This is a genomic window from Pseudomonas sp. ICMP 3272, from assembly GCF_001466905.1.
Lineage (GTDB): Bacteria > Pseudomonadota > Gammaproteobacteria > Pseudomonadales > Pseudomonadaceae > Aquipseudomonas > Aquipseudomonas amygdali.
The window spans coordinates 1-57,671 of the sequence record NZ_LKEK01000108.1 but is presented as its reverse complement, the minus strand read 5'-3'; the positions used below and the strand labels follow the sequence as shown (position 1 = coordinate 57,671).

Sequence of the window (57,671 nt, the reverse complement as noted above, 5' to 3'; positions counted from 1 at the left end):
CCGTAGACAAACGAAAGCGAGAGCATGCCCGCCAGTGGCAGGACGATAAACAGTCTGGGTAACAGCGTTTCCGGCGGGCAGGAACGTTCGTAAAGATAGAGCGCTGCGACAATCAGTATCGAAAAACCGGTCAGGGTTCGGGCCTCCGGGATGAAGTCTTTGAGCATCAGGGTTGTACCCGATACAAGAAATATCAGCAGTGGGGCGGTGACCAGAAATATGAAAAACACGCCCACTCTGCGCCAGAGGGGCTCGGCATATTGCAGCAGGGCTGTCGCGATGGAAATGAGTTTCACAGTGGCAACAAGGGTGATAATCGTGGCGGTCATTTCAAGTAACTCACCGTGCACGAGCAGTGCTATTTGCTGAGCCAGAAACTGTATACGGTCATCTAGCTCCTGTAACGCGCCCTGATTTATATTCAGCAGATGCGTGCGGCTGCCTTTGATGAACGGTATCGCCAGGCACGCATAAATCAGAAGCCCCATTGCCAGGATGATCAGTTGGCTCAGTAGTGAAGAGAACAAGGCGTTGAACGTCTTTCTCGCCTCGACGCTGCGAATAAACTCAATACAGTACAGGCCCACTAAAATATTGAGTGCCGGCTGATAGAGTGCAAGCGCTGCAGCCATCCATAAGGCCGCTTTCCAGCTGCTTTTCAACGGCTTGTAGGTCGAATGCAGCAGTGCCTCCACCGCCAGGCACAGGCTCAGTACCATCCCTGGACCGTCGTATTGGTAAGACAGGTTCTGCAGGAAGAAGGGGTTGTACAGAACAGGCAACACAATCAGGCAGTTCAGCGCGGTAGGGCGGCTAAAGTAATGATGCGCCAAGCGGGTCAGGGATACCGCCAGCAGGCCAGTGGTCAGCAATAACGGCAGCGGGAACAGATTGATCGCGCCTGACGAAAAACCGAGCACCATATAAAGCAGGTCTACGCCGGGGCGGCCTTGTTCTGTCCAGCGACCCTGTGCAAGTTGCGACCTCCAGTAGTCATCGGCGTAAGTCTGGTCGGCCATGAGAAACGGAACTATGTACAGCAGGCTTGCCCCGAGCAGTAGCCAATATGAGTGTTGCCAGGAAAGTGCTTGACTCAGCCATCTGATAGGGGGCATGGGAAGTGTCGCTGCGGAAAGTGGGTTACGGTTCCCAGATATAAGTATCGGGGGTTGTAATTTTTTTCATGACGATGCAGCCGGTCTGCTGATGAACCTTAATGCTGTAGAACGTGCGATCAACTATCGGTGCACTGGACGTCAGGTCCTGCGCGGTGCATGGCGATGTCAGCCATTCACCGCGAGTGATACCAACGCGTTGCAGTCTTGCAGGTGTCGCGCGCTCGTCGACATTCATGATGTACTTGATCGCAGGAAGTTTTTCGAAGGTTCCGCTGGCCGCTGGCAGCCAGTTTTGAAGTGGCTGACTGTCGAAGTGAAAAGTGTCTATATTTTGCAGATCAGGCAGGGTGTCGATGTCGTAGGCAAGGCTGAAAAGTACATAAGTGCCGAGCTCTTTCTGCAGGATCAGCACTCTGGCGTAGGCATAGGAAAAGGACAGCATGCAAACGACCGGCAGGATCAGCACCAGACGCACTGCATCATGCTGTTTCCAGGCATGCGTGTTGATCAGGAAAAAAAGCGCGATCAGCAGTGTAGAGAATCCCGTCAATGTTCCGGCCCGGCCGGCGAAATCATTCGCTAACAAGGCTGTTCCGGGAATCAGCAGCAAGAGTGCAACAGGCAGGCTCAGGTAAAAGAGGACAGCGACTGCCTTGCGGGCAACGCCGTTCGGTCGCCTGAATGCGCTGAGTACTTGGCTGACGTAACCAGGTAGCGCAACCAGTAAAAGCGCGATAGCCAGCCAGGTGGTGCCTGTGTTGAACAAAAATCCCACGTTCTGGTGGAGCAGGGCCAGCCGCCTGATTATTTCCGCAAGCCAGTGACTGTCCATTGTCAGCAAGTCGTATGCGCCGACCGTCACGTAAAGGCACAATCCGCACAACAACTGCGTCAGCCTGATCATCAGCAGCCTGCCAATGAAACCCGGAATGCGCTGCTGTATCAGCGCTCTCATGCATTCAACGCAACAGAGGCCGAGGAAAACATTGAGGCTTGTTGTACTGGACGCCAGTGCGCAGGCGATCATCAGGCCTGGAATGGCCAGTTTTCTGATCATTGCGGGGGAGTCATAAACAATTGCGAAAACGATCAAAGCGATGCCCAGCGCAATGATCGGGCCATCGTAGTGGCTAGAAAGGCTCTGCAGGAGGAACGGGTTGTACCAAAGCGGCAGTACCACCAGACAGTCAATCACTGTGGGCGTCGCAAAGCAGTCACGCACCCACTTGAACATGGCCCACGAAATCAGCGCTGTAGCGATTAACAGTGGCAGTGGGAAGAGTTCGGGTGCGCCGGTTGTAAAGGTCAGCGCGCGATAGGCGAGGGTGGCAAGTGGATATCCTTGCTCTGCCCATTGCCCCTGAGCATTGCTTGAGATCCGGTCATCTTCGGCAGAGGGCGCATTGGCGAGCAGTAACGGCAGAATATAGAAAACGTTGGCAGCCAGGATGAATAGCAGCGTGGCCTGTTTCGAGAGGCGTTTGTTCCAATGGGCAGTCATTGACTGATCGTTCCATGAGACCGATACCGCCACTGCCGGTCGTTGCTGGCACTACTGCACTCACTCTAGAAGAATAAATGCCTTCGTCAAATCAAATCATCTTCCAGCCCATCGTGTGTTGCGGTCGCAGAGGTGTAGGCCAGCACACATTGCCCTGAATCAACAAGCTGCCGTTCAGCAGTGGTTGCCCACCAGCCAACGGATTATATTGATCGCATACCCCCTCAAGGAAAGCGCACATGCACAAAGTTTTGGTTCCCTTCGACGGCTCCGAGCACGCCATGCGTGCCTTGGGCTATGTCATCGAATTGTCTGGCGACCTCACCAAATCGCTTGAGGTGCATATCCTCAATGTGCAGGCCAGCCCCATTGATTACAGCCTTTATCTGGCCCCCGACATGATTGAGGGCGTAAAGGCCGGGCTGACCAATGAAGGCAAGCGCGTGCTTGATGACGCGATTGCACTGCTGACCGCCGCGGGCGTGCCGTTCCAGGCCCATGTCGAGCTGGGCAACGTCGCCGAACAGGTAGAAGCCGAGGTTCAGCGATTGGGTTGTGATGCTGTGGTCATGGGCACCCGCGGGCTTGGCAACTTTGGCGGCCTGCTGCTGGGCTCGGTAGCCACGCGGGTGATCCATGAAGTGTCGGTGCCGGTGACGCTCATCAAATAAAGACGCCTCACTGCTGCGCCAGTGTCCGTGGCTGGCGCAACAGCTCGATGTTTTCCGGCGGCACCAGCTTGCGCAGCGATTTATACAGGGCGCGAGTTTCCAGCAGGTTCCAGATACGCAGCATGGTCTCCAGCGCATCCAGCGGTTTGCTGATGAAATCCCGTGCGCCCAGCGCCAGGGCGCGTAGGCGGGTATCGCGTGTCGCGTCGGCGGTCAGGACCATGATTGGTAGATAGTCATTGGCCGGGATGCGCCGGTTGAGCTGTTCCAGAACCGCAAAACCATCGAATTCGGGCATGTGCAGATCAAGCACCACCAGGTCCGGCTCAAAGCTGTTGAACAGGTCCAGCGTGCGCAGCGGCTCAGTGCTGCTCAGCACATTGGTCAGGCCCTCGCGGGCAAGCAGTTGCTCCATCAGATCAAGGTTGGGCCGCTGGTCGTCAATGATCAGAATGCGGAAATCTCCGGTCATGTTGGCTCCGGTAAATACTGGTCCAGGAGGGCGAGAAACACCGGCACCTGAATAGGTTTGGTCAGAATGGCCGTTGCACCGGCCTGTTTCAGTTCGCAACTGGCTTTATCACTGGTGTCGGCTGTAATCATCAGGACGGGGGTATTGGCCGTAGCCGGCATGCGCCGCAGGCGTTGCAGCACCTCAAGGCCTTTGATGTCCGGCAGGTTCAGGTCCAGCAGAATCAGTTGCGGCGCATGCTGGCGGGCCAGATCCAGCCCCAGCTGACCCTGCATGCTCGACAGCAACTGGATACCGGGCCTGCGCTGCATCAGTGTCTCGATCAAGGCCATGCTCGACAGGTTGTCTTCGATGCACAGCAGCTTGCCATGATAAGCCGGGCGAGCAGGCAGGCGGGCAGCAAGGGCGGCGTCAGCGGGCATGCCAGTCTGTGGCTGCGGAGCCGTGGGGGCGTGCACCAGAACAAGCGGCAGCTCCAGTATGAAGCGGCAGCCTTCAGCCGGTGTGTTCTGCACTGACAGGGTGCCGTGCATCATTTCCAGCATGCTTTTGCTCAGCGCCAGCCCCAGCCCGGTGCCCTCGACGCTCGGGTTGGCATCCAGTCGTTCGAACGGTTTGAACAACTGCCCGATACGCTCTGGCGCAATTCCGTAGCCGGTATCGATTACGCTCACGGTAACTCGCTCGTCTGACTGCTCGACTTCAATCCGCACCTGACCCTCGGGACGGTTGTATTTGATGGCGTTGGACAGCAGGTTGAGCAACACCTGAATCAAGCGCTGGCGATCCGCGACCACGCCAAGCTTGTCAGACAATTGCGGCAACGCCTTCAATTCGATGTTGGCGTCAGCCGCCATCGGCGAGACCAGCACCAGCGCTTCTTCAAGCACGCTCGACAGTGATACCGGTTCCAGGCTCAGGGACACATGCCCGGCTTCGATTCTGGCGATGTCGAGCACTTCATTGATCAGTTTCAGCAGGTGCTGACCGGCTCGCAGAATATGGCCGATTTGCGGTCGCTGGCTTGCAGGCGAGTCCATGTCCAGCAACTGGGCAAAGCCCAGAATCGAGTTCAGGGGCGTGCGCAACTCGTGGCTCATGCGTGAGAGAAACTCACTTTTCGCCCGGCTGGCCCGCTCGGCTTCCTCGCGGGCAGTGCCCAAGGCAATTTCGGCGACACGACGATCACTGATGTCACGGGTGATCTTGGAAAAGCCACGCAGTTCGTCATTGCCATCGTATTGGGCGGTAATCACCACGCTGGCCCAGAAACGGCTGCCGTCCTTGCGTCTGCGCCAGCTTTCTTCGGTATAGCGGCCGTTGACCGTGGCTTCACGCAGGGCCATATCAGGGTGTTGCGGACACTCCTCCGGCAGGTAAAAAACAGAGAAGTGCTTACCGATGATCTCTTGTTCTGTGTAGCCCTTGATGCGCTCGGCACCTGCGTTCCAGGTGGTGACATAGCCGTTGCGGTCCAGCGCAAAGATGCCGTAGTCCTTCACGCCTTCGATGATCAGCCGCAAACGTTCTTCATTGTCGCGCAGCGCGCGTTCGCGTTCAGCCAGCAATTGACCGGCTTCGACCAGTCGGGTGCCGAGCTGGCCGATTTCGTCCTTTTCCGGGGGTTGGGGCAGCAACGGGTGCCCGAGCGCCAGCCGCTGAGCATTGCGTTGCACCTGATGCACCCTGGCCACGATGCCTTTGGACAGCATCAGCACGGCAAGAATGGCTCCGAATATTCCGCAGGCGGCTGCCAGCAGGGTCGAGAGCAGCAGGCGTTCGCGGGTAGCGGCCGCCGCTTCGGTCCGTTCGGCGAGCAAGGCGTCTTCGCGCTCGCGCATGATGCCGATCCGTTCGCGCAACTGGTCGAGCACGTATTTGTTTTCGACCAGAATGCGGGCAACGGTTTGTTGATCTTCCATGCTCATCGAGCGCAGCTTTTCCAGGCCGTCGACCTTGGTGTTGATCAGCGGCTCAATGGCTTTGAGGTGTTCGCGCATCTGCCCATCGCGCACATTGTCGTTGAGTCGCGCCAATGCCGCCCCGATCAGCGGCTGTGCACTGATGTAGCCGGGCAGGAAGTCTTCCTGATGAGTCAGCAGGTAGCCACGCACACTGGCCGCACCTTCTGCGATCTGGGTATGCAGTGTCTGGATGTCGCCTTGCACCAGCAGCACCCGACGTACATCTTCCTCTGCCTGTGCGGTCTGGCGTTCAGCGATATAGATGAGCACCAGCGAGAACATGAGAATCGCCAGCGGCAAAGAAATGGCCACCAGCGCCTTGCCGCGTAACGGAAGGTCTTCCCAGCGACTGCTTCCGGGTGTCGTCATCGCCACTCGCTCGTCGACTGGCTCACCAGGCCCAGCGCCACGCCACGCACGGCGGCCTGAGTACGGTCCGAGGCACCCAGTTTGCCGATGACCTTTTCCACGTGTGCCTTGGCGGTGCCGGTAGTAATGCCGAGTTTTTCGCCGATTTCACGATTGCTGAAGCCGCCCGCCACCAGTCCCAGTACCTGACGTTCGCGAGGTGTGAGGGATTCCGGCAGGGCTGCGCCACTGGTGTTGCGCTCGGTCATGCGCCGTAGCAGGCGCGCACTGACGGTGCTGTTCAAGGCTTCTTCGCCACGCGCCACACGTTGCAAGCCGGCTATTACTTCGTCGCGGCTGGCGTCCTTGAGCAGATAGCCCACCGCCCCCGCGCTGATCGCGGCTTCCAGATGATCAGTGCTGTCGTCCATGGTGAAAATCACCACTTTAAGGTCCGGCATGCGCTGCTGGAGAATTCGCGCAGCGCCCAGCCCATTGAGCACTGGCATGCGAATGTCGAGAATCGCGATGTCTGGCTGCAGTTCCTGGCACAGGTCGATGGCTTGCTGGCCGTCTGCGGCCTGGCCTACCACTTCGAATTCCGGATGTCCCGCCAGCAGCGAGACGAACCCGGTGCGGGTCACTTCATGATCGTCCGCCAAAACCAGTCGCACAGTGTCAGTCATGTTATTGCCTTGTCTGCGGTAAAAGGGACGATGGCGCGCAGCCGGGTGCCGCGCTCAAGGCGGCTGACGCAGGTCAGGCGGCCGCCCAGAAGGCTGGCGCGTTCCTGCATGGCCACCAGGCCCAGCTTCTGAACGCTACTGCCGTTACGCGGCCTTTCGGTGATGAAACCGCGGCCGTTGTCTTCCAGGCTTAGTGAAACATTGTCGTTACTCAGTTCCAGCGCCAATTCTACGCGGCTGGCACCGGCGTGTTTGAAGACATTGTTGATGCCTTCCTGAGCGATGCGGAATAACGCAATTTCCAGGTGGCTGGGCAAGCGTGCCTGGGAACGCGACGTCCACTGCACGGCGATGCCCGCTTCACGCAGGCGGTCGGCTTCCTTGTCGACTGCCTGCAACAGCCCGAAATCATCCAGCACGCTGGGTCGCAGACCGCTGATCAACTGTCGTCCTTCACCGACGCAGTGCTGCGCCAGCTTGAGAATGGCTTGCAGGTCGGCGTCCAGCGGTTCAGGCAGTTGCGGACAGCGACCGGCAAAACCCTGCAGCCGCTGGTGCAGACCGGCGAGTGTCTGGGCCAGCCCGTCGTGCAGGTCGTAGGCCATGCGTTTGCGTTCGTCTTCCTGAGCGGTGAACAGCTGGCGGACCAGTTCGGACATGGTGCGTTCTCTGACGACCAGTGCTTCAAGCAGCCGATTGTTTTCCAGATGTGCGGCCAGCAACGTTGCCAGCAGTTGCAGGGACTCGATGTCCTCATTGTCCGGTGCATTGATGCCCACGCTGTTGGCCAGCAGCAAGGTACCGAAACAGCCTTCGTCGGCACCACGCAACGGCAATAACAGCACACAAGGCAAGTCGGGACCGCTGCGCTCCAGCCATTGCGGGCCGATGGCCAGCGGGTCGGCGACTGTTTCAAGGGTACTCAGGCGGTCCGCATTGCCATGACTGGCGGTGGTGTGCACGTTGTTGTCGGTGCCCCATTCCAGCAGCAGGCCATGGTCCATGGCGACGAATGCGCAGGCGCGCTGCAGCACTCGCTGGCGCATGGCCTCGGGAGGTAATTGGGTCAGCTCCTGACCGGTATCCACTAACAGGCGCAGGCGAGCTGCGCGGCTTTGCGACTGGCGATACTGGTTGCGGATGGCCAGCGCGCTTGCCGGGTCATGGGGGGGGCTTTGCATGGGGAGCTCCAGCGAGGGTGGATGCCCGCGCGGGCATAACGAAAGTGACGCTATTAGAACTTTATCAGGAGGTAAAGCCTATCTGCCGATTGGCATACACAGTTAACCCCGGTTGGCCGATGGCGCGCGGTGGCGGGGAGGGCAAAGTGGCACTCACTGAATCCCTGAACAGATCCCCCGTAGGAGAGTAGCGATGAAAACTAAATTGACCGCCCTGGCCCTGTTGCTGGCTGTGAGTGCACCGATGGTTCAGGCTGCTGCCGAGCCGTCCGGCTACACTTACCGCATGGTGGCCGAGACGCCAAGCAATGTGAATGACAAGGAAATCGCCGGTCTGTTTGACCGCTGGAACAAGGCCCTGCAGACCGGTAATTCGAAGACAGTCGCCTCGTTGTATGCGCCGGACGCAGTCTTGCAGCCTACGGTCTCCAACAAGGTACGTGCTACTCCGGCAGAGATCACAGACTACTTCGATCACTTCCTGGCGCTTAAGCCGGTTGGCGAGATCAACTACCGTGAGATTCGTCGTCTGGGGCCTGATGCCGCCGCGGACAACGGTGTCTACACTTTCACTCTGACGGCTGCAGACGGCAAGAAAACCAAGGTACAGGCGCGTTATTCGTTCCTTTACCACCGCATCGGCAACGAGTGGAAGATTCTCAACCACCACTCTTCGGCCATGCCGGAAGTACAGCCTGAGTACCAGGTCAGCCGCTGATCGACCGTCTACTCAAGGCTGAAACAAAAAATCCGGAGCCAGTGCTCCGGATTTTTTTGTCTTTCTGAATTGTCACGCTTCAGCGTTGGCACCGTTGACCTTGCGGCAATGAACAAGCGCATCGCGGATCATGAAGTTGACCAGCGTCGGCGACACGCCCAGTTCTTTGGCGATGTCCTTTTGTGGCACGCCGTGCAGACGGTACATCTCGAACGCGTAGCGGGTGCGGGGTGGCAGCTCGGTCAGGGCGTCGGCAATTTTCTCCAGGCTGGAGAAGTTGATGTGCGAGGTTTCCGGCGATGCCCCCTGAATGACCACATTCAGACCCTCGGCCTCGGGGCCGGTGTATTTCTGTTCCAGCGCCTGTTTGCGGTAATGATCGATGGCCAGATTGCGCACGATCTGAAACAGGTAACTGAGCTGGGCCTTGAAAGTCAGCGTGGCTTGAGGTGCCGAGCGCAGTCTGAAGAAGGCGTCCTGCACTACGTCCTCGGCCCGGGACCGGCAACCCACGATGCGCGCCGCGATTTTGACCAGCAGCAAGTAGTTGTCGACGAATGCCTGGAGTAATGGTGAGTCGCACTTACTTGTGATTACGTGTTCCGTCATGGAATTCACCTTGCTGCCTGAACAATGGAGGGGGAGGGCCACAGGAGGAGCGGCGCCGTCACATGGGGCGATAAATTAGCCTTAATGATAATTATTGTCAAATGCGAAAGCCAATCAGCGCACTTTAAAAGTGCGGCCTTGTGAGGCGCGCTCTCGCGACGCGCATCTCCACTAATTATTTGCAGACGCCATCCGTTCTCATTGGTGACAGGCCCGACCACGGTTGCGGCCAGGGAATACCTCAGGAGAACCCCATGCGCTTCGATCACGCGCAACGCCGCTTTTACATCCGCGCCAACAGACGGACGGTTCAGATATGAGCACGCCCGTGAGCCTGACGCTGTTCTGCCTGCCTTTTTCCGGTGCCAGCGCGATGTTCTACAGCCCCTGGCGGCGCAAATTGCCGGAGTGGCTGAACGTACGGCCTTTGGAGCTTCCCGGTCGCGGCATGCGCATGGATGAGGCGTTGCAGACCGATATCGTGCAGTTGGCCAACCGTCTGGCCGACGAAATCAGTGCTGACCTGAATACGCCCTATGCGCTGTTCGGCCACAGCCTTGGTGGTCTGCTGGCCTTCGAACTGGCGCATGCGTTGCGTGAACGGGGTCTGCCTGAGCCGCTGGCGCTTTTTGCATCGGCTACCGCCGGTCCGGTGCGTCGCGATGTCAGCGAATACGCTCTGGCCAAGACCGATGAGCAACTGATCGACCGACTGCGCACGCTCAAGGGCACCAGCGAAAACGTCATCGCCAATGACGAGCTGATGCAATTGATGCTGCCGATCCTGCGCGCCGATTTCCTGCTCTGCGGCAGTTTCGTGTATGGCAAGCGCGAGCCGCTGAACCTGCCGATCCATGTTTTTGGCGGCAAGCAGGACAGTGTCAGCGTCGAGCAGCTGCTCGACTGGCAGGAGGAGACCTGTACCGGTTTCTCGCTGGACATGTTCGAGGGGCATCACTTCTATCTGGTCGATGAGCAAGTGCAACTGCTCCGGCACCTGCGGCGCTATTGCGAACTGCATCTGGCGCGTTGGCGCAACAGTGCGTCACGGCAATTGAACCGGGCAGCCGGCTGACCGCTTTTGCCTCTTTTGGCTTTTTTGTCTCACGCGCGGCCCACCTCAGGGCGCGCGCCTTTTTGAAATTCAGATCTTATCTGGCACGCCGAATCTAGCAGGAACTCCATCATGGATGCGTTTGAACTCCCCGACACTCTGGCCCAGGCTCTTCAGCGTCGCGCCTTGCACACGCCGGATCGGCTGGCGCTGCGGTTCCTCACCGACGAGAAAGACCAGGGACTGGTGTTGACCTACCGTGACCTGGACCTGCGCGCGCGGACCATCGCCGCTGCGCTGCAACGTCAGGCCGTGCCGGGGGATCGGGCGATTCTGCTGTTTCACAGTGGGCCAGACTATGTCGCTGCGTTTTTCGGCTGCCTGTACGCCGGGGTCATTGCGGTGCCGGCTTACCCGCCGGAATCCAACCGTCGTCATCATCAGGAGCGGCTGCTGTCGATCATCGCCGATGCCGAGCCACGGCTGGTACTGACCGGTTCCGACCTGCAGCCCGCCTTGCTGCAGATGGATGAGCTGGCTGCTGCCGATGCCCCACAACTGCTCTGCGTCGATACGCTGGACAGTGCGTCTGCCGACAATTGGCAGGGGCCACAATTGCAGACCGACGACATCGCGTTCCTGCAATACACCTCGGGCTCGACCGCCTTGCCCAAGGGCGTGCAGGTCAGCCATGGCAACCTGGTTGCCAACGAACTGTTGATTCGTCATGGTTTTGGCATCGACGTCAATCCGGACGACGTGATCGTCAGCTGGCTGCCGCTGTATCACGACATGGGCCTGATCGGCGGCTTGTTGCAGCCGATTTTCAGTGGCGTTCCGTGCATCCTGATGGCCCCGGCCTACTTCCTCACGCGGCCATTGCGCTGGCTGGAAGCTATCAGCGAATACGGCGGCACCATCAGCGGCGGGCCCGACTTTGCCTACCAGCTGTGCAGCGCGCGGGTCAGTGATTCGGCGCTGGAGCGGCTCGACCTGAGTCGCTGGCGCGTGGCGTATTCCGGCTCCGAGCCTATCCGCGAAGACAGCCTGAATGCGTTTGCCGAGAAGTTCGCCAGTTGCGGCTTCACGCCGGACAGCTTCATGGCCTCCTACGGGCTGGCCGAAGCCACGCTTTACGTGGCAGGTGGCAAGCGCGGCAAAGGCATTCCTTCACTGCGTTTGAATACTCAGGCGCTGGCGCGCAATGTGGCAGAGTTGGGCGACGGTCAGCCAGTCATGAGCTGCGGCACCGGCCAGCCGGGGCATGGCGTATTGATCGCCGACCCCGCCACCCTGCAAGTGCTGGACGAAAACCGTATTGGCGAAGTGTGGGCCAGCGGGCCGAGCATCGCCCACGGTTACTGGCGCAACCCTGAAGCCACCGCCAAGGCGTTCGTCAAGCATGACGGCCAGACCTGGCTGCGCACCGGCGATCTGGGCTTTCAGCGGCATGGCGAGTTGTACATCACCGGTCGTTTGAAAGACATGCTGATCGTCCGTGGCCACAACCTGTACCCGCAGGACATCGAGAAAGTCGTCGAGCGCGAGGTCGATGTAGTACGCAAAGGCCGTATTGCGGCCTTCGCAGTCAATCAGGACGGTAGCGAAGGCATTGGGATCGCTGCCGAAGTGAGCCGCAGCGTGCAGAAAATGCTGTCCGCCGAGGCGCTGATAAAGATCATTCGCCAGGCCGTTGCCGAGGCGTTTCAAGAAGCGCCGAGCGTTGTGGTGTTGCTCAATCCGGGCGCTCTGCCCAAAACCTCCAGCGGCAAGTTGCAGCGCTCGGCCTGCCGCACGCGTCTGGCCGATGGCAGCCTGGACAGCTACGCGGTGTTTCCCGCGAACGATACGACGCTTCAAAACCGGACCCTGAGCACAGGATCGGACCTGCAAGCGCAGATCGCCAGCGTCTGGTGCGAGCATTTGCAGTGTGAGCAGGTCAGCGCCGACGATCATTTCTTTCTGCTGGGCGGCAACTCCATCGTCGCCACCCAAGTGGTGGCAAGGTTGCGTGAAACACTGGGCATCGACCTGAACCTGCGCCTGCTGTTCGAAGCGCCGACGCTGGCCGCCTTTGCGGCGCAGATCGAAGCGCTTCAAATCGCCGCATCGCAAGGCGACAGCCAGACGCAGAACGCTATCGTCCGCCTGCCGGGCAACGAGCATCTGCCACAATCGCTGGCACAGAACCGCCTGTGGTTCCTTTGGCAACTTGACCCGCAAAGCAGCGCCTACAACATTCCCGGTGGTCTGTACCTGCGTGGCGAACTGGACACCACGGCGTTGCGTACCAGCTTCCAGCGCCTGATCGAGCGCCATGAATCGCTGCGCACGCGCTTCTATGAGCATGACGGTGTCGCCCTGCAGCGCATCGACGCGCCCGGTGAGTTCCATTTCGATACCGTGGATATCAGCGATCTGCCGAGCGAAGAACGCCAGACCCGTGCGCTGGCGATCCGTGAAGAGCAGGCGCGTCTGCCGTTCGATCTGCAAAACGGTCCGCTGCTGCGCGTTACGCTGCTGCAACTGGACGAAGAAGAGCATCAGTTGCTGGTCACGCTGCACCACATCATTGCCGATGGCTGGTCGCTGAATGTGCTGATCGACGAATTCTCGCGCCTCTACGCGTCGGCAGTTCAGGGGCAGCCACTGGAACTGGCACCTCTGCCACTGCGTTACGCCGACTATGGCCAATGGCAGCGCGAATGGCTGGCAAACGGCGAGGCCGAGCGCCAGCTCGACTACTGGAAGCAGCAACTGGGCGATGAGCAGCCGACCCTGGAATTGAGCACTGATCGTCCGCGCTCGGCACGTCAGCAGCACAGCGCTTCGCGTTATAGCGTGCGCCTGAGTGCCGAGCTGAGCGCCGCCGTACGCAACACCGCGCAAGCCTGGCAATCAACGTCGTTCATGCTCTTGCTGGCGGGCTTCCAGGCCTTGTTGCATCGCTACAGCGGGCAGACCGACATTCGCATCGGCGTGCCCGGTGCCAACCGTCCGCGCCATGAAACCCAGGGCCTGATCGGCTTCTTCATCAACACCCTGGTGCTGCGTGCGCAACTTGACCCGCGCCTGCCGTTTTCCACACTGCTGGCCCAGACCCGCCAGGCCGCGCTGGAAGCTCAGGCGCATCAGGACGTGCCGTTCGAACAACTGGTCGAAGCGTTTCCGCAGGCCCGCGAACACGGGCTGTTTCAAGTCATGTTCAACCACCAGCAACGCGACCTCGGCGCACTGCGTCGCCTGCCGGGGTTGCTCGCCGAAGAACTGCCGTGGCACAGCCGCGAGGCCAAGTTCGACCTGCAATTGCACAGCGAGGAAGACCGTAACGGTCGTCTCAACCTGTCCTTCGATTACGCCGACGAGCTGTTCGAACGCGACACCATTGTGCGTCTGGCGCGGCACTACGTTCAGTTGCTGACCCAGGTCAGCCAGCAGGCGCAGGTTGCGTTGGGCGACGTGCAATTGCTCGGCGCTGACGAGCTGGCCGAGCAGACGCAGTGGAGCGCTGCCGCCTGCACGCCTGCACACGTCTGGCTGCCTGAAATGCTGGAGCGTCAGGCGCTGCAAACCCCGGAACGCATTGCGCTGGTCTGGGAGGGCGGCAGCCTCGATTTCGCCAGCCTGCATGCCCAGGCCAACCGTCTGGCGCATTACCTGCGCGACAAGGGCGTCGGCCCGGACATCAAAGTGGCAATTGCCGCCGAGCGTTCGCCGCAACTGTTGATCGGTCTGCTGGCAATCCTCAAGGCCGGGGGCGCCTATGTGCCGCTGGACCCGGATTACCCGACTGAACGACTGGCCTACATGCTGCAAGACAGCGGCGTCGAGCTGCTGTTGACCCAGAGCCATCTGCTCGGCGACCTGCCGAGCGCAGACGGGGTCTGCACGGTTGCGATGGACATGCTGCACCTGGACAGCTGGCCGGTCAGCGCGCCGGGCCTGCATTTGAGCGGCGACAATCTCGCGTACGTGATTTACACCTCCGGCTCCACCGGTCAGCCCAAAGGCGTCGGCAACACCCACGGTGCACTGGCCGAGCGCCTGCAATGGATGCAGGACACTTATGGGTTGAGTGAAAGCGACGTGCTGATGCAGAAGGCGCCGATCAGCTTTGACGTGTCGGTCTGGGAATGTTTCTGGCCGCTGATTACCGGTTGCCGCCTGCTGCTGGCAGGCCCCGGCGAACACCGCGACCCGCATCGCATTGCGCAACTGGTCAACGAGCACGGTGTGACCACGCTGCACTTTGTGCCGCCCCTGTTGCAGCTGTTTGTCGACGAGCCGCTGGCGCAGCAATGCACCAGCCTGCGTCGCCTGTTCTCTGGCGGCGAAGCGTTGCCGAGCGAACTGCGCAACCGGGTGCTGGAGCAACTGCCGGGCGTACAACTGCACAACCGTTATGGCCCGACCGAAACCGCGATCAACGTCACCCATTGGCAATGCCAGGTTAGCGACGGCTTGCGTTCGCCGATTGGCCGTCCGCTGGGTAACGTGCTGTGCCGGGTGCTGGACAGCGAGCTCAACCCGCTGCCGCGCGGGGTTGCCGGGGAACTGTGCATCGGTGGCATTGGCCTGGCACGCGGTTATCTGAACCGTCCAGGGCTCACCGCCGAACGCTTTATCGCCGATCCGCTGGGCCAGCCAGGTGAGCGCTTGTACCGCACCGGCGACCTGGTGCGCTGGGCCGCTGACGGTGCGCTGGAATACCTTGGGCGTCTGGATCAGCAGGTCAAACTGCGTGGCTTCCGCGTCGAACCGCAGGAAATCGAAGCCCGTCTGCTGGCCCAGCCGGGCGTCGGTCATGCTGCCGTGCTGGTGCGCGAAACCGCCGCGGGCCCGCAACTGATCGGTTATTACACTGCCGAAGCCGGACAGGATGTTCAGGCCGAGCGCATCAAATCGGCGCTGGCGCTGGAACTGCCGGATTACATGGTCCCGGCGCAACTGGTGCGCCTCGACAGCATGCCGCTGAGTCCGAGTGGCAAGCTGGACCGACGCGCCTTGCCCGAGCCGCAATGGCAGACTCGCGAGCACGTCGAGCCGCAAACCGACCTGCAAAAGCAGATCGCCGCCGTCTGGCGCCAGGTGCTGGGCGTGCCGCGCGTCGGCCTGCGCGACGACTTTTTCGAGCTGGGCGGGCACTCGTTGCTGGCCACGCAGATTATTTCCCGCGTGCGTCAGGCCTGCGATATCGATTTGCCGTTGCGTGCGCTGTTCGAAGCCAGCGAGCTGGGCGCGTTTGTCGAACAGGTTCAAACCATTCAGCTGTCCGGCGAACGCAGCAGCCTGCAACCGATTGCCCGCGTCGACCGCAGTCAGGCGGTGCCGCTGTCCTATTCGCAACAGCGCATGTGGTTCCTCTGGCAGATGGAACCGGACAGCCCGGCGTACAACGTCGGCGGCATGGCTCGACTGAACGGCGTGCTCGATATCGAACGTTTCGAAGCCGCGCTGCAAGCCTTGATCCTGCGCCACGAAACCCTGCGCACCACCTTTCCGAGCATCAACGGCGTAGCCTGCCAGAAGGTCAGCGAACAGACCGGCCTGCGCGTGCAATGGCAGGATTACTCGGCGCTGCCTGCCGAGCTTCGTCAGCAGCGCCTTCAGGCTTTGGCCGACAGCGAGGCGCATCAGCCTTTTGATCTGGAGACCGGTCCGCTGCTGCGTGCCTGTCTGGTCAAGGCGGCTGATCTTGAACATTACTTCGTTCTGACCCTGCACCACATCGTCACCGAAGGCTGGGCGATGGACATTTTCGCCCGCGAACTGGGCCTGCTCTACGAGGCGTTTCTTGACGGCAAGCCGTCGCCGCTGGAGCCGCTGGCGGTGCAATACCTTGATTACAGTGTCTGGCAGCGTCAGTGGATGGAAGCCGGTGAGCGCCAGCGCCAACTGGATTACTGGACCGCGCAACTGGGCAACGAACATCCGTTGCTGGAATTGCCCAGCGACCGGCCGCGCCCGCCGGTACAAAGTCACCAGGGCGAACTGTACCGTTTCGACCTGAATCCCGAACTGGCTGCTAAAGTCCGTGCGTTCAACGCGCGCAATGGCTTGACCCTGTTCATGACCATGACCGCCACACTGGCGGTGCTGCTCTACCGATACAGCGGCCAGAATGACCTGCGCATCGGTGCTCCGGTGGCCAACCGCATTCGTCCGGAAAGCGAAGGGCTGATCGGCGCGTTCCTCAACACCCAGGTGCTGCGCGTGCAGCTTGACGGGCAAATGAGCGTTGCGCAGTTGTTCGAACAGGTTCGCCACACCGTCATTGAAGGCCAGTCGCATCAGGACTTGCCGTTCGATCATCTGGTCGAAGCCCTGCAACCGCCACGCAGCGCGGCCTACAACCCGCTGTTCCAGGTGATGTGCAACGTGCAGCGCTGGGAATTCCAGCAAAGTCGCGAGCTGGCGGGCATGACCGTCGACTATCTGGTCAACGATGCGCGTGCCACCAAATTCGACCTCAACCTGGAGGTCACCGAGCTGGATCACCGCCTGGGTTGTTGCCTGACCTACAGCACCGATCTGTTCGACGAGCCGCGCATCGCGCAGATGGCCGAGCACTGGCTGAACCTGCTGCAAGCACTGCTCGCCGAGCCGCAACAGCGCCTGAGTGAACTGCCGCTGTTGCAGGACGCCGAGCGTCAGCAACTGCTCGACAGCCTCGGCGTCGAAGCCGGCGAACAACGACTTGATCAGTGCATTCACAGCCTGTTCGCCGAGCAGGCCCGGCTGCGCGCAGATGCGCCTGCGTTGACCTTTGCCGGGGAGACCCTGAGCTACGCCGAGCTGGACGCCCGCGCCAACCAACTGGCCGGAATGCTGCGCCAGCGCGGCGTCGGCCCGCAGGTTCGCGTCGGCCTGGCGCTGCCGCGTTCGCTGGATATGGTTGTCGGCCTGCTGGCAATCCTCAAGGCCGGTGGTGCCTACGTGCCACTGGACCCGGAATATCCGCTGGAACGCCTGCACTATATGATCGAAGACAGCGGCGTCGGCCTGCTGTTGAGCGACCGTGCGCTGTTTGCCGCGCTGGGCGAGCTGCCTGCCGGTGTGGCCCGCTGGTGCCTGGAAGACGATCAGCCGCTGCTGGCGTCTTTCTCAATCGATGAACTGCCGTTTATCAGCCTGCCGCAGCATCAGGCGTACCTGATTTACACCTCCGGCTCGACCGGCAAGCCCAAGGGCGTGGTGGTGTCCCACGGTGAAATAGCCATGCATTGTCAGGCGGTGATTCGTCGCTTTGATATGCAGCCCGATGACTGCGAACTGCATTTCTATTCGATCAACTTCGATGCCGCCACCGAACGTCTGCTGGTGCCTCTGCTCAGCGGCGCGCGCGTGGTATTGCGCGCTCAAGGCCAGTGGGATGCCGAAGAAATCTGCACGCTGATTCGCCAGCAGCAGGTCAATATTCTCGGCTTCACCCCCAGCTATGGCAGCCAGTTGGCGCAGTGGCTGGCCACTCAAGGCCAGACCTTGCCGGTGCGCATGTGCATCACCGGCGGTGAAGCGCTGACCGGTGAACACTTGCAGCGTATTCGCGCAGTCTTCCAGCCGGAACTGTTGTTCAATGCCTATGGCCCGACCGAAACCGTGGTCATGCCGTTGGCCAGCCTGGCCCCGCAGCAATTGGAAGAGGGCGAAGCCAGCGTACCGATCGGTCGTGTGGTCGGGGCGCGGGTTGCCTATATTCTCGACGCCGATCTGGCCCTGGTGCCACAGGGCGCGAGCGGCGAACTGTATATCGGCGGTGCCGGTCTGGCGCAGGGCTACCATCAGCGCCCCGGCATGAGCGCCGAGCGCTTCGTGGCCGACCCGTTTGCCAGCAACGGCGGGCGTCTGTATCGCACCGGTGACCTGGTGCGCCAGCGCGCCGACGGGCTGGTGGAGTACCTGGGGCGTATCGACCATCAGGTGAAGATCCGCGGCTTCCGTATCGAACTGGGGGAAATCGAAACCCGTTTGCTGGAGCACGAGGCCATCCGCGAAGCCGTAGTGCTGGCGCTGGACACCCCGTCGGGCAAGCAACTGGCGGCTTATCTGGTCACTGATGTGGCCGGGCAGGGCGACGAGCAGCAGGCGCAATTGCGTGAATCGCTCAAGTCGCACCTCAAGGCGCAATTGCCGGATTACATGGTGCCCACCCACCTGATTCTGCTCGACAGCATGCCGCTGACCGCCAACGGCAAACTTGACCGACGCGCGTTGCCTGCACCGGACCCGGAACTCAATCGTCAGCACTACGTAGCCCCGGCCAGTGAACTGGAGCAACAGCTGGCGGCGATCTGGTGTGCGGTGCTGAATGTGGAGAAAGTCGGCCTCAACGACAACTTCTTTGAACTGGGCGGCGATTCGATCCTGTCGATTCAGGTGGTCAGCCGGGCGCGTCAGGTGGGTATTCATTTCAGCCCGCGTGATCTGTTCCAGCACCAGACCGTGCAGACCCTGGCTGCCGTGGCGACCGCCAGCGAACTGATTCAGGCTGAACAGGGCCTGCTGCAAGGCGCGTCCGCCTTGACGCCGATTCAGCACTGGTTCTTCGACACGCCGATCCCCGAGCGTCAGCACTGGAACCAGTCGCTGGTGCTGGAGCCGCTCAATGCACTCGACCCGCGTCTGCTGGAGCAGGCGTTGCGTGCACTGCTCGAACAGCATGACGCACTGCGCCTGAGCTTCACCGGGCAAAACGGCAAATGGCAGGCTGAACACTGTGCAGTGACGGCAGAAACCCTGCTGATTCAGGCACGGGTTGCGGACATGGCCGAGTGTGCGGCGCTGTACGCCGACACCCAGCGCAGCCTCGACCTGCAAAACGGCCCGCTGTTGCGCGCCTTGCTGGTCGATGGTCCGCAGGGGCAGCAACGTCTGCTGCTGGTCATTCACCATCTGGTGGTCGATGGCGTTTCGTGGCGGGTGCTGCTCGACGATTTGCAAACGGTCTATCGACAGTTGAGCGAAGCAACGCCAGTGCGCTTTGCCGCCAAGACCAGTGCGTTCCGTGACTGGGCCGCACGCCTGCAGGCCTACGCGGGTAACGAATCGTTACGTGAAGAGCTGCACGTGTGGCAGTGTCAGCTTGGCGGTCCAGTGGCGCAGTTGCCGTGCCACAACCCGCAGGGCGGCCAGCAGAATCGTCATGCGCAAACCGTCAGCGTGCGGCTGGATGCCGAACGTACCCGACAACTGCTGCAACAGGCACCCAGCGCTTACCGCACTCAGGTCAACGACCTGCTGCTGACGGCGCTGGCGCAAGTGGTCTGCCGCTGGAGCGGGCAACCATCGACGCTGGTCCAGCTGGAAGGACACGGCCGCGAAACCCTGTTTGACGACATCGACCTGACCCGCACGGTCGGCTGGTTCACCAGCGCTTATCCGCTGCGCCTCACGCCAGCGGTGGCTGGCGATGCAACGCCGGGCGAGTCGATCAAGGCGATCAAGGAGCAGTTGCGTCAGGTGCCGCACAAAGGCCTGGGCTATGGCGTGCTGCGCTATCTGGCCGACAGTGCCAGCAAAGCCGCCATGCAGGCGCTGCCGGTGGCACCGATCACCTTCAACTACCTCGGTCAGTTCGACCAGAGCTTCGCCAGCGATGCGTTGTTCCGTCCGCTGGAAGAGTCAGCGGGCGCGGCCCACGATCCGCATGCGCCGCTGCCCAACGAGCTAAGCATCGACAGCCAGGTGTATGGCGGCGAACTGCTGCTGCGCTGGACCTTCAGTGCCGAGCGTTATCAACCTGCGGCTATCGAAGCGCTGGCGCAGGACTACCTGACCCGTTTGCAGGCGCTGATCGCCCATTGCCTGAGCGATGGAAGCGGCGGCCTGACGCCTTCGGACTTCCCGCTGGCCGATCTGGATCAGGCGCAACTCGACGCACTGCCGGTCGCTGCGACGCACATCGAGGACGTCTACCCGCTGACACCAATGCAGGAGGGCATGTTGCTGCACACCCTGCTGGAACCGGGCACCGGCCTGTATTACATGCAGGACCGCTACCGCATCAACAGCGCGCTCGACCCGGAGCGTTTTGCCCAGGCCTGGCAGGCGGTGATCGCCCGTCATGAAGCGCTGCGCGCCTCGTTCTGCTGGGACATCGGCGAAACCATGCTGCAGGTCATCCACAAGCCGGGCAGCACGCCGATTGATTATCTGGACTGGCGTGATGTACCGGAGGACCAGCAGGAGCCGCGTTTGCAGACCTTGCTCAAGTCCGAGCGCGAGGCAGGTTTCAATCTGCTCGATCAGCCGCCGTTCCACCTGCGCCTGATTCGCGTCGACGAGGCACGCTACTGGTTCATGATGAGCAACCACCACATCCTCATCGATGCCTGGTGCCGTTCGCTGCTGATGAACGACTTCTTCGATATCTACACTGCGCTGGGCGAAGGCCGCGATGCGCAACTGACCCCTGCACCGCGTTATCGCGACTACATCGGCTGGCTGCAACGTCGTGGCCTGGCGCAGGCGCGGGATTGGTGGCAAGACAACCTGCGCGGCTTCGAACGACCGACGCCGATCCCCAGCGACCGGCCGTTCCTGCGTGAACATGCGGGCGACAGCGGCGGCATGGTCGTGGGCGATTGCTATACCCGCCTTGATGAACGCGACGGCGCACAACTGCGCGAGCTGGCGCAGCAGCATCAACTGACCGTCAACACCTTCGCCCAGGCAGCGTGGGCCTTGACCCTGCGGCGCATGAGCGGTGATCGCGACGTGGTGTTCGGCGTCACGGTGGCCGGTCGTCCGGTGGAGCTGCCACAAATGCAGCGCACCGTCGGGCTGTTCATCAACACCATCGCGCTGCGCGTCGGCATGCCCGGCGACGATCAGCGTTGCAGCGTGCGCCAGTGGCTGAGTCAGTTGCTGGACAGCAACATGCAACTGCGCGAGTACGAATACCTGCCGCTGGTGACCATCCAGGAAAACAGCGAACTGCCCAAAGGCCAGCCGCTGTTCGACAGCCTGTTCGTGTTCGAGAACGCACCGGTGGAAGTTTCGGTGCTCGACCGTGCGCAAAGCCTCAACGCCACGTCGGATTCCGGCCGCACCCACACCAACTATCCGCTGACGGCCGTCTGCTATCCGGGTGATGACCTGGGCCTGCACCTGTCTTACGACCAGCGTTATTTCGACGAATCCACCGTGCAGAACATGCTCGGCGAGTTCAAGCGCCTGCTGCTGGCGCTGATCGAAGGCTTCCACGGCGACATGAGCGAACTGGCACTGCTCAGCGAGCAGGAACGCTCGTTCCTGATTGAGGGCTGCAACCAGAGCGAGCACGCGTACCCGCTGGATAAAAGCTACGTCGAACTGTTCGAAGCACAGGTCGCGGCGCATCCGCAGCGTATTGCGGTCAGTTGCCTGGAGCGCCAGCTTAGCTATGCCGAGTTGAATATTGCCAGCAACCGTCTGGGCCATGCCCTGATCGAAGCCGGTGTCAGTTTCGATCAGCCGGTTGCCTTGCTTGCCGAGCGTGGCGTTGAACTGCCGGGCATGATCATCGGCAGCTTCAAGGCCGGTGGCGGTTACCTGCCGCTGGACCCGGCCCTGCCCGATTCGCGACTGAGCGGCATCATCGGCCAGAGCGGCACGCCGCTGCTGGTGTGCAGCGCGCAATGTCTGGAACAGGGCAGGGCGCTACTTGAAGCGCTGCCCGAGTCCGCTCGTCCGCAGTTGCTGGTCTGGGAAACTGTGCAGCAGAGCGAAGCAGCGCAGCACAACCCCGGCCGCTACAGCGCACCGGACAACCTCGCTTACGTGATTTTCACCTCCGGCTCCACCGGGCTGCCGAAGGGCGTGATGGTCGAGCAGCGCGGCATGCTCAACAACCAGTTGAGCAAGGTGCCATACCTGAACCTGAGCGACAGCGATGTGATCGCCCAGACCGCTTCGCAAAGTTTCGACATCTCGGTCTGGCAGTTCCTCGCCGCGCCGCTGTTTGGCGCGCGGGTGGACATTGTGCCGAACGACATCGCCCGCGACCCGCAGGCCCTGTTGGCGCATGTGCAGGCGCAGCGCATCAGCGTGCTGGAAAGCGTACCGTCGCTGATAACCGGCCTGCTCGCCGAGCAACAGGCAGCGCTCGACAGCCTGCGCTGGATGCTGCCGACCGGCGAAGCCATGCCGCCCGAGCTGGCCAGCCAGTGGCTGCAACGCTACCCGCAGATCGGTCTGGTGAATGCCTATGGCCCGGCTGAGTGTTCCGACGACGTGGCGTTCTTCCGCGTTGATGCAGCGTCCACACGCAGCGCTTATCTGCCGATCGGTTCGCCGACCGACAACAACCGCCTGTACCTGCTCGACGATGCGCTGGACCTCGTGCCGCTGGGTGCAGTGGGTGAGCTGTGCGTGGCCGGGGCCGGAGTCGGTCGTGGTTATGTCGCTGACCCTTCGCGTAGCGTACCGGTGTTCGTACCGCATCCGTTCGGTGCACCGGGCGAGCGTCTATACCGCACCGGAGACCTGGCGCGGCGGCGCAAGGACGGCGTGCTGGAGTACGTTGGCCGGGTTGACCATCAGGTGAAGATTCGTGGTTATCGCATCGAGCTGGGCGAAATCGAAACCCGCTTGCTGGAGCATTCAGCGATCCGCGAGACGGTGGTGCTGGACGTCGACGGTCCGCTGGGCAAAGTGCTGGCGGCCTATCTGGTGCCAAGCGCTGCCACGCCGGATCACGATGCGCTGCGAGACGAAGTGAAAAACCACCTCAAGGCCAGCCTGCCGGACTACATGGTGCCTGCGCATCTGGTGCTGCTGGAAGCCATGCCACTGACGCCGAACGGCAAGCTCGACCGCAAGGCCCTGCCTGCGCCGGACGTCAGTCAGGCACAGCAGGAATACCTCGCGCCGCAGACCGAGATGGAGCAGCAACTGGCGACCATCTGGGCCGATGTGCTCAAGGTCGAGCGGGTAGGCATTACCGACAACTTCTTCGAGTTGGGAGGGCATTCGCTGCTCGCTACCCAGGTCGTCACCCGTGCGCAGAAGCTGCTGCAACGTAACGTGCCATTGCGAGCGATGTTCGAATTCAACACCGTTCAGGCGTTGGCTGAGCATCTGCAAAGCCTTGGCGGAGCGCAGGTTGACGAGCAGAAATTCGACCGTCTGGCGGACTTGATGGCGGAGCTGGAAGGGCTCTGATCGGCCTCTCGTCGGCGCGCTGGCGTTGCGGATAAAAAACTCGTTACCGGGTGTAAATCCGCAGCTCGCTGGCGCGTTTTCAAGGGAAGGAATAAACGCCTGAACCGGCATGGCCAAGCGTCATGCATCAGGTCATTCAACCAGCGTATTGAGGGTTGCACAGATGTCAGTCGCTACCAGGCTTATCGATGATCAGTTGACACGGGTTGCCCCGGCAGCGGCTGAAACGCTCTACCAATTCGAAGAGTCGCCATTGCTGGCCCGGCAAAATCGCCAGGAATCCAATGCGCGCAGTTACCCGCGGCGCATTCCGCTGGCGCTCAAGCGGGCCAAGGGCATTCACGTCGAGGACGTCGAAGGGCGGCGCTTCATCGATTGCCTGGCAGGCGCGGGCACACTGGCGTTGGGGCATAACCATCCAGTGATCATCGAAGCGATTCAGCAGGTGATCAGCGATGAGTTGCCGCTGCACACCCTGGACCTGACCACGCCGGTCAAAGACCAGTTCGTTCAGGACCTGTTCGGTCTGTTGCCCCCAGCGCTGGCCAATGACGCGAAGATCCAGTTCTGTGGCCCGACCGGAACCGATGCGGTGGAAGCCGCGCTGAAACTGGTACGCACTGCCACTGGACGCAGCACGGTACTGTCGTTTCAGGGCGGTTATCACGGCATGAGCCAGGGCGCGTTGAGCCTGATGGGCAGCCTGGGGCCGAAAAAGCCGCTCGGCGCGTTGCTCGGCACAGGCGTGCAGTTTCTGCCGTACCCCTATGATTACCGCTGCCCGTTCGGGCTCGGCGGCGAACAGGGCGTGCGCGCCAACCTGCATTATCTGGAGAACCTGCTCAACGACCCGGAAGCCGGTGTGCAGTTGCCTGCAGCGGTCATTCTTGAAGTGGTGCAGGGCGAGGGCGGGGTCATTCCTGCTGACCTGGACTGGTTGCGCGGCGTGCGGAGTATTACTGAAAAGGCCGGTGTGGCGCTGATTGTCGATGAAATCCAGAGCGGTTTTGCCCGCACCGGCAAGATGTTCGCCTTTGAACACGCCGGGATCATCCCGGACGTCGTGGTCATGTCCAAGGCCATCGGCGGCAGCCTGCCGCTGGCGGTGGTGGTCTATCGTTCATGGCTCGACACCTGGCTGCCGGGCGCCCACGCAGGAACTTTCCGTGGCAACCAGATGGCCATGGCTACCGGTTCGGCGGTAATGCGCTATCTTCAGGAACACAATATTTGCGAGCACGCGACGGCGATGGGCGCGCGTCTGTCCGGGCACTTGCGTGCCTTGCAGCGTGACTTCCCGCAACTGGGCGATATTCGCGGGCGCGGGCTGATGCTGGGTGTCGAGCTGGTCGATCCGGCCGGTGTGCGCGATGCGCAGGGTCATCCGCCGGTATTTGCCCGTCTGGCCCCGCTGGTCCAGCGCGAATGCCTCAAGCGCGGGCTGATTCTGGAACTGGGTGGTCGACACGGCAGCGTGGTGCGCTTCCTGCCACCGCTGGTGATCACCGCCGAGCAGGTCGACGAAGTGGCCGAAATCTTTGGTCGCGCACTCAACGCCGCTGTCGCACAGCTTTAATTTTTCGACGTAGCGATACGTTCAATCCCTATAGCTGCTATGAATTGGCACAGCAGCACTGAACCAACACGGAGAGCAGCAATGACTTCAGTATTCGATCGGGAAGACATCGTCTTTCAAGTTGTGGTCAACCACGAAGAACAGTATTCGATCTGGCCCGACTACAAAGCCATCCCCAACGGCTGGCGCACCGTTGGCAAAAGCGGCTTCAAGAAAGAGTGCCTGGCCTACATCGAAGAAGTCTGGACCGACATGCGCCCCCTGAGCCTGCGCCAGAAAATGGAAGCCCAGACGGCCTGATTGAGTGTTATACACAAGTCCTGTGGGAGCGAGCTTGCTCGCGAAGAGGCCGGTACAGCCTTGACCACCGTGCGACGCTGCGCAACTGACTATCGTGCGACGCTGCGCAACTGACTATCGTGCGACGCAGAGCGTCGCGACCCGCATTCCCACGCTGGTGCGTGCGCAACGATAACTGACTATCGTGCGACGCTCCGCGTCGTCATGCCGTTCTGAACGCTCCACGTCCTCTCGCGACCCAGAGCGTCGCGACCCGCATTCCCACGCTGGAGCGTGCGCAACGATAACTGACTATCGTGCGACGCTCCGCGTCGTCATGCCGTTCTGGACGCTCCGCGTCCTCTCGCGACCCAGAGCGTCATGAACTGCATTCTCAAGCCGGAACGTGCGCAACGATAACCTCACCCCTTGCCAGCCAACACACCAACAATCCCCTGAATATCCCCCTGCAACTCCGCCAGCGGATCAGCGCCATCAATCCCCAACACCAGCAACGTGCTACCTGCCGCTTCAATTGCAGCCTTTACCGACTCTGGCGGCTGACGATGATCAAGCACCAGTGCCACATCGTTGTCTTTCAGAGTCGCGCTCAGTTTGCTCAATGCCTCGGGCGTCCATTGCTCGTCGGTCAACACCTGAGTGTCGATCAGCTCCAGATTCAGCCCGCTGATCAGGTAGCCGAAGCGGTCTGACAAACTCACCACACTTAAATTGTCGGCACCGGCCAGTGCCGCTTCGCTGCTGGCACTCAGCTTGAGCAACTGCTGCTTGAACGCCGCCAGATTGGCCTCGATCTTTGGCTTCGCACTCGGTGCCAGGCGCACCAGGTCCGCCGCCAGCACATCGGCCATGCGCCCCATGTTGTTGCTCGCCAGCCACGGCTGACTGTTCAGCCCGTCAGTGCCTTGGCCCGGCTGCACAGCAATCCCCGGCAAACCACCGTCCACCGGCCGCGCTGCATCAATCTCGACAATACGAATATTGCTGCGGCGCGCATTAGGGTAAAGCGGGTCATCGGCCCAGATCGAACGCAAGCCGATTACCGCGTCGGCATTGCTCGCCAGACCGCGCAGGGCATCGGCGCCACGCCCTGTGAAATACGCCGTCTGACGCGAGCCGGGCAGGTTGGCCGCGGCAGCGCGTTCCAGCATTACACCGCTGTCCTTGAGCAGAATTTCCCCCAGACCGTAGGTAATCGGCAGGCTGGCCAGCACCCGTACCGGTTGAGCGTTGTCGGTTTTGGCGTCGGCGGCATACAGGCTGTTGCTGAACAGGCCTGTCATGGCCAGCGCCAGGGTCAATGTACGTAAAGTAGGCATTTATCCAATATTCCCTTTCAGGCCGGGCAGCGTGCCGCGGGCGATGGCGGCCAGGGCAAAGGCAACGCCAGCCACCAGAATGATCGCCGCGCCGGACGGCACAGGCAGGTCGAAGACGATAGGCAGCAGAATGCCGCACAGGGTGCTGACGGTAGCAATCGCCACCGATATCCAGAAAAAGCCTTTCAGCGACTGGCTCAACAGGCGTGCCGCTGCCGCCGGAATCACCAGCAACGCTCCGACCAGAATCGCGCCGATGACTTTCACGGCGGCAACAGTGATCAGCGTGACCAGAATCACGAACAGGTAATCCAGCGTCTTCACTGCTACGCCACGTACCGCAGCCAGTTGCGGGTTGAAACTGGCCAGCATGATGCGGTTGTAAAGCGGCAGGCTCAGGCCCATGACCAGCGAACCGACGATCAGCAGCACCAGCAGGTCATTGCCGTTGACAGTCAGTACCGAGCCGAACAGCACGTTTTCCAGAATGTGTACGTTGATTTTGCCCGCCAGTACCAGCAGCAGGCTTGCACCGAGCGCCAGCGACACCGAGAGGAACACACCGATCAGCGTGTCCGGTGCCAGCCCGGTGCGGTTGCGCAGGTAGTTGAGGACGATACCGAACAGCAGGCAATAGCCGAACAGCGCGCCATAAGGCCCGGTGTACGGTTCACCGAGCAGAATGCCGATGGCCACGCCGGTCAGTGCCGCATGGCCCACCGCTTCGGAGAAGAACGCAAAGCGCTTGACCACCACCAGCGTGCCCAGACCGCCCAGCACCGGGCCGATCAACAGGCCCGCAAGCAGGGCGTTAACCACAAAGCCATAGGCCAGCGCCTCCGGCAGATAGCCGGATGAAGCGAGGCCCTGAATGAACAGGCGAAACGTTTCGTAATCCATCACACGGCGCTCCCGTTAACGGCATCGGCAGTGCGCGGATGAGCAGAAAACAACGTCAGCAGGCGTTCCGGCGTCAGTGCCGTGGCGGCAGGCTCGTCGAACAATACGCGGCGATTGAGCCCGGTCACCTGATCCGCCAGACGCCGCACCGCATCCAGATCGTGCTCGATCCACAGCACCGTTATACCGCTTCGGCGCCAGTCACCAAGCAGGCGCTCGAAGACTTGAATGCCAGCTTCATCCAGAGCCGACATCGGCTCATCCAGCACCAGCAATTGCGGCGCAGGAATCAGCCCTTGCGCCAGCAGCACGCGCTGCCGTTCGCCACCGGACAGCGCGCCCATGCGCCGCTTGCGCTTGTCCTGCATGCCGACCCGTTCCAGCGCATCGCCAATCGCGGCCGCGTAGTGTTTCGACAAGCCCAGAAACGCCGGGCGTCGCTGGCACATGGCAGCCATAAAATCGTCGACGGTCATCGGTAGGCCACGGTCGAACTCCAGCGCCTGCGGCACATAGCCAATCAGGCCCGGCGCGGCAGGCCATTGCAGGCTCAATTGGCCTTGATGCGGTGTCTGCCCGAGCAGGGTCTTGATCAGCGAGCTTTTGCCGCCGCCGTTCGGCCCGACCAGCGCGTGTACGCTGCCAGCGCGCACGTTGAAATGCACGCGGTCGAGAATCGTTGTGCGGCCCAACGTCAGGCTCACCTGGTTGAACTCGATGCCTGGCCCCTGGCTGACGATGTCGAGGTTCTGCGCGACAGTCATGTGCCCGACTCCTGAATGGCCCGCACCACGGTGTCGAGGTTGCCGGCCATTTCCTTCTCGTACTTGTCTGCGGTGTATTCGCCATAGGAAATGTGCGACAGCGGGTACAGCTTGACCCCGGATTCACGCTGGATGGTGTCGACGTAGGTGGACGGGAAGTCCATCTCCGAGAAGATCACCTTCACGTCCAGTTCGCGCAGTTGGTCGATGGTCTTTTTCAACTGGCTCGGGCTGGGCTCGATGCCATGTGCCGGTTCCACCACTGCTGTCACTTCCAGGCCGAATTCACGCAGCAGGTAGTCGTAGGCGGCATGTACCGTGGCCACGCGCAGGTCGGCGTTGGGGGCCTTGGTCAGTTTGGCGAGGGCGTCGGCGCGCATCTGCCGCAGGCGCTTGCCATAGGCGCGGGCGTTGGCGGTGTAGGTTTTGGCGTTGTCCGGGTCCAGCTTGCCCAGCTCGCGGGCGATGTTGTTGACCTGGGCGATGGACGCGCTGATCGATAGAAAGGTGTGCGGGTTGACCACCTTGCCTGCGCCACGCGCGGCAACCCCGGTGGCGGCCAGCAACGGCACGTCAGCGTTGGCTTCGATGGTCTTGATGTTTGGCGTTTCACTGGCGGCAATCATGCGGTCGGCGAAATCGTCGTGGCCGACGCCATTGAGCACAATCACGTCCAGCGAACCGATGCGCTTGATGTCCTCGGCGCGTGGCTCGTAGGCATGCGGGTTGAAGCCGGCCGGGATGAGCGGCACGACGTCGGCCTTGTCGCCGACAATATTGCTCACGTAGCTGTAATACGGGTGCAGGGTGATGCCGATGCGCAGGCGCTTGGCCGGGTCGGCGGCGTAGCTGGACGGTGCCAGCAGGGCGGCAAACAACCCCACCAGCAGGACGCGCAGCAAGGGACGGCGTTTGAGTGAAATAGGCATGGGCAAGCGGTCTTCTTTCAAAGGAATGCGAAGTTTCAGTGCGGGTGCTGACGGGTTACGCCAGCATCGAATTGCGCGACGACCTGTTTCCAGCCCGCGTCGACCAGAGTCTTGTCGCCGAGGTCGCTGACAGGCGCGATCGAGGCGCTGCGGTTGATCCAGATGTCGGGCTGGTTGTCTGAATCGACACGCATCAGAAACGAACCGGCCACGCTCGGCGTCTGGCTCAGGCCCAGATAGGACTGCTCGACCATCTGCCAGACATGACCGCCACGGCTCACCGAACTGGCGTCCTGGGCGAACGGCGCAAAGCCCTCGTCACCCAGTTGTTGCGGGGTAACGGGCGTTTGCTGTTCGGTTGCCAGCAGGTGAATTTCGTCGAGGGTCACGCGCAGGTCGGCGTAGATGCCTTGTTCGGCAGCGGTCAGATCACGTCGCGCATCAAGTTGATGGCTGGCAAGGCTGTGTGTTTCCTGAGTGTCACGGTGCAGGCTGACGACTCCGGCCGCGACGCCGAGGATCAGCAGGCACAGCAGCAGGACATACAGGGTTTCATGCCCGGCGCCGGCCGGGCGGACGATTTGTCGGGTTGGCGCACTCATGGGCTGGGGATGTCCGCCTGATCGATTTCCACCACATGGCCGGGGCCGGCATCGAACAGCACATAGAACTCGGAAGCCGGACGCTTGAAGGTCACGGTCGAATCCTCACCCAGCTTGCCGGGTACCAGAATGGTTTCGTCATAGCCGATCACGTCGAGGGTCACGCCCGGCGCACCACTGCCGTCGGAAAAACCGCCGGTGCAGCGAATCTGCTCGTTGTCGATCTGTTTGCATTCGCACATCGGGTTGTGCGCCAGTGCGTTGCCACTCAAGCCAAGCAGGCACAGGGCACTGGCCATCAGCCAGCGCAGGGAAGGGCGGGCACTCATGGTTTGGCTCCTTGTTTTTTCAGCCACGCCACGGTGGTGGGCGAAGCCTGTTGCAGCGGAATGGAAGTCTGATGCACGGTGCCGTCCCAGCCTTCCATGGTGATCCACAGGTCTGAGTCGGCGCTGGTGTTTTCGGGAATCTGCATGAACGCACTCATGCGGTAGCCACCGCCAAAGAAAATAACCCCGGCGGTGCGCAGGCTGCGTGGTTTGCCGATGCGCAGGTAAGTGGCCTTGACCCGGTCGATGCAGGCGTTGCACAGCGCGGCGTTGAAGCTTTTCATGTAGCCCGACGGACCGGACAGGCGCGGGGCTTCGTTACGGTCTTCGGCCAGACGCAGGCTCCACGGGCCGACCTGAATCTCGCCGACGTCGCGTTGACCAAGGCCCTGATCGCCGCGATCCAGCGCGTTGTCGGAGAAGTACTTGGGCATGAAACCCAGCGGAATCAGCACCAGCAGCACGTTGATGTGGAAGCGCCACTTATGCCAGAAACGGCTCAGCGACGATGCAGGTTGTGCGACAGCGGCCTTGCTCACAGGCTGTTCTCCGGGGTGCGGGTCGCCAGTGGCGAGCGGGTGGTGTCCGGAGTCGAGGCCGGGGTGAAGGTGGCCGGGTTGGTTCTGGACTCACGCTTGAGGGCATTGAGCGTCGCCAGCGCGGTGCGCTTGCTCCAGATCAGCAGCCCGCTGAGCACCATCATGCTCAACAGCAGGCCGAAGAACGCCCAGATCAGCTTGATCCAGATACCGCCGAAGTCGCCGGTGTGCAGCGGGCGCATGGATTCGGTGACGAACTCCAGCTTGTTGCGGTCCGACAACAGGTGTGATGCTGCGATTTCGCCACTGTACGGGTTGATTTCGGCGGTCTGGAACATCAGCGGATACCAGCTGCGCCCGCCTACCTGCATGTTGCTGTAGGCATTGAAGGGCGGAGTGATGAAGCTGGCTTCAAGACCTGGAATCCGCTCCTTGGCGATTTCCACGGCCTTTTCCAGGCTGATGGTCGGTGCCGGGCGGCCGTCGGCAGTCAGCGGCACGGCGCTGTGTGGAATGATCGAGGCGACCTGGGATTTGCTCGAGATACTGATCTGGTTATCACCAAGAATCGCCTGAATCAGAAACCACGTGCCGGTGATGGAAATCACCGCAATGAACCAGATCGACCACACGCCGCTGAGGCGATGCAGGTCGCCCCAGAAAATCCGCGGGCCCTGGCTGAAGCGTACCGGCTTGAAAAAGCCACGCCAGAATTTCTTGTAGACCACCAGGCCGGTCACCAGCGACGCGAGCAGGGGCAGGCCGAGAATCGACACCAGGTACCAGCCCCACGAATAGCCATTGGTGAACGGCACCAGCCACCAGCCGTGCAGCGCGCGGGTAAAGCGGCGGAAGTCGAACGACGGCGTGAGGCCCTGAATCACCCCGGTGTAAGGGTTGACGTAAGCCGGCACCGAGCGGCCGTCCGGGTAGGTGACGAACACGCTCAGGGCGAAGTAATCGCCGTCAGGCTGCATGATCGTACCGACGATCAGGTCCGGCTCGTTGCGCTCGATGGTTGCGCGAATCTGCTCGAAGCTCATGCGTTGGGCGTCGTCGGAGGGGCGGTTGTCACGCATCTCCGGGTTGGCCAGCCACATGATTTCCTTGCTGATGACCGCCAGCGTGCCGGTCACACAGACGATCAGCACAAAGAACCAGATGGGCAGGGCAAGCCAGCTGTGGACGAGAAACCAGATTTTTGAACGGGACTTCTTCGACATGGATAAACAATCTCGATTCACGATGTAAAGCAGCCGCAAGGCGGCCCCTTCTGTCTGTACGCGCGGGCGATATAAAGCCTCGCATTCAGTTAAAGACGAATGAGAACGAGATTCCTGTAGGAATATTTTGCGTTTAAATGAAAAAAATTGTTTCAGAGCTACCGGAAACCCCCGCATGGCGCAGGAAAAGGGCCTGGGCGGCTAATTTTCTCGTGGCGAAGTACGTTCAATCTGGACATTGGTGTTGCGCCAGGCCGCAGGGGCTCGGGCGCTTTTGCCATCAAGGGAGAGACATCATGAGTCACGCGTTGAGTTTGGATATCCGGCCGCTGCTTGCAGGGGCGGGCAGCTTGCCCATGCTGGTACAGGCGCCCGAGCCCGGTCTGGACTTGATGGAAGCACTGGGCGAACTCAAGCCATTGGTGGCCGGGCACTTGTACAGCGCTGGCGGCATTCTGTTTCGCGGCTTCGAGGTCGGCGGTGCGGAAGCGTTTCGTGAGTTCGCCGCCGGTTTCGGCGATCCGTTGCTCAACTACGAGTTCGGCTCCACGCCGCGCAGCAACGTGACCAAGGGTGTGTACACCTCTACCGAATACCCGGCGCATCAGAGCATCCCGTTGCACAACGAGCAGGCCTACACGCTGGACTGGCCGATGAAGATCTGGTTCTACAGCATGATCGCGGCGCAGACCGGCGGCGAAACGCCGATTGCCGATAGCCGCGAGATCTACCGGCGCATTCCGGCGCGCATCCGTGACCGCTTCATCGAAAAGAAGCTGATGTACGTGCGTAACTACGGTAACGGGCTCGATGTGGAATGGAGTCAGGTGTTCAACACCGAAGATGAAAGCGTGGTCGAGGCCTACTGCCGCGCGCACAACATCGAGTGCGAATGGAAAGACGACGGCGAACTGCGCACCCGGCAGATCTGCCAGGCCGTGTCCCGCCATCCAGTGACCGGCGATACCGTCTGGTTCAATCAGGCGCACCTGTTTCACATCTCCAACCTGCAACCGGAAGTGCGCGAAACCCTGCTGGATGTCGTCGATGAAGAAGACCTGCCGCGCAATGTCTACTACGGCGATGGTTCACCCCTCGAAGAAAGCCTGCTGGACGAGATTCGTGGCGTGCTCGACGATTGCACTGTCAGCTTCCCGTGGCTGGAAAACGACGTACTGATGCTCGACAACATGCTCACCGCCCACTCCCGCGCACCGTTCACCGGCAAACGCAAAGTGGTGGTGGCGATGGCACAGGGGCATTCGGATAAGTAGCTGTTTATTGATTTCCGTGCCAACGCTCCGCGCCAGCGTTATACCCCGGTCCTGCAGAACTCAAGTAATCGTGCTTTTGTGGGAGCGGACTTGTCCGCGAAGACGGTAGTTCAGCCGGTACATTTTTGGAGAATGTACCTGCCCTTTCGCGAACAAGTTCGCTCCCACAAGATTTCAACTACCGTGCAATGCTCCGCGTAGGCATGCTGTTCTGGACGCTCTGCGTCCTCGCTTGGGTATGCGGTGCAATGCAGAGCACCAGCCTCGAGAAACCTTTCTAAATATTTCCCCGCCAATTCGTTCTTGTTGATACGACCCCGCCCGACGGTCAGCCCCATTCAGCAAGGATCGACCCATGAACCCCGAACACGCCCAGAAACTCGCTCGTCGTTTTGTCGAGTTGCCCCTTGAAAAACGTCGTCTGTTTCTCGATGGCATGCGCAAGGAGAACATGGATTTCTCGCTGTTCCCGATCCCTTCCTGCGCAGGGCTGGCCGAGCGTGACGGGCTGTCTTATGCCCAGCAACGGATGTGGTTTCTCTGGCAGCTGGACCCGCACAGCACAGCCTACAACCTGCCGATGTCGGTGTGCCTGAATGGCCCGCTGGAGCTGCCGTTGCTGGAACGTGCCTTCAGTGCGCTGGTCGAGCGGCATGAAAGCCTGCGCACCACCTTCGGTCAGGAAGGCGACCGGGCGTTTCAGCGTGTTGCGCCGCCGACACCCGTCAGCATCCGTGTGATCGACCTGAGCCAGCAGCCTCGCGAACAGCGCTGGGCGAGTGCGCGGCAGGCGATCGCCGAACAGTCGGCGCAGACCTTCGACCTGCAGCGCGGGCCGCTGTTTACCGTGCAGGTATTGCGCCTCGCAGAACAGGAACACCTACTGCTGCTCAACCTGCACCACATGATCACCGATGGCTGGTCGATGAACGTGCTGATCGACGAATGGCTGCGCGGCTACGACGCGCTGCTGGCCGGTAAACCGCTGCCTTTTCAGCCGCTGCTTGTGCAGTACCGCGATTACGCGGTCTGGCAACGCAGCTGGCTGGAAGCCGGTGAGCAGGAGCGTCAGCTGGACTACTGGCGCAGCCACCTGGGCGACGAGCATCCGCTGCTGGAGCTGCCCACCGACCGTCCCTATCCGGCCTTGCCCAGCCACGACGGCGCTCGCCTGGAACTGGCACTGGAGCCCGAGCTGCTGCGCAACCTGAAAAGCCTCGCGCAACGCCAGGGCGTGACCCTGTTCGTGGTGCTGCTGGCGACCTTCAAAAGCCTGCTGCATCGCTACAGCGGGCAGACCGATATCCGTGTCGGCGGCCTGATCGCCAACCGCACCCGCAGCGAAACCGAAGGGCTGATCGGCTGCTTTATCAACACCCAAGTGCTGCGCAGTGAAGTAACGGCGCGAACACGCTTTGTCGATTTATTGCAGACCGTGCGCAATGCTTCGACCGGTGCTCAGGCGCATCAGGAGTTGCCGTTCGACGCGATCATCGACGCCTTGCAACCCGAGCGCAGCCAGAGCCACAACCCGCTGTTTCAAGTGATGTTCAATCACCAACCTGTGGTTGCCGACCTGCTGGACAAACAATTGAGCGGTGGCCTGCGTGTGGCCAATCTGCCTGCCGAGCAACAGGCACTTGCGCAGCGTTCGCACGCCGCAGCCAGTGATCTGATGCTTGCCACCAGCGGCGAGGGCGAGCAACTGAACGCCGCTTTCACCTACGCCACCGATATTTTCGATCAGGCGACCATCACTCGTCTGGCTGATCACTGGCGTAACCTCTTGGCCTCGGTCTGCGTCGATCCGCTGCAAACCATCGGCGAACTGTCGATGCTCTCGACCGATGAGCGCGCGCACCTGCTGGATGTCGACAGCGCCATCAAGGCCGACACCACAACCCCCGCGCATCGCCAATTCGAAGCGCAAGTGCAGCGCACACCGAGCGCCCCGGCATTGATCCTCGCCGGTGAAGGCCAGGCGCCCAGCCTGAGTTACACCGAACTGAATGAGCGCAGCAACCGTCTGGCCTGGCAACTGCGTGAGCAAGGCGTCGGGCCGGACGTGCTGGTCGGCGTGGCACTGGGCCGTTCGCTGGACATGCCCGTCACGCTGCTGGCTGTGCTCAAGGCAGGCGGTGCCTATGTGCCGCTGGACCTGAGCGCGCCGAGCGAGCGTCTACGTCATGTGCTGCAGGACAGCGGCCTGAAACTGCTGCTGACCCACAGCCAGCAAAAGACGACGCTGCCTGAGCTGGCGGGTATTCAGTGCCTGTGCATCGATCAGATGAGCAGTGCGGCAGCCAGCCCGCAAAACCCGGACATTGCCGTTGATCCGGCCAATCTGGCCTACGTGATCTACACCTCGGGCTCGACCGGCCGGCCAAAAGGCGTGGCGATCAGTCATGGCGCGCTGGCCGAATTTGTAACGTTGGGCGCGAACTACAGCGACCTGCGCGAAGGCGACCGGGTCCTGCAATTTGCCACCCATAGCTTCGACGGCTTCGTCGAGCAGTTCTACCCACCGCTGTGTCGCGGCGCGGCCGTGGTCTTGCGTGACGAGCGTTTGTGGGACAGCGCCACCTTCCATCAGGCTGTCGTCGAACATGGCGTAACCCTGGCTGACCTGCCTGCGGCCTACTGGCTGACGCTGGTTCAGGATTTCGCCGCAAGCCCGCCTGCGCATTACGGCGCGCTGCGGCAGATTCACGTCGGCGGCGAGGCGATGGCTGTCGAAGGTCTGCGCCTGTGGCACAAGGCCGGGCTCGGGCACGTGCGCCTGCTCAACACCTATGGGCCGACCGAAGCTACGGTGGTATCGAGCATTCACGATTGCAGTGCACTGACTGCGGAACAGGTGTCGTGGCGCGGTGTGCCGATTGGCAGAGCTCTGGCGGGACGACGGCTGTACGTGCTCGACGATCAACTGAATCTGCTGCCGCAGGGCGCGGTGGGCGAGCTGTACATCGGTGGTCCCGGCCTGGCGCGGGGTTATCACGCCCAGCCCGGCCTGAGCGCCGAGCGTTTCGTGGCTGATCCGTTCGTGCCCGGCGAGCGCCTGTACCGCACCGGTGACCGCGCCAGGCTGCGTGCTGACGGCGCTGTCGAGTACATCGGGCGGGTCGATCATCAGGTGAAAATTCGCGGTTTCCGTATTGAACTGGGTGAAATCGAATCGCGCCTTCAGCAATGCACGGGCGTGCGCGAAGCGGTGGTACTGGCCGTCGAGCTGGCGGGCAGTACGCAACTGGTCGCCTACGTGGTGCCGCAGGTCATGGCGAACGGCGATGCCGAGCAACTGGCACTGCGCCAGGGCATCAAGGCCCAGCTGCAAGCCAGCCTGCCGGATTACATGGTGCCGACGCATTTATTGCTGCTCCCGGAACTGCCGCTCACGCCCAGCGGCAAACTGCACCGCAAGGCACTGCCAGCACCCGACTCAAGTCAGTTGCAGGCGCGTTATCGCGCGCCGCACAGCGAGGTGGAAATCTGCCTCGCTGCTATTTGGCAAGAAGTCCTGCACGCACCGCAGGTCGGCCTCGACGATCACTTTTTCGAGTTGGGTGGCCATTCGTTGCTGGCCGCGCAAGTCATCGCCCGGATCAAAACGCGACTGGGCATCAGCCTGCCGTTGCGCACCCTGTTTGAAAAACCGCTGCTCAGCGACCTTGCCGTCGAAGTGGCCGCGCTGACCGACAACACAACGGATAACGACTGGAGCGACATGGACCAGTTCATGGACTCACTGGAGGAATTTGGCGCATGACCGGGACCACCGCTGCACGTATCGCGAAACGTTTTGTCGGCCTGTCGCTGGAACAACGCCAACAGTTCCTCGCCCGCTTGCGTCAGGAAGGCAAGGATTTCAGCCTGCTGCCGGTGCCGGTCAGCCGTCATGATTTCAGCACGATTCCGCTGTCGTTCGCCCAGCAACGCCTGCTGTTCCTCTGGCAGCTCGACCCGCTGAGCGACGCCTACAAGATGACCACCGGCCTGCGTCTGCAAGGCCCGCTGAACGAGCCGGCCTTGCGCCGCGCCTTTGATCATCTGATCGAACGCCATGAAGTGCTGCGTACCGTGTTCCACACCGACGGTGATCAGGCGCAGCAAGTGCTGCTGCATGATCAGACCGTGGCGCTGGACAGCATTGATTTGTCCGGTCTGGCTGATATCGAACTGCGCGATGCCGAACTGGCGTTGCGAGTTGCCACCGTCACCAGCCAGCCGTTTGATTTGCGCACAGGCCCGTTGCTGCGTGCGCACCTGTTCCGTCTTGCCAGTGACGAGCATGTGCTGGTGGTGAGCATGCACCACATCGTCTCCGACGGTTGGTCGATGGACGTGATGATTCAGGAGTTCGTGCACTGCTATCAGGCGTATTGCGAAGGTCGCGAACCTGCGCTGCCGGAGCTGCCGCTGCAATACGCCGACTACGCTATCTGGCAACGCAGCTGGCTGGAGGCGGGCGAGGGCGCGCGGCAACTGGATTACTGGCGCAGCCAGTTGGGTGACGAACAACCTTTGCTGGACGCCGCGCAGGATTTCCCACGCCCGGTGACACAAAGCTATCAGGGCGAGCACCTGCGCTTTGATTTCGGCGCTGATCTGTCGCGCCAGCTCAACGCCTTTGCGCGCACGCAGGGCATGACCCTGTTCATGCTGGTGCTGGCCGGTTTTTCGCTGTTTCTGTCGCGCAAGGCCGGGCAGCGCGATATCCGCATCGGCGTGCCAAACGCCAACCGCGGTCGTGCTGAAACCGAAGGGCTGATCGGTTTCTTCATCAATACTCAGGTTTTGCGCTGCCAGGTGGACGAGCGCCTGAGCTACCTTGACCTGCTGGCGCAGATCCGTGACACCTCGTTCGGCGCGCAGGCGCATCAGGACGTACCCTTTGAGCAACTGGTCGATCAACTGGCACCCGAGCGCAGCCTGGGCCACAACCCGCTGTTTCAGGCCAAGTTCAACCAGAACGTAATCCTCAAACAGAAAACCGCGCTCAAGCTGGCCGGGCTGGAAGTCAGCGAATACGCCTTCGACAAGCAGGGCGCGCATTTCGATCTGGCGCTGGACATCACCGACGACGGCACGCTGATTCATGGCGACATGGCCTACGCCAGCGACCTGTATCGACGCGCCACCGTCGAAGGGTTCATTCCCGAAATGCTTGCGCTGTTCAAAACCCTGCTCGATGCGCCGCAGGCGCCGTTGTTCAGCCTCGGTGCACCGGCAATCGAGCCACCACGCGAAGTGCGCGAACCCGCGCCGCACATGCTTCAGCTCTGGGGCCAACAAGTTGAACACCAGCCGCATGCACTGGCCGCCCGGTGTCTGGATCGCAGCCTGACGACGCTGGAACTGGATCAGACCGCCAATCAGCTGGCTCATCATCTGATCCGGATGGGTATTGGCGAAGGCCAGCCGGTTGCGGTGTTGATGGAGCGTTCGCTGGACTGGCTCACGGCGGTGCTGGCGATCTTCAAGGCCGGTGGTGTGTACATGCCGCTGGACGTCAAAGCCCCGGATGCGCGCCTGCAACAGATGCTCAGCAACGCCCAGGCCAAAGTGCTGCTGTGTGCCGAAGGCGATGTGCGCCAGACGTCACTGGATGTTGCCGGCTGTGAGGGCCTGGCCTGGACGCCTGCGCTGTGGCAGGCCTTGCCGGTCAGTCGTCCTGATATCACGCTGTCAGCCGATTCAGCGGCTTACATTATTCATACCTCCGGTTCCACCGGTCAGCCCAAGGGCGTATTGGTCAGCCAGGGCGCGCTGGCCTCTTACGTGCGTGGTCTGCTGGAGCAGTTGCAACTGGCTCCCGAGGCGAGCATGGCGCTGGTCTCGACCATCGCCGCCGACCTTGGTCATACCGTGCTGTTCGGCGCGCTGTGTTCGGGACGCACGCTGCATGTGCTGACCGAGGCGCTGGGTTTCGACCCGGATGCATTCGCGGCTTACATGGCCGAGCATCAGGTTGGCGTGCTGAAGATCGTGCCCGGTCATCTGGCCGCGCTGTTGCAGGCCAGCCAGCCTGCCGATGTGTTGCCGCAGCATGCACTGATCGTCGGCGGCGAAGCCTGTTCGCCTGCGCTGGTCGAGCAGGTGCGTCAGCTCAAACCGGATTGCCGGGTGATCAACCACTACGGCCCGAGCGAAACCACTGTTGGCGTACTGACCCATGAATTGAAAGTGGACACGATTCCCTGTGGGAGCGAACTTGTTCGCGAAGAGGCCAGCACAGGCCTGCAAAAGGCTGAGACTCTACTACTGCTTTCGCGAGCAAGCGAAGCGTCGCCCGGCTCGCTCCCACAAGGTTTATATCTATCCACTACGGTGCCGGTCGGTGCGCCGTTGCCGGGGGCCAGCGCTTACCTGCTGGATGATGTGCTGAACCCCGTTGGCACTCAGGTGGCGGGCGAGCTGTACATCGGTGGCGACAGTGTCGCGTTGGGCTACATCGGTCAGCCTGCGCTGACCGCCGAGCGTTTCGTGCCGGACCCGTTTGCAGAGAATGGCGCACGGGTGTATCGCAGCGGTGACCGTATGCGGCGCAATCATCAGGGCTTGCTGGAATTCATCGGTCGTGGCGACGATCAAGTGAAAGTGCGCGGTTATCGCGTCGAGCCTGCCGAAGTGGCGCGGGTGCTGCTGAACCTGCCTTCGGTTGCGCAAACCAGCGTGCTGGCATTGCCTGTCGATGAAGATGAATCCCGTCTGCAACTGGTGGCCTATTGCGTCGCGGCAGCCGGTGCCAGCCTGACCGTCGACAGCCTGCGCGAGCAATTGGCTGCGCGCTTGTCCGACTACATGGTGCCCGCACAGATCATGCTGCTGGACAGCCTGCCGCTGACCGCCAACGGCAAGCTCGACAAGCGCGCCTTGCCCAAACCGGGCGTGGTCATACAGCGCTACACCGCGCCGGTCGGCGAGATCGAGGAAAAGCTCGCCGCCGTATGGGCGGACGTACTGAAACTGGAACAGGTCGGCAGCACCGACAACTTCTTCGAACTGGGCGGCGACTCGATCCTCAGCCTGCAGATCATCGCCCGTGCCAAGCGTCAGGGTATCAAGCTCAGCCCCAAGCAGTTGTTTGAAAAGCAGACCATCAGCCAGTTGGCCTCGGTGGCAAAACTGATCCAGAAAAAGCCTGCTGCGCTGGTCGAACAGGTCAGTGGCTCGCTGCCGTTGCTGCCGATTCAGGCGCGCTTCTTCGAACTGGACATCCCCGAGCGTCAGCACTGGAATCAGGCGCTGATGCTCAAGCCCCTGCAAACGCTGGATGCCAGTCATCTCCAGGCTGCGCTCACTGCACTGATCGAACAGCACGATGCGTTGCGTCTTGGTTTTGCCCAGCAAGACGGCCAGTGGCAAGCCACGTTCGGCGCACTGAACACTCGCGACCTGCTGTGGGTTCATGAGCTGGACAGCATCGAGCGCTTGCCTGAACTGGCCGATGAGGCGCAGCGCAGTCTGGACCTGAAAAACGGTCCGCTGCTACGGGCGCTGTTGGTCAACCTGCCGCAGGGCGAGCAGCGTTTGTTGCTGGTGATTCATCATTTGGCCGTCGACGGCGTGTCGTGGCGGGTGCTGCTGGAAGACCTGCAGCAGGCTTACGTCGCCCTGACGAAGGGCCAGCCTGTGGCGTTGGCAGCGAAAACCACGTCGCTCAAGCATTGGGCCGAGCAATTGCAACAGTATGCGACCGGCGAAACGCTGACAGCCGAGCGCGATTACTGGCTACACGCTTTACAGGGCGACGATCAACCGCTGCCGCGCGACAAGCCCGAAGGTTCGATGCGCAATCGCGATGCGGCCCATGCGTCATCCTGGTTGAGCAAGGACCTGACCCACAAACTGCTGAAAGTCGCACCTGCCGCGTACCGCACACAAGTCAACGACCTGCTGTTGACCGCGCTGGCGCAAGTGTTGTGCGAGTGGAGTCAGCAGCCGTCGGTGCTGATCCAGCTGGAAGGGCATGGCCGCGAAGACTTGTTTGACGACACCGATCTCAGCCGTACCGTCGGCTGGTTCAGCAGCCTGTTTCCGGTTCGCCTCACGCCGCAAATCGCGCCGGGTGCAAGCCTGTGCGGCATCAAGGAACAACTGCGTGCCGTGCCGAACAAAGGTATTGGTTACGGCGTACTACGTCATCTCGGCGAGCCGTCGTTTAAGCAACAACTGGCCGCCTTGCCGCAGGCGCGGGTCACGTTCAATTACCTGGGCCAGTTCGACGGCAGCTTCAACGAACAACAAGGCGCGTTGTTCGTGCCGAGTGCCGACAAAACTGGCACTGCGCTGTGCGAAGACGGCCCGCTGGGCAACTGGCTGAGCCTCAATGGTCAGGTGTTCGATGGCCAGCTGCAACTGGACTGGAGCTTCAGCCGCGAGGTGTATCACGCTTCGACCATCGACACCCTGGCGCGCCGCTACGAGCAGGCGCTGACCACGCTGATCGACCACTGCACCGCCGGGCATCAGGGCGTCACGCCGTCGGACTTTACGCTGGCGCGCCTCACTCAAACGCAACTCGACGGCTTGCCGATTGCTGCGGGCGAGATCGAAGACATCTACCCGCTGTCGCCGATGCAGCAGGGCATGCTGTTCCACTCGTTGTTCGATGAGGGCGCCGGCAACTACATCAACCAGATGCGCGTGAGCATCAGCGGCCTGGATGTGCCGCGTTTCCATAACGCATGGCAATCAGCGGTGAACAACCACGAAGTGCTGCGCAGTTGTTTTATCAGCCAGAGCGAACAGTCGCTGCAAGTCGTGCAACGTCAGGTCACACTGCCTTTTGTCGAGCTGGATGCGCGTGGCAAGCCGCAAAACTGGCTCGACGACTGGGCGCAGGCCGACCGTCAGCAGGGTTTTGATCTGGCGCACGGCCCGCTGTTGCGCCTGGCGGTAGTGCGCACTGGCGACGACGCGTGGCAGCTGGTCTACACCAGTCACCATATTTTGATGGACGGCTGGAGCAGCTCGCGGCTGCTGGGCGAAGTGCTGCAACGCTACAGCGGTCAGACGCCGCCGAAACAGGCGGGACGTTATCGCGATTACATCCAGTGGCTACAGGATCAGGACGCTGATGTCAGCGAGCGCTTCTGGACCGCAGAACTGGCCGAACTGGACGAGCCGACCCGCTTGCTGCAAGCCTTCAAAACATCAACCGATGAGCAGGGCTATGGCGATTACATTCAGCTGATCGATGCCGACGGCACCCGCCGCTTGAGCGAGTTTGCCCGCGAACAGCACGTCACCCTCAACACGCTGGTGCAATCGGCCTGGCTGTTGCTGCTGCAACGCTATACCGGCCAGTCCAGCGTGACCTTTGGTGCGACGGTGGCCGGGCGTCCGGCTGAATTGCCGGGCGTCGAGGAGCAACTGGGCCTGTTCATCAACACCTTGCCGGTGATCGCCAGCCCGCGTTCGGAACAGACCGTCGGCGACTGGGTGCAGCAGGTGCAGGCGAAGAACATTGCCCTGCGCGAGCATGAGCACACGCCGCTGTATGACATCCAGCGCTGGGCACGTAACAGTGGCGAGGCGCTGTTCGACAACATACTGGTATTTGAAAACTACCCCGTGTCCGAAGCCTTGCAGCGCGCGCCGGACGGTCTGACGTTCAGCGACCTGCGCAATCAGGAACAAGCGCATTACCCGCTGACCCTGGTGGTCGAGGCCAACGACGTGCTGTCGGTACGTTTCAGTTACGACCGGCAACACTTCAGTGCAGAAGGCATTCTGCAACTGGCAGCGCATTTCGATCACTTGCTGCAAAGCCTCAGTGCGTCCGCAACGGCGCGTCTCGGCGAGCTAACCCTGCCAACTGCCTGGACGCAAAGCGTGCAGTATTACCCGACCGAGCAGTGCGCCCATCAACGCATTGAAACCCAGGCCGAGCGCACGCCGCAGGCCATTGCCCTGACTTTTGCTGGCGAGCAACTGAGCTATCAACAGCTCAACTGCCGCGCCAACCAGTTGGCCCATAAACTGCGCAAGCAGGGCGTCGGCCCGGATGTTCGCGTGGGGCTGGCCGCTGAACGCAGTCTGGAAATGATCGTCGGAATGCTGGCGATCCTCAAGGCTGGTGGCGCGTACGTGCCGCTGGATCCGGACTACCCGCAGGATCGCCTGAGCTTTCTGATGCACGACAGCGGTATCGAACTGTTGCTGACCCAGGCGCATTTGCTTGGGCAACTGCCTATTCCTGCATATGTTCAGACACTGGATCTGGCTGATTCGCTGGACGGTTACAGCACGGAAAACCCGGTCAACCAGACCTCGCCAGACAATCTGGCCTACGTCATCAATCTACACCTCCGGCTCGACCGGAAAACCTAAAGGCACCTTGCTCGCCCATCACAACCTGATGCGCCTGTTTGCCGCTACAGATGACTGGTTTAAATTCAGCGAAAAGGACGTGTGGACGCTGTTCCATTCGTTCGCCTTCGACTTCTCGGTGTGGGAGATTTTTGGCGCGCTNTGGCGCGCTGCTGCATGGCGGCCGACTGGTGATCGTGCCGCGCGAAGTGACCCGTTCGCCGGAAGAGTTCCATGCGCTGCTGGTTGAACAGCGCGTCACAGTGCTTAACCAGACGCCGTCGGCGTTCAAGCAGTTGATGCGTGTGGCGTGTGATTCGCCTGTGTCGATGTCGCTGGAGAAAGTCATCTTTGGTGGCGAAGCAGTTGATGCGTGTGGCGTGTGATTCGCCTGTGTCGATGTCGCTGGAGAAAGTCATCTTTGGTGGCGAAGCGCTGGACGTCGCCAGCCTGAAGCCGTGGTTCGACCGTTTTGGCGATCATGCACCGCAACTGATCAACATGTACGGCATCACTGAAACCACCGTGCATGTTACTTACCGACCGATAACCGAGGCCGACACGCAAAACCCGGCCAGCCCGATTGGCGAGGCGATCCCGGATTTGTCGTGGTACGTGAAACCGAGGCCGACACGCAAAACCCGGCCAGCCCGATTGGCGAGGCGATCCCGGATTTGTCGTGGTACGTGCTGGACGCGGATTTCAACCCGGTTGCCCAGGGTTGCAGCGGCGAACTGCACATTGGCCATGCGGGTCTGGCGCGCGGTTATCACAACCGCGCGGCGTTGACTGCCGAACGCTTCGTGCCGGACCCGTTCTCCAGCAGGCGGTCGCCTGTACCGCACCGGCGACCTGGCCCGTTATCGCGCTGCCGGAGTGATCGAATACGCCGGGCGTATCGACCATCAGGTGAAGATCCGTGGTTTCCGCATCGAACTGGGCGAAATCGAAGCGCGGCTGCAAGCGCACCCGGCCGTGCGCGAAGTGATCGTGCTGGCCGTGGATGGGCAATTGGCCGCGTATTTAGTCACAGCCGAGCCTGGTCAGGATCAGCAAAGCCTGCGCGAAACCCTGAAGACCGAGCTCCGTGCGCATCTGCCGGATTACATGGTGCCGACGCATTTCATCGTCCTCGACAAGATGCCGCTGACCGCCAACGGCAAGCTGGACCGCAAGGCGCTGCCTGCGCCGGATGCCAGCCAGTTGCAGGCGGCCTATATTGCGCCGCAAGGCGAGCTTGAGCAGCAACTGGCGGCGATCTGGGCCGATGTGCTGAAAGTCGAGCAGGTCGGGCGTAGCGACAACTTTTTTGAGCTGGGCGGGCATTCGTTGCTGGCCACTCAGGTGATCTCGCGCATCCGTCAGCAACTGGACGTCGAACTGGCGTTGCGCGACCTGTTCGAAGCGCGTGATCTGGCAGCCTTTGCGCTGGCGGCGGGCAACGGGCAGGGCAATGCTGCGCCACGCTTTATCAAGGCCGACCGCAGCCAGCCGCTGGGCTTGTCTTACGCACAGCAGCGCCAGTGGTTTCTCTGGCAGCTTGATCCAGAAAGCACTGCTTACACTATTCCTGCGGCCCTGCGTCTGAGCGGCTCGCTGGACATTGCCGCGCTGGAGCACAGTTTCAGCGCATTGATTGCCCGCCACGAAACCCTGCGCACCACCTTCCGCCAGCAGGGCGAACAGGCTGTGCAGATCATCCATGCGCCGCGTGCCTTGACCCTGATGGTCGAGTCCGTGCCTGCCGGCCAAACCCTTGAAGCCTGCGTGGAGCAGGAAATGCAGCGCCCGTTCGATCTGGAACAGGGCCCGCTGTTGCGCGTCCGCTTGCTGAATCTTGCTGCTGACGAACACGTGCTGATCCTGACCCAGCACCACATCGTTTCCGATGGCTGGTCGATGCCGATCATGGTCGATGAGCTGGTGCGCCTGTACGAAGGCTATAGCCAGGGCCGTGAGGTGGAGTTGACCGCGCTGGACATGCAATACGCCGACTACGCACTGTGGCAACGCAACTGGATGGACGCCGGAGAACAGACGCGACAGCTGGATTACTGGCAGCAGCAACTGGGCGACCAGCAGCCGATTCTGGAATTGCCCGCCGATCACCCGCGCCCGGTGGTGCAAAGCCACGCCGGTGCGCGGCTGGCGGTCGAGCTGGCGCCAGCGTTGATCGACGACTTGAAACAGGTCGCGCGGCAACAGGGCGTCACACTGTTCATGCTGTTGCTGGCATCGTTCCAGACCTTGCTGCATCGCCACAGCGGCCAGCCGGACATTCGTGTCGGCGTGCCGATTGCCAACCGCACCCGCGCGGAAACCGAAGGCCTGATCGGTTTCTTCGTCAACACCCAGGTGCTGCGCGCCGAATTCGACCTGCACACCACGTTCAGCGAGCTGCTGCAACAGGTCAAACATGCGGCCCTGCAAGCCCAGGCGCATCAGGAACTGCCGTTCGAACAGCTGGTCGAGGCACTGCAACCTCAACGCAGCCTCAGTCACAGCCCGCTGTTCCAGGTGATGTTCAACCACCAAAGCCAGGCCAGTGCTGAGGTGCGCGCACTGCCCGGTTTGCAGGTCGAAGCGCTGACGTCCGAGAGCTATCCGGCACAGTTCGACCTGACCCTCAATACCGCCGAACACGATGGCGCTTTGAGCGCAGGCCTGACCTATGCCACCGCGCTGTTCGAACGCAGCACCATCGAGCGCATGGCCGGGCACTGGCTCGCGCTGTTGCAAGCCATTTGCGCCAATGCGGGTCAGCGTATCGCTGAGGTGCCAATACTTGACGCTGCCGAACAGCAGCAGATTATTCGCGACTGGAACGCCACGGCTGCCGATTTCCCTGGCGAGCACAGTCTGCACAGCCTGATCGAGGCGCAGGTGCTGGCCACGCCGGACGCCCCGGCGCTGGTCTTCGCCGCTGAACAACTCAGCTACGCGCAGCTCAATGCCCGCGCCAACCAGCTTGCTCATCGCTTGCGCGAGTCGGGCGTCGGCCCCGATGTGCTGGTGGGTATCTGTGTCGAGCGCAGCGTCGAGCTGGTCATCGGCCTGTTGGCGATCATCAAGGCCGGTGGCGCTTACGTGCCGCTGGACCCGGATTACCCCGAAGACCGTCTGGCCTACATGATGCAGGACAGCGGTATTGGTTTACTGTTGACCCAGAGTGCACTGCTACAGCGCCTGCCGGTTCAAGTACAGAGCCTTTGTCTGGATCAGGACGGCGATTGGCTTGACGGTTACAGCACTGCCAACCCGGTAAACCTCAGCCATCCGCTGAATCTGGCGTATGTGATTTACACCTCGGGTTCGACCGGCAAGCCAAAAGGCGCAGGCAACAGCCATCGCGCCCTGGTCAACCGTTTGCACTGGATGCAGAAGGCCTACGGGCTGGATGGCAGCGATACGGTATTGCAGAAAACCCCGTTCAGCTTCGACGTTTCGGTGTGGGAATTCTTCTGGCCGCTGCTGACCGGCGCACGTCTGGCAGTAGCGCTGCCGGGCGATCATCGCGACCCGGAGCGGCTGGTGCAGACCATCCGCGAACATCAGGTCACGACGCTGCACTTTGTCCCGTCGATGCTCCAGGCGTTTCTGACTCATCCGCAGGTGGAAAGCTGTAACAGCCTGCGTCGTGTGGTGTGCAGCGGTGAAGCATTGCCTGCCGAACTGGCCGCTCAGGTGCTCAAACGTCTGCCGCAAGTGGGCTTGTACAACCTGTATGGCCCGACCGAAGCGGCTATCGACGTGACGCATTGGACTTGCACTACTGACGACGTGCTCAGCGTGCCGATTGGTCGACCCATTGATAACCTGAAAACCCACATTCTGGATGACGGCTTGCTGCCCGCCGCGCAAGGCGTTGCGGCAGAGCTGTATCTGGGCGGTGTGGGGCTGGCGCGGGGTTATCACAATCGCGCGGCGCTGACGGCTGAGCGCTTTGTGCCGGACCCGTTCGACGAGCAGGGCGGGCGTCTTTACCGCACCGGCGATCTGGCGCGTTATCGCGATGAAGGCGTTATCGAATACGCCGGGCGTATCGACCATCAAGTGAAGATTCGCGGCCTGCGTATTGAACTGGGCGAGATCGAAGCCAGCCTGCTGGAACACGAAAACGTTCAGGAAGCTGTAGTTGTCGACGTTGACGGCCCGTCCGGCAAGCAGCTGGCAGCCTATCTGGTGGCTGAGCACAGTGGCGATCACCTGCGGGATGCACTCAAGGCGTATCTCAAGGAAACACTGCCCGATTACATGGTGCCGACCCACTTCGTCTGGCTGGCAAGCATGCCGCTGAGCGCCAACGGCAAGCTGGATCGCAAAGCCCTGCCAGCACCAGACGCCAGCCAGTTGCAGCGCCAGTACGTTGCGCCGTCGACTGAGCAGGAGCAGCAAATGGCTGCGATCTGGGCCGACGTGCTGAAAGTCGAGCGCGTCGGGCTGAGCGACGATTTCTTCGAACTGGGCGGCCATTCGCTGCTGGCCACGCAACTGATTTCCAGAATTCACACGGGCCTGGGGATCGACATCCCGCTGCGCCTGATTTTCGAGAAACCGCAATTGAACGAATTTATTCAGGCTTTCGCCAGCAGCGGCTTGTCGCTGACCGACGACGGCTTGTCCGATATTGAAAAAATGATGAATGAAATGGCGGGTATCTGACATGGACAAGTCTGCAGCAGAGCGTATCGCCCAGCGTTTCGTTGGTTTGCCCGTCGAACAGCGCCGCCAGATTCTGAACAAGATGCACGAGACCGGGCAGAGCTTCAAACTGCTGCCCATTGCTGTAACCCGGCATGATGTAGCGCGTATCCCGCTGTCCTACGCTCAGCAGCGCATGCTGTTTCTCTGGCAGATGGAACCGGGCAACGCCGCGTACAACGTGCCTATGGCAGTGCGTCTGAATGGCCCGCTGGACCGGCAGGCATTGAGCGCAGCGCTGGACAATCTGGTGCAGCGTCACGAAACCCTGCGCACCCGGTTTGTTTCCGAGGACGGCGCGTTCTATCAGGAGATTCTTCAGCAGGCGACCGTTGCCCTTGAGTTTGCCTCGGTTGCGCCAGCCGACATCGAAAACCAGGTGCGCGCCGAGCTGCAAAAGCCCTTCGATTTGCTCAGCGGTAAATTACTGCGGGTCAGGCTGTTTCAATTGGGCGAAGCCGAGCACGTTCTGACCGTGTGCATGCATCACATCGTCTCCGATGGCTGGTCCGGCGAAGTGCTGATTCGTGAGTTTGTGCAGTTGTATCAGGCGCAGGTCTCCGGGCAGCCAGCGCAATTGCCTGCGCTGGCCATTCAATATGCCGACTACGCGATCTGGCAGCGCGCATGGCTGGAAGCCGGGGAGGGCGAGCGGCAGTTGAACTACTGGAAGCAGCAGTTGGGCACTGAGCATCCGCTATTGAGCCTGCCGCTGGATCATCAGCGTCCGCTGCAACCGAGCCAGCGTGGCGCGACGGTGCGCGTCGATGTGCCGGAACAATTGTCTACGCAGCTGAAAAGCCTGGCGCGCAATAGCGGCCAGACCTTGTTCATGCTGACTCTGGCGGCACTGTCGGTGGTGCTGTCGCGTTTCAGTGGTCAGGCCGACATTCGCATTGGTGCGCCCAACGCCGGGCGCACCCGTAGCGAGCTGGAAGGCCTGATCGGCTTCTTCATCAACACTCAGGTTCTGCGTGTGCAGGTGGATGAGCAGCAGAGCTTTGCGCAGTTGCTGGATCAGGTGAAACAGGTCGTGACCGGTGCCCAGTCGCATCAGGAGCTGCCCTTTGAACATCTGGTGGACGCGCTGGCACCCGAGCGTAATCTGGGCCACAACCCGTTGTTCCAGTTCAAGATCAATCAGCATGTGCTGGCGGCCGAAGACAGCGGGCAACGTGTGTCGGGCCTGACCGTCGATGAGTTTCCGATTGGCAGCAGCGATGCACGCTTTGATCTGGCCTTCGACTTCACCGACACGCCGCGCGGCATACGCGGTTATTTCACTTACGCCACCGACCTGTTCGAGCCATCGACCATCGAGCGTATGGCCGATGCGCTGCGTGCTGTGATGCAGGCACTGGTCGTGGACACTGACCAGCGTCTGGCTGATCAGCCGCAAGCAGTGTCGTTGCCGGTCGCTGAGCAGAGTGCCGATTTTGCCTGCGATGACTTCCTCAGCCTGTGGCAACAGGGCCTGCGCATCGGACGTGGCAAGACCGCGTTGCGCGTTGGCCAGCAGGTGTTGAGCTTTGATGAACTTGAACAACGCAGTAACCAGTTCGCCCGCTACCTGCATGCGCAGGACATCAAGCCGGGCATGACCGTTGCGCTGTGCCTGGACCGCTCTGTGGAATGGGTGGTCAGCCTGCTGGCGGTGCTCAAACTCGGTGCCGTTTACCTGCCGCTGGACAGCGCACAACCTGCCGAGCGTTTGCAGCAACTGGTTCGTGACAGCGGCGCGGCGTTGTTGATTCACGCCTCCGGCGACGACAAGGCCGCGCAACTGGGTGTGTGCCCGGTACTGGCCTTCGATGCTGCGCTGTGGTCCGCAGTGGATGGCAGTGCGTTGAATGTGCGTGTCATCGCCGAGCAACCGGCTTACATCATCTACACCTCCGGCTCCACCGGGCAGCCGAAGGGCGTGGTGATCAGCCACGGCGCGCTGGCCAACTACGTGCAGGGCGTGCTTGAGCGCCTGTCGCTGGATGACGGGGCGAGCATGGCGATGGTGTCGACGGTCGCCGCAGACCTGGGCCATACCTTGCTGTTTGGTGCGCTGGCGTCCGGTCGGCCGCTGCATCTGCTGTCTCATGAGCAGGCGTTCGACCCTGATGGCTTCGCCCGTTACATGGCCGAGCATCAGGTTGCAGTGCTGAAAATCGTACCCAGCCATTTGCAGGGGCTGCTGCAAGCCGCCAACCCGGCCGACGTGCTGCCGGGCCAATTGCTGATTCTGGGCGGTGAGGCCAGTTCCTGGGCGTTGATCGAGCAAATCCGCGCGCTCAAACCGGGCTGCCGGATCGTCAACCACTACGGCCCGACGGAAACCACGGTCGGCATCCTCACCCATGAAGTCGCCGAGCGCGTTGACGCTTGCCGCAGTGTGCCGGTCGGTCAACCACTGGCCAATGGCAAAGCGCGGGTGCTGGACGCCTATCTCAACCCGGTTGCCGAACGTGTGGCAGGCGAGCTGTATCTGGGCGGTCGCGGTCTGGCGCAGGGCTATCTGGGCCGTGCGGCGATGACCGCCGAACGCTTCGTGCCGGACCCGCATGCCGATGGTCAGCGCCTGTACCGTGCGGGTGACCGCGCGCGCTGGGTGGACGGCGTGCTGGAGTACCTGGGGCGCGCGGATGATCAGGTGAAAATCCGCGGTTACCGGGTCGAGCCGGGGGAAGTCGGCCAGTTGCTGCAAACCCTGGAAAACGTCGCCGAAGCCGTGGTGCTGGCGCAGCCGCTGGAAAGCGACGAAACACGTCTGCAACTGGTGGCGTACTGTGTTGCGGCGGCCGGTGTGAACCTGAATGTCGACAGCCTGCGCGAGCAACTGGCTGCGCGCTTGCCCGAATACCTGGTGCCCGCGCAGATCATGCTGCTGGACAGGCTGCCCGTGACCGCCAACGGCAAGCTCGACAAGCGCGCCTTGCCTAAACCCGGGGTGGTCAAACAGCGCTACACCGCGCCAGTCGGCGAGATCGAGGAAAAGCTCGCCGTCGTGTGGGCGGACGTACTGAAGCTGGAACAGGTCGGCAGCACCGACAACTTCTTCGAACTGGGCGGCGACTCGATTCTCAGTCTGCAGATCATCGCTCGCGCCAAGCGCCAGGGCATCAAGCTCAGCCCCAAGCAGTTGTTCGAAAAGCAGACCATCGGCCAGTTGGCCTCGGTGGCAAAACTGATCCAGAAAAAACCCGCTGCGGCGGCAGAACAGGTCAGTGGCTCGCTGCCGTTGCTGCCGATTCAGGCACGTTTCTTTGAACAGGATATTCCCGAGCGTCAGCACTGGAATCAGGCGCTGATGCTCAAGCCCCTGCAAACGCTGGATGCAATCCATCTTCAAGCTGCACTGACTGCACTGATCGAACAGCACGACGCGCTGCGTCTGGGTTTCACCCAACAGAACGGCCAGTGGCAAGCCACTTTCAGCGCGCTGAACACGCGCGACCTGCTGTGGACTCACGAACTGGACAGTGCCGAGCGCTTGCCTGAACTGGCCGATGAAGCACAACGCAGTCTGGACCTGAAAAACGGCCCGTTGCTGCGTGCGGTGCTGATCGACTTGCCGCAGGGCGAGCAGCGTTTGTTGCTGGTGATCCATCACCTGGTGGTGGATGGTGTGTCGTGGCGGGTGCTGCTGGAAGACCTGCAACAGGCGTATGGCGCCATCGCAGCAGGCCGGCCATTGGCGCTGCCTACGAAGACCAGCTCGCTGCAAAGCTGGGCCGAGCACTTGCAGGCCTATGCGCAAAGCCCTGTGCTGGCGCAGGAACTGGATTATTGGCAGACGCAGTTGCAGGACGTCAGCGACGCCTTGCCCTGCGATTACCCGCACGGCGGTCAGCAACAGAAGCACGCGCTGTCGGTGGTCACGCAACTGAATGGCGAGCAGACCCGGCAACTGCTGCAAGACGCTCCGGCGGCTTATCGCACGCAGATCAACGACCTGCTGCTGACCGCGTTGGCGCGGGTGGTCAGTCGCTGGACCGCGCAGCCGCATGCCCTGATTCGTCTGGAAGGGCATGGCCGCGAAGACCTCTTCGACACGCTGGACATCACCCGTACGGTCGGCTGGTTCAGCAACCTGTACCCGGTCCGGCTCACGCCGCAGGCCACGCTGGCTGATTCGCTCATGGCCATCAAGGAACAGCTGCGCGCAGTGCCTGACAAGGGCATTGGTTACGGTGCCCTGCGTTATCTGGGCAGCGAATCTGCGCGGCAGACCCTGCAAGCGTTACCGCTGGGCAGTATCGTGTTCAATTACCTCGGGCAGTTCGACGGCAGCTTCGACGCACAAGGCGCGCTGTTCACGCCCTCGGCCGAGAGCAGCGGCGCGTCGCAGAGCGCCGATGCGCCGCTGAGTGCGCCGCTCAGCATCAATGGTCAGGTGTATGGCGGCGAATTGCGCCTGAGCTGGACCTTCAGCGGTGCGGTGTTTGAACGTGACACCGTGCAGCGGCTGGCCGACGAATATGCGGTTGAACTGCAACAATTGATTGCGCATTGCACCACTGATGGCGTGGCTGGGGTAACTCCGTCGGACTTCCCGCTGGCACGCCTGAGCCAGTCGCAGTTGAGCCGTTTGCCAATCCCTGCGGCGCAGATCGAAGATATCTACCCGCTGGCACCGATGCAGCAGGGCATGTTGTTCCACACCCTGTTCGAGCAGGAAGCGGGCAATTACATCAACCAGATGCGCGTCGAGGTCAGTGGCCTGGACGTGCCGCGTTTCCGCGCCGCCTGGCAGGCCACGCTGGATGCTCATGAAGTACTGCGCAGCGGCTTTGTCAGCCATCTTGAGCAGTCGCTGCAAGTGGTGTTGCGCGATGTCAGCATGCCGTTCGTCGAACTGGATGCCCGCGCGCAATCAGGCGAATGGATCGACGCTTGGGCGAATGCCGATCGCCAGCAGGGCTTCGACCTGGCTCGGGGGCCGCTTCTGCGCCTGGCCGTATTGCGCACTGGCGAGCAGACGCATCAACTGATCTACACCAGCCATCACATTCTCATGGATGGCTGGAGCAGCTCGCGCCTGCTGGGCGAGGTGCTGCAACGCTACAGCGGCCAGACGCTGCCGAGGCAAGTCAGCCGTTATCGTGACTACATCGAATGGCTACAACGCCAGGATGCTGCGCTCAGCGAACGTTTCTGGACCGGCCAGCTTGCCGAACTGGACGAGCCGACCCGGCTGGTTCAGGCCTTCAAAGCGTCCGGGAGCGAGCAGGGGCATGGTGATTACCTGCAACTGATCGATGCCGATGGCACCCGCCAGTTGAGCGAGTTTGCCCGCGAGCAGCGCGTCACCCTCAACACGCTGGTGCAATCGGCGTGGTTACTGGTGCTGCAACGCTACACGGGGCAGTCCAGCGTGACCTTTGGCGCTACCGTGGCCGGGCGTCCGGCTGACCTGCCGGGTGTTGAGGAGCAACTGGGGCTGTTCATCAACACCTTGCCGGTGATCGCCAGTCCGCGCCCGGAACAGCGGGTGGCGGACTGGGTACAGCAGGTGCAGGCGAAGAACATCGCCCTGCGTGAGCATGAACACACGCCGTTGTACGAGATTCAACGCTGGGCACGCAGCGCTGGCGAGGCGCTGTTCGACAACATTCTGGTGTTCGAAAACTACCCGGTGTCCGAAGCGCTGCAACAGTCCGCGCCGCAGGGGCTGGTGTTCGGTGGCCTGCACACCCAGGAGCAGACCCACTACCCGCTGACTCTGGTGGTCAATCTGGGCGAAACCCTGTCGATGCGCTTCAGCTATGCCCGCCAGCATTTCAGCGAGCAGCACATGGCGCAGTTGTCGGCGCATCTGAGGCAGGTTTTGCAGGCATTGGTGCACGATCCGCAGGCGGCGATTGGTGAGCTGTCTTTGTTGAGTGGTCCCGAGCAGCAGGTGTTGGGGGACTGGAACGCTACCGCCGCCGATTTCCCGAGCGAGCATTGCCTGCACAGCCTGATCGAAGCCCAGGTACAGGCCACGCCGGACGCTCCGGCACTGATTTTCGCCGCCGAACAACTCAGCTATGGGCAACTCAACGCTCGCGCCAATCAGCTTGCGCATCGCTTACGTGAAGCGGGTGTTGGTCCGGATGTGCTGGTGGGGATTTGTGTCGAGCGCAGTCTGGAACTGGTCATCGGCCTGCTGGCAATCATCAAGGCCGGTGGCGCTTACGTGCCGCTGGACCCGGATTACCCCGAGGATCGGCTGGCGTACATGATGCAGGACAGCGGCATTGGTTTGTTGTTGACCCAGACTTTGTTGCTGGAACGCCTGCCGGTTCCTGCGCAGATACAAAGCCTGTGTCTGGATCAGGAAGGCGATTGGCTGGCCGGTTACAGCACTGTCAACCCGGAAAACCTCAGCCATCCGCTGAATCTGGCGTATGTGATTTACACCTCGGGTTCGACCGGCAAGCCAAAAGGCGCAGGCAACAGCCATCGCGCTCTGGTCAACCGTTTGCACTGGATGCAGAAGGCCTACGGGCTGGATGGCAGCGATACGGTGTTGCAGAAAACCCCGTTCAGTTTCGACGTGTCGGTGTGGGAATTCTTCTGGCCGCTGCTGACCGGAGCACGTTTGGCCATGGCGTTGCCGGGCGATCATCGCGATCCGGAGCGGCTGGTGCAGACCATCCGCGAACATCAGGTCACGACGCTGCACTTTGTCCCGTCGATGCTCCAGGCGTTTCTCACCCATCCTCAGGTAGAAAGCTGTAACAGCTTGCGTCGTGTGGTGTGCAGCGGCGAAGCACTGCCTGCCGAACTGGCCGCTCAGGTGCTCAAGCGTCTGCCGCAGACGGGGTTGTTCAACCTGTACGGCCCGACCGAAGCGGCTATCGACGTCACCCACTGGACCTGCACCCCGGACGACGTGCTCAGCGTGCCGATTGGTCGACCCATCGATAATCTGAAAACCCATATCCTCGACGACGGATTGCTGCCTGCCGCGCAGGGCGTTGCGGCAGAGCTGTACCTCGGCGGTATCGGTCTGGCGCGGGGTTATCACAACCGCGCTGCGCTGACGGCTGAACGCTTTGTGCCGGACCCGTTCGACGAGCAGGGCGGGCGTCTTTACCGCACCGGCGATCTGGCGCGTTATCGCGATGAAGGCGTTATCGAATACGCCGGGCGTATCGACCATCAGGTGAAGATTCGCGGCCTGCGTATCGAACTGGGCGAAATCGAAGCGCGTCTGCATGAGCATGCCGGTGTGCGAGAAGCCAATGTGATCGACATTGACGGGCCTTCCGGCAAGCAGCTTGTGGCGTATCTGGTGCGCACTGATGCTGCTCAGGAGCCTGACGCTCTGCGCGAAACCCTGAAAACGCACCTCAAGGCTCACGTGCCGGATTACATGGTGCCGACATACTTTGTCTTCATCGAGGTGATGCCGCTGACCGCCAACGGCAAGCTGGATCGCCGGGCACTGCCCAAACCGGACGTGGCTCGTTCACAGCAAGGCCACGTCGCGCCACGCACGGAATTCGAGCAACGTCTTGCCGCGTTGTGGGAGCAGGTGCTGCAGGTCGAACGGGTAGGGCTCAACGATAACTTCTTCGCCCTGGGCGGCCACTCACTGCTGGCGGTTTCGCTGGCAGGCAGGATTCGCGAGACGTTTGATGTCTCCATCAAACTGCATGATTTTCTGTTGATGCAGACCTTGGGTGAGCTGGCCGATTTCATGCGTAGCGACGAGGCTAAGGTCAAATCGGCAGTCATCGCCATGAACGCCAGTCGATCAGACAACGCGCCATTGTTCTGCCTGCCACCGGGCGGTGGCGGCACGTACTCGTATTACCCGCTGGCGGGTCAATTGAGCGACAGCCGACCGGTTTACGGGCTGGTCAACAAGGCTTACGTGGTGCCGGGCTGGTTTGATACGTCGTGGCAGGAAATGGTCGATTACTACGTCGAGCAAATCCGTATGACTCAACCGCACGGGCCTTACAACCTGCTTGGCTGGTCGATGGGTGGTGCGCTGGCCATCGAGGTGGCGCATGTGCTTGAGCGTGAGGGCGACGCGGTGAGTTTCCTCGGGCTGGTGGACACCCAACTGCCTGCCTCGGTCGGGATGCAGTGGGTCGAAGAAGCTCCGGAGGTCACCACGCAGAAACAGGGCGAAAATTACTACCGCAGCCTGATCAAGAGCCTGCAGGCGTTTGTGCCGGGCTTGCAGGAAGCGTCGATTGTGGGGCTGATCGAAACCGCCCGGCAGTCGCTGTTCAGCGAGGGCGAGGTGATTGACTGGGTAGTCGACCATGTCGCGCTGGAGGCCGGCATGAACGCCGACAACCTGCGCAGCATATTCCAGGACATCGCCGTGCAGGACGAGATCGAAACCGGTTACAAACTACTGGAAGCCAACGCACAGCTGAGCCAGGCATTTACCCTGAAAACGCTCAACGTACAGGCCGATTGCTGGTGGGCCGGGCAGAGCCGTGCGCCAGGGCAGATTGCCCGGGCTGAAGCGGTGCTGCTTGAACAGTGCTCGGTCAACGGGCTGCGCAGCTCGACAACGGTTGATCAGCGGCATGACAACGTGGTGCTTGCCGAGGCGTTTCTGCACGGGCTTGCCGAGCGGCTTGTGTGACGCAGAGCGTCACGAACGGCATTCCCACGCTGGAGCGTGCGGAACGATAATCCCAGCTATCGTGCGGCGCTCCGCGTCGCATGCAGTTCTGGACGCTTTGCGTCCGGTCTTGATTGTGCGGGGCGGCACATATCTGTGACGCAGAGCGTCACGAACGGCATTCCCACGCGGTGAACTGCCCCCCAAAAGTTGGACGGTTTAGCTTGCCGCCTGAGCCCTGTACTTTACGGGGCTTTGACCGTTGAGCTTCAGCTTGATGCGGTCATGGTTGTAGTAGTGGATGTACTCATCCAGACCTGCTTTCAACTCATCGATGCTTTCAAACTGTTTCAGGTAGAAAAACTCGGATTTCAGTGTACCGAAAAAGCTTTCCATTGCCGCATTGTCCAGGCAGTTGCCCTTACGGGACATGCTTTGTTTGACGCCTCGTACCGATAGCTTATGGCGATACTGCGCGTGATGATACTGCCAGCCCTGGTCCGAGTGCATCACAAGCTTCGGCTCGTCCTGCAACTGCTGCAACGCCTTGTCCAGCATGCTGGTGACCAGCTCAAAGCTCGGCCTTGTCGACACTTCATACGCCACGATTTCACCGTTGTACAAGTCCATCACGGGTGAGAGATACAGCTTGCGATTGCCTACCTTGAACGCAGTCACAGCGGTCACCCACTTCTGGTTCGGGCGTGGCGCGCTGAAATTGCGCTCCAGCAAATTCGGCGCAATGGTTCCGATTACGCCCTTATAGGAGCGGTATTTTTTGGGGCGCACCACTGATCGCAGGCCCAGTTCTGCCATCAGTCGTTCTACAACCTTCTTGTTGACCAAAATACCTGCATTGCGAATGACCGC

The 57,671-nt window shown here is 61.3% G+C and carries 30 protein-coding genes (1 of these 30 running past the window's edge); 14 read left to right on the top strand and 16 right to left on the bottom strand.

Annotated features, from left to right (window positions below):
* Together AO068_RS24500 and AO068_RS24495 are read right to left on the bottom strand one after the other, a co-directional pair.
* A protein-coding gene (locus tag AO068_RS24500; RefSeq protein ID WP_058409704.1) for a glucosyltransferase domain-containing protein crosses the window boundary here: on the bottom strand, nt 1-1,019 show its 5' portion. 388 nt of this gene lie to the left of the window's left edge; only the first 1,019 of its 1,407 coding nucleotides appear in the window; the start codon lies at nt 1,017-1,019; its stop codon lies beyond the left edge, outside the window.
* A 121-nt stretch (nt 1,020-1,140) separates the two neighbouring features.
* The gene (locus AO068_RS24495) at nt 1,141-2,619 is read right to left on the bottom strand and encodes a hypothetical protein (RefSeq protein ID WP_058409703.1); all 1,479 of its coding nucleotides are present in this window, start codon (nt 2,617-2,619) and stop codon (nt 1,141-1,143) included.
* Nucleotides 2,620-2,858: 239 nt separating this feature from the next.
* Here AO068_RS24495 and AO068_RS24490 point away from each other — a divergent pair, with 239 nt between their 5' ends.
* Nucleotides 2,859-3,290 carry a universal stress protein gene (locus tag AO068_RS24490; RefSeq protein WP_005782898.1) on the top strand — a complete coding sequence of 144 codons (432 nt, stop codon included), beginning with the start codon at nt 2,859-2,861 and terminating at the stop codon, nt 3,288-3,290.
* Nucleotides 3,291-3,297: 7 nt separating this feature from the next.
* Here AO068_RS24490 and AO068_RS24485 read toward each other — a convergent pair whose 3' ends face one another.
* Genes AO068_RS24485 through AO068_RS24470 form a run of 4 tightly spaced genes read right to left on the bottom strand, consistent with a single transcriptional unit; the run spans nt 3,298 to nt 7,941 of the window.
* Nucleotides 3,298-3,762, bottom strand: coding sequence for a response regulator (locus tag AO068_RS24485; RefSeq protein WP_002552910.1), 465 nt, complete (start codon nt 3,760-3,762; stop codon nt 3,298-3,300).
* Nucleotides 3,759-6,095, bottom strand: a complete 2,337-nt coding sequence (locus tag AO068_RS24480; RefSeq protein WP_058409702.1) for an ATP-binding protein — start codon at nt 6,093-6,095, stop codon at nt 3,759-3,761. The genes AO068_RS24485 and AO068_RS24480 overlap by 4 nt, the downstream gene beginning before the upstream one ends.
* Entirely contained in the window at nt 6,092-6,760 is a 669-nt protein-coding gene (locus AO068_RS24475; protein ID WP_002552911.1) for a response regulator, read from the bottom strand. Before AO068_RS24475 ends, AO068_RS24480 begins: the two co-directional genes overlap by 4 nt.
* Entirely contained in the window at nt 6,757-7,941 is a 1,185-nt protein-coding gene (locus AO068_RS24470; RefSeq protein ID WP_058409701.1) for a sensor histidine kinase, read from the bottom strand. Before AO068_RS24470 ends, AO068_RS24475 begins: the two co-directional genes overlap by 4 nt.
* Before the next feature lie 193 nt (nt 7,942-8,134).
* On the opposite strand from AO068_RS24470, the gene AO068_RS24465 reads away from it, so the two are divergent.
* Nucleotides 8,135-8,659, top strand: a complete 525-nt coding sequence (locus tag AO068_RS24465) for an SgcJ/EcaC family oxidoreductase (RefSeq protein ID WP_058402047.1) — start codon at nt 8,135-8,137, stop codon at nt 8,657-8,659.
* Nucleotides 8,660-8,731: 72 nt separating this feature from the next.
* Here AO068_RS24465 and AO068_RS24460 read toward each other — a convergent pair whose 3' ends face one another.
* Complete coding sequence (locus AO068_RS24460; protein ID WP_002552913.1) at nt 8,732-9,268, bottom strand: RNA polymerase factor sigma-70; 537 nt, start codon at nt 9,266-9,268, stop codon at nt 8,732-8,734.
* 316 nt (nt 9,269-9,584) lie between these two features.
* Here AO068_RS24460 and AO068_RS24455 point away from each other — a divergent pair, with 316 nt between their 5' ends.
* The 4 genes from AO068_RS24455 to AO068_RS24440 all read left to right on the top strand — a co-directional run bounded on the left by AO068_RS24455 (nt 9,585) and on the right by AO068_RS24440 (nt 25,341).
* Nucleotides 9,585-10,343, top strand: coding sequence for a thioesterase II family protein (locus AO068_RS24455; RefSeq protein WP_058409700.1), 759 nt, complete (start codon nt 9,585-9,587; stop codon nt 10,341-10,343).
* 111 nt (nt 10,344-10,454) lie between these two features.
* Nucleotides 10,455-23,465, top strand: a complete 13,011-nt coding sequence (locus tag AO068_RS24450) for a non-ribosomal peptide synthetase (protein ID WP_058409699.1) — start codon at nt 10,455-10,457, stop codon at nt 23,463-23,465.
* A 163-nt stretch (nt 23,466-23,628) separates the two neighbouring features.
* Nucleotides 23,629-25,041 (top strand): aspartate aminotransferase family protein, encoded by a 1,413-nt coding sequence (locus AO068_RS24445; RefSeq protein WP_058409765.1) that lies wholly within the window; start codon nt 23,629-23,631, stop codon nt 25,039-25,041.
* 81 nt (nt 25,042-25,122) lie between these two features.
* The gene (locus tag AO068_RS24440; protein WP_003304661.1) at nt 25,123-25,341 is read left to right on the top strand and encodes an MbtH family protein; all 219 of its coding nucleotides are present in this window, start codon (nt 25,123-25,125) and stop codon (nt 25,339-25,341) included.
* A 401-nt stretch (nt 25,342-25,742) separates the two neighbouring features.
* Here the strand turns inward: AO068_RS24440 and AO068_RS24435 are convergent, their stop codons facing one another.
* Genes AO068_RS24435 through AO068_RS24400 form a run of 8 tightly spaced genes read right to left on the bottom strand, consistent with a single transcriptional unit; the run spans nt 25,743 to nt 31,946 of the window.
* Complete coding sequence (locus AO068_RS24435; RefSeq protein ID WP_058409698.1) at nt 25,743-26,660, bottom strand: metal ABC transporter substrate-binding protein; 918 nt, start codon at nt 26,658-26,660, stop codon at nt 25,743-25,745.
* The gene (locus tag AO068_RS24430; RefSeq protein WP_005770695.1) at nt 26,661-27,560 is read right to left on the bottom strand and encodes a metal ABC transporter permease; all 900 of its coding nucleotides are present in this window, start codon (nt 27,558-27,560) and stop codon (nt 26,661-26,663) included.
* On the bottom strand, nt 27,560-28,324 hold the full coding sequence (locus AO068_RS24425) for a metal ABC transporter ATP-binding protein (protein ID WP_058409697.1): 765 nt from the start codon (nt 28,322-28,324) through the stop codon (nt 27,560-27,562). Before AO068_RS24425 ends, AO068_RS24430 begins: the two co-directional genes overlap by 1 nt.
* Complete coding sequence (locus AO068_RS24420) at nt 28,321-29,253, bottom strand: metal ABC transporter substrate-binding protein (protein ID WP_058409696.1); 933 nt, start codon at nt 29,251-29,253, stop codon at nt 28,321-28,323. The genes AO068_RS24425 and AO068_RS24420 overlap by 4 nt, the downstream gene beginning before the upstream one ends.
* Before the next feature lie 35 nt (nt 29,254-29,288).
* Nucleotides 29,289-29,855 (bottom strand): DUF6162 family protein, encoded by a 567-nt coding sequence (locus AO068_RS24415; RefSeq protein WP_058409695.1) that lies wholly within the window; start codon nt 29,853-29,855, stop codon nt 29,289-29,291.
* Nucleotides 29,852-30,184 carry a hypothetical protein gene (locus AO068_RS24410; protein WP_058402055.1) on the bottom strand — a complete coding sequence of 111 codons (333 nt, stop codon included), beginning with the start codon at nt 30,182-30,184 and terminating at the stop codon, nt 29,852-29,854. The genes AO068_RS24415 and AO068_RS24410 overlap by 4 nt, the downstream gene beginning before the upstream one ends.
* Nucleotides 30,181-30,723: a hypothetical protein gene (locus AO068_RS24405; protein WP_058402056.1), complete on the bottom strand. Its 543-nt coding sequence runs from the start codon at nt 30,721-30,723 to the stop codon at nt 30,181-30,183. Before AO068_RS24405 ends, AO068_RS24410 begins: the two co-directional genes overlap by 4 nt.
* The gene (locus tag AO068_RS24400; protein ID WP_058409694.1) at nt 30,720-31,946 is read right to left on the bottom strand and encodes a PepSY-associated TM helix domain-containing protein; all 1,227 of its coding nucleotides are present in this window, start codon (nt 31,944-31,946) and stop codon (nt 30,720-30,722) included. Before AO068_RS24400 ends, AO068_RS24405 begins: the two co-directional genes overlap by 4 nt.
* Nucleotides 31,947-32,242: 296 nt before the next feature.
* Here AO068_RS24400 and AO068_RS24395 point away from each other — a divergent pair, with 296 nt between their 5' ends.
* The 8 genes from AO068_RS24395 to AO068_RS24370 all read left to right on the top strand — a co-directional run bounded on the left by AO068_RS24395 (nt 32,243) and on the right by AO068_RS24370 (nt 56,822).
* Nucleotides 32,243-33,220 carry a TauD/TfdA family dioxygenase gene (locus AO068_RS24395; RefSeq protein ID WP_058409693.1) on the top strand — a complete coding sequence of 326 codons (978 nt, stop codon included), beginning with the start codon at nt 32,243-32,245 and terminating at the stop codon, nt 33,218-33,220.
* 355 nt (nt 33,221-33,575) lie between these two features.
* Nucleotides 33,576-36,986 (top strand): non-ribosomal peptide synthetase, encoded by a 3,411-nt coding sequence (locus AO068_RS24390; protein WP_058409692.1) that lies wholly within the window; start codon nt 33,576-33,578, stop codon nt 36,984-36,986.
* Complete coding sequence (locus tag AO068_RS29880) at nt 36,983-43,555, top strand: condensation domain-containing protein (protein WP_058409691.1); 6,573 nt, start codon at nt 36,983-36,985, stop codon at nt 43,553-43,555. Before AO068_RS24390 ends, AO068_RS29880 begins: the two co-directional genes overlap by 4 nt.
* 28 nt (nt 43,556-43,583) lie before the next feature.
* Nucleotides 43,584-43,784 (top strand): hypothetical protein, encoded by a 201-nt coding sequence (locus AO068_RS29875; RefSeq protein WP_442963745.1) that lies wholly within the window; start codon nt 43,584-43,586, stop codon nt 43,782-43,784.
* Nucleotides 43,726-43,920, top strand: a complete 195-nt coding sequence (locus AO068_RS29870; protein WP_442963742.1) for a hypothetical protein — start codon at nt 43,726-43,728, stop codon at nt 43,918-43,920. Before AO068_RS29875 ends, AO068_RS29870 begins: the two co-directional genes overlap by 59 nt.
* Complete coding sequence (locus AO068_RS29865) at nt 43,889-44,323, top strand: AMP-binding protein (RefSeq protein WP_161936612.1); 435 nt, start codon at nt 43,889-43,891, stop codon at nt 44,321-44,323. The genes AO068_RS29870 and AO068_RS29865 overlap by 32 nt, the downstream gene beginning before the upstream one ends.
* An 87-nt stretch (nt 44,324-44,410) precedes the next feature.
* A complete protein-coding gene (locus tag AO068_RS29860) occupies nt 44,411-48,196 on the top strand; it encodes an amino acid adenylation domain-containing protein (RefSeq protein ID WP_442963741.1) in 3,786 nt (1,261 codons plus the stop codon).
* Between the two features lies 1 nt (nt 48,197).
* Nucleotides 48,198-56,822, top strand: a complete 8,625-nt coding sequence (locus AO068_RS24370; protein WP_058409689.1) for an amino acid adenylation domain-containing protein — start codon at nt 48,198-48,200, stop codon at nt 56,820-56,822.
* A 198-nt stretch (nt 56,823-57,020) separates the two neighbouring features.
* On the opposite strand, the gene AO068_RS24365 is transcribed toward AO068_RS24370, so the two are convergent.
* Nucleotides 57,021-57,671, bottom strand: a 651-nt coding sequence (locus AO068_RS24365) for an IS3 family transposase (RefSeq protein WP_058409688.1), incomplete at its 5' end; no start/stop codon positions are given.

What these genes read in the sequence shown, in the direction of transcription:
- AO068_RS24430 (WP_005770695.1), bottom strand. Translation starts at nt 27,560, where the DNA reads ATGGATTACGAAACGTTTCGCCTGTTCATTCAGGGCCTCGCTTCATCC.
- AO068_RS24425 (WP_058409697.1), bottom strand. Translation starts at nt 28,324, where the DNA reads ATGACTGTCGCGCAGAACCTCGACATCGTCAGCCAGGGGCCAGGCATC.
- AO068_RS24435 (WP_058409698.1), bottom strand. Translation starts at nt 26,660, where the DNA reads ATGCCTACTTTACGTACATTGACCCTGGCGCTGGCCATGACAGGCCTG.
- AO068_RS24475 (WP_002552911.1), bottom strand. Translation starts at nt 6,760, where the DNA reads ATGACTGACACTGTGCGACTGGTTTTGGCGGACGATCATGAAGTGACC.
- AO068_RS24370 (WP_058409689.1), top strand. Translation starts at nt 48,198, where the DNA reads ATGGACAAGTCTGCAGCAGAGCGTATCGCCCAGCGTTTCGTTGGTTTG.
- AO068_RS24455 (WP_058409700.1), top strand. Translation starts at nt 9,585, where the DNA reads ATGAGCACGCCCGTGAGCCTGACGCTGTTCTGCCTGCCTTTTTCCGGT.
- AO068_RS24400 (WP_058409694.1), bottom strand. Translation starts at nt 31,946, where the DNA reads ATGTCGAAGAAGTCCCGTTCAAAAATCTGGTTTCTCGTCCACAGCTGG.
- AO068_RS24450 (WP_058409699.1), top strand. Translation starts at nt 10,455, where the DNA reads ATGGATGCGTTTGAACTCCCCGACACTCTGGCCCAGGCTCTTCAGCGT.
- AO068_RS24420 (WP_058409696.1), bottom strand. Translation starts at nt 29,253, where the DNA reads ATGCCTATTTCACTCAAACGCCGTCCCTTGCTGCGCGTCCTGCTGGTG.
- AO068_RS24390 (WP_058409692.1), top strand. Translation starts at nt 33,576, where the DNA reads ATGAACCCCGAACACGCCCAGAAACTCGCTCGTCGTTTTGTCGAGTTG.
- AO068_RS24465 (WP_058402047.1), top strand. Translation starts at nt 8,135, where the DNA reads ATGAAAACTAAATTGACCGCCCTGGCCCTGTTGCTGGCTGTGAGTGCA.
- AO068_RS24440 (WP_003304661.1), top strand. Translation starts at nt 25,123, where the DNA reads ATGACTTCAGTATTCGATCGGGAAGACATCGTCTTTCAAGTTGTGGTC.
- AO068_RS24415 (WP_058409695.1), bottom strand. Translation starts at nt 29,855, where the DNA reads ATGAGTGCGCCAACCCGACAAATCGTCCGCCCGGCCGGCGCCGGGCAT.
- AO068_RS24395 (WP_058409693.1), top strand. Translation starts at nt 32,243, where the DNA reads ATGAGTCACGCGTTGAGTTTGGATATCCGGCCGCTGCTTGCAGGGGCG.
- AO068_RS24470 (WP_058409701.1), bottom strand. Translation starts at nt 7,941, where the DNA reads ATGCAAAGCCCCCCCCATGACCCGGCAAGCGCGCTGGCCATCCGCAAC.
- AO068_RS24490 (WP_005782898.1), top strand. Translation starts at nt 2,859, where the DNA reads ATGCACAAAGTTTTGGTTCCCTTCGACGGCTCCGAGCACGCCATGCGT.
- AO068_RS24445 (WP_058409765.1), top strand. Translation starts at nt 23,629, where the DNA reads ATGTCAGTCGCTACCAGGCTTATCGATGATCAGTTGACACGGGTTGCC.
- AO068_RS24480 (WP_058409702.1), bottom strand. Translation starts at nt 6,095, where the DNA reads ATGACGACACCCGGAAGCAGTCGCTGGGAAGACCTTCCGTTACGCGGC.
- AO068_RS24460 (WP_002552913.1), bottom strand. Translation starts at nt 9,268, where the DNA reads ATGACGGAACACGTAATCACAAGTAAGTGCGACTCACCATTACTCCAG.
- AO068_RS29880 (WP_058409691.1), top strand. Translation starts at nt 36,983, where the DNA reads ATGACCGGGACCACCGCTGCACGTATCGCGAAACGTTTTGTCGGCCTG.
- AO068_RS24410 (WP_058402055.1), bottom strand. Translation starts at nt 30,184, where the DNA reads ATGAGTGCCCGCCCTTCCCTGCGCTGGCTGATGGCCAGTGCCCTGTGC.
- AO068_RS24485 (WP_002552910.1), bottom strand. Translation starts at nt 3,762, where the DNA reads ATGACCGGAGATTTCCGCATTCTGATCATTGACGACCAGCGGCCCAAC.
- AO068_RS24495 (WP_058409703.1), bottom strand. Translation starts at nt 2,619, where the DNA reads ATGACTGCCCATTGGAACAAACGCCTCTCGAAACAGGCCACGCTGCTA.